Origin of the sequence: Rahnella perminowiae, from assembly GCF_019049755.1 — a bacterium.
Taxonomy (GTDB): domain Bacteria; phylum Pseudomonadota; class Gammaproteobacteria; order Enterobacterales; family Enterobacteriaceae; genus Rahnella; species Rahnella perminowiae.
The window spans coordinates 1-57,671 of the sequence record NZ_JAFMOS010000645.1 but is presented as its reverse complement, the minus strand read 5'-3'; the positions used below and the strand labels follow the sequence as shown (position 1 = coordinate 57,671).

Genomic DNA, 57,671 nt, shown 5'->3' with positions numbered 1-57,671 from the left:
TCTTCGGATATCGACCTGATTTTTGCTTATCCGGAAAATGGCCAGACCCGCGGCGGACGCCGTGAGCTGGATAACGCGCAGTTTTTCACCCGCCTTGGTCAGCGTCTGATCAAGGCACTGGATCAGCCGACTATCGATGGTTTTGTCTATCGCGTGGATATGCGTTTGCGCCCGTTCGGCGACAGCGGCCCGCTGGTGATGAGCTTTCCCGCACTGGAAGATTATTACCAGGAGCAGGGGCGCGACTGGGAGCGCTACGCGATGGTGAAAGCGCGTCTGATGGGCGGTGCGGAGGATATCAGCAGTCAGGAACTGCGAAAAATGCTGATGCCTTTTGTTTTCCGCCGCTATATCGATTTCAGTGTGATCCAGTCCCTGCGCAACATGAAAGGCATGATCGCCCGCGAAGTACGCCGCCGTGGTCTGAAAGACAACATTAAACTCGGTGCGGGCGGTATCCGTGAGATTGAATTTATTGTGCAGGTATTCCAGCTGATCCGTGGCGGACGTGAACCGGCATTGCAGCAACGTGCGTTGCTGCCCACGCTCCAGGCGCTGGAAAATCTGGGCCTGCTGCCGGTAGAACAGGTGTTGCAGTTGCGTAACAGTTATCTGTTTCTGCGCCGCCTGGAAAACTTATTGCAGGCGATAGCGGACGAGCAAACTCAGACCTTGCCGTCGGATGAACTGAATCAGGCGCGTCTGGCGTGGGGGATGGATTACGCCGGCTGGCCACAGCTTCTGGATGCCGTGAATGCTCACATGCAGGCTGTGCGCTCGGTGTTTAATGAGCTGATAGGCGATGATACGCCAGATGCCGAAGACGATGTGCAACTTGCCCATTTCAGCAGCTTATGGATTGATGCACTGGAGCCTGACGAGCTGGCTCCGCTGGTACCGCAACTTGACGAAAACGCGCAACGGCATGTTTTGCATCAGATTGCTGATTTTCGCCGTGACGTGGATAAACGTACGATCGGGCCACGCGGGCGTGATCAACTGGATTTGCTGATGCCGCGTTTACTGGCGCAGGTCTGTACCTATAAAAATGCCGATGTCACGTTACAGCGGCTGATGCAGTTACTGCTTAATATCGTCACGCGCACGACATATATCGAGTTGCTGGTGGAGTATCCCGGTGCGCTCAAACAGTTAATCCGTCTGTGTGCCGCCTCGCCGATGGTCGCGACACAACTTGCACGTCATCCTTTATTGCTCGATGAACTGCTCGACCCGCGCACGCTTTACCAGCCGATTGAGCCGGGCGCTTACCGCGACGAACTGCGTCAGTATCTGATGCGGGTGCCAACAGAAGACGAAGAACAGCAGCTTGAAGCCGTGCGCCAGTTCAAACAGGCCCAGCATTTGCGTATCGCAGCCGGGGATATTTCCGGGGCATTGCCGGTGATGAAAGTCAGTGACCATTTAACCTACCTTGCGGAGGCCATTCTCGATGTCGTGGTGCAGCATGCGTGGGAACAAATGGTCGTAAAATACGGGCAGCCCGCGCATCTTCAGCACCGTGAGGGGCGCGGTTTTGCCGTGGTCGGTTACGGGAAACTCGGTGGCTGGGAGCTGGGTTATAGCTCAGATCTGGATCTGGTCTTCCTGCTCGATTGCGCGCCGGAGGTGATGACGGACGGCGAACGCAGCATCGACGGACGTCAGTTTTATCTTCGGCTGGCGCAGCGCATTATGCACTTATTCAGCACCCGGACATCGTCAGGCATTCTTTACGAGGTTGATCCGCGTCTGCGACCTTCCGGCGCATCCGGCATGCTGGTCAGTACCATTGAAGCGTTTGCAGATTATCAGGCCAATGAAGCCTGGACGTGGGAGCATCAGGCGCTGGTTCGCGCGCGCGTGGTTTACGGGGATCCGCAACTGACACAGCAATTTAACGCCACGCGTCGCGACATTCTTTGCCGCCAGCGCGATGGCGATGGCCTGCGTAAGGAGGTCCGTGAAATGCGCGAGAAAATGTATGCCCATCTGGGGAGTAAAAAAGCCCACGAGTTTGATCTGAAAGCCGATCCGGGTGGCATCACGGATATTGAATTCATTGCACAATACCTGGTTCTGCGTTTCGCGCATGATGAGCCGAAGCTGACGCGCTGGTCTGATAACGTGCGGATTTTTGAACTGATGGCACGATATGACATCATGCCGGAAGAGGAAGCGCGCCATCTGACGCAGGCTTATGTGACGCTGCGCGATGAAATTCATCATCTGGCGTTGCAGGAACACAGCGGGAAAGTGGCCGCGGACAGCTTTGCTACTGAGCGCGCGCAGATCCGTGCCAGCTGGGCAAAGTGGCTCGGCTGAGGGTTTTTATTCGGCTAACAGGCGCTTGTGATATTATCCGGCGCATTGTATTTACCCGATTTGATTTATCTGTTTTGGAGTCTTGGGATGAAAGTGACTTTGCCTGATTTTCACCGCGCAGGTGTGCTGGTTGTCGGTGACGTAATGTTAGACCGTTACTGGTATGGCCCGACCAATCGTATTTCTCCGGAAGCTCCGGTGCCGGTGGTGAAGGTCAGTACCATTGAAGAGCGGCCTGGCGGTGCAGCTAACGTGGCGATGAACATTTCATCTCTGGGCGCCTCTTCCTGTCTGATCGGCCTGACCGGCGTAGACGACGCTGCACGTGCCCTCAGTGAGCGTCTGGCAGAAGTGAAAGTTAACTGCGATTTCGTCGCACTATCCACACATCCTACCATCACCAAACTGCGAATTTTGTCCCGTAACCAGCAACTGATCCGCCTCGACTTTGAGGAAGGTTTTGAAGGCGTTGATCTCGAGCCGATGCTGACCAAAATAGAACAGGCTTTACCGCAAAGTGGCGCACTGGTGCTGTCAGACTACGCCAAAGGTGCCCTGACTGAAGTGCAGAAAATGATCCAACTGGCGAGAAAAGCGGGTGTGCCAGTGCTGGTTGATCCTAAAGGATCGGATTTCGAACGTTACCGTGGAGCAACGTTACTGACGCCAAATTTATCCGAATTCGAAGCTGTTGTCGGTCATTGCAAAAACGAAGGTGAAATTGTTACCCGTGGTATGCAGCTGATCGCTGATTTCGAACTTTCCGCGCTGCTGGTCACCCGCTCTGAGCACGGGATGACCTTATTGCAGCCCGGCAAAGCGCCATTCCACATGCCAACGCAGGCGCAGGAAGTGTATGACGTGACCGGTGCCGGTGACACGGTGATCGGCACGCTCGCTGCTGCACTGGCCGCAGGCAATACGCTGGAAGAATCCTGCTTCCTGGCGAACGCCGCCGCCGGTGTGGTCGTGGGTAAACTCGGTACCTCAACCGTTTCTCCGGTTGAACTGGAAAATGCTATCGGCGGACGTTCAGACGTTGGTTTTGGCATAATGAACGAAGAACAACTAAAAGCTGCCGTGGCGATGGCGCGTCAGCGCGGTGAGAAAGTCGTGATGACCAATGGCATCTTCGACATTCTGCATGCCGGACACGTTTCTTATCTGGCGAACGCCCGCAAACTGGGTGACCGTCTGATCGTCGCGGTGAACAGTGATGCTTCGACCAAACGCCTGAAAGGCGAAACCCGTCCGGTGAATGCGCTGCAAAACCGTATGATCGTGCTGGGCGCGCTGGGCGCTGTCGACTGGGTGGTGTCTTTCGAAGAAGACACTCCGCAGCGTTTGATCGCCGGGATCTTGCCAGATCTGCTGGTCAAAGGTGGCGACTACAAGCCTGAGCAAATTGCCGGGAGTCAGGAGGTCTGGGCGAACGGCGGCGAAGTGCGCGTACTGAATTTTGAAGATGGTCTTTCTACCACCAAAATCATCAATCAAATTAAATCGCAGGACTGATTTCCTCTGTCTGGATCAGGTTATTTGCAACGAAGGGCTTATCTGATAAGCCCTTTTCTTTTTGATTTTTCTATCAACGATGAAACGGAAGTGACTCTGTTGTGAGCGGATTAAAACAGGAACTGAGCCTGGCGCAGGGCGTCGGGCTGCTTTCGACCTCATTACTCGGAACCGGGGTTTTTGCGGTGCCTGCACTGGCGGCAGAGCTGGCGCAAAATGACAGCCTGTGGGCATGGCCGGTGCTCATCCTGTTAGTGTTTCCGATAGCCATCGGATTTGCCGCGCTTGGCCGGCATTTCCCCAGCGCGGGCGGCGCGGCGCATTTTGTCGGCAAAGCTTTCGGACCACATATGGCACGGGTTACCGGTTGGTTATTCCTGTCAGTTATCCCGGTCGGGTTGCCCGCCGCGCTGCATATTGCTGCCGGTTTCTGGCAGGCAGCCTTTGGCTGGAGCAGCACAAATCTGTTGCTGGTGCAGCTTGGTACGCTTTTTTTCATCTGGTTCCTCGGCACACGCAGTGCCGGATCAAGTGCCAATATCCAGACGGTAATCGCATTGCTGGTGATCGCACTGGTGGCGGCGATCTGGTGGAAAGGGAATATTACTCTGTCTGAAATCCCGCTGCCTGCGGTGCATGACATTTCTCCATCAAATCTGTTTGATGCGCTGGCGGTGATGTTCTGGTGTTTCGTCGGGCTGGAGGCTTTTGCGCATCTGGCGACCGAATTTCGTCATCCGCAACGGGACTTCCCGCGCGCATTATTGATCGGCATGCTGCTGGCGGGCGCGGTTTACTGGGGATGTACGGTGGCGGTGCTGAAATTTCATGCCTGGGGAGAAGGGCGGGAAGCCGGGGCCTCGTTACCGGGTATTGTCGTACAATTATTCGGGCAAAAAGCACTGTGGATCGCCTGCATCATTGGCTACCTGGCATGTTTTGCCAGCGTGAATATTTATACCCAGAGTTTTTCCCGGCTGGTATGGTCGCAGGCGCAGGTTAAACCGCAAAGTGCACTGGCACAGCTTTCCGCTCAGCAGGTGCCGGTTGCCGCGCTGAATCTGGTGGTGGGTTGCTGCGTGTTGTTTACATTACTGATTTACTGGTTGCATCTACCGCTGGGCGCGCTGATCACTTACGCTAACGGGATTTTCATCCTGATTTATCTGTTATGCATGCTGTCGGGTACCCGGATTCTGAAAGGGCGCTCAAAATGGATGGCGATGCTGGGTGCTGTATTGTGCTGCGGATTGCTGGCTATGGTCGGCTGGAAAGCACTGTACGCGGTCGTGGTGTTTGCAGGATTGTGGCTGTTATTACCCCGTGCTAAAACAGTATTCCGCATACAATAAACCCGATTTTACATAATGAAAGAGCCTGCCAGGCAGGCCCTTTCTGTTTACACAACTCGTAATAATCAGGCCGGATCTTGCGGTTTTTCCGCTTCTGCCTGTTTGCCTTCCAGCACGGACAGGCGTTGTTCCAGCGCGGCCAGTTTTTCACGCGTACGCAGTAAAACCTGGGTCTGAACGTCAAACTCTTCGCGATTGACTAAATCCATGCGGCTGAACTGCGCCTGCAATACCTGACGGATTTTCTTCTCGGCATCCTCACCAAACTCACGGATCCCTTTAGGCATTGATTCGTGAACCTGGCGGGCAATTTGTTCAATTTTTTTCGGGTCAATCATGTTATTTCCTTTTCTAGAAGGAGGTGCTTTTCCATAGTGTAATCGCTGAGGCCGTTTCTATAAACCTTCAGGGGCACTAATTGGCCAAACCGCAGGATTGCCCTGTTGATTTATTGGCGCTATAGTTGTTTTGCTTATTCTCAGGGCGGGGTGAAAGTCCCCACCGGCGGTAAACCACGGAATATCGGAAGCGTTATAATCCCTTCCATGTGGAAGCCCGCGAGCGCTCAATCCTTCGGGATTAGAGGTCAGCAGATCCGGTGTAATTCCGGGGCCGACGGTTAAAGTCCGGATGGGAGAGAGTAACGATTCAAGCCGGGCAAACATGCCCGCTGCGTTATTTTTTATAACTGTAGCACGCCTGATGGCTGCTGCAGCTAGCCTCCTCAAGACGCCCTGATTCTGGTAATCCACATACAGAACATGAGGTTATTTTTACCATGAATCAGACCCTACTTTCCGAATTCGGTACATCAGCTGAACGTGTTGAGCGTGCTATTGACGCCATGCGTAATGGCGTAGGTGTATTGGTACTGGATGACGAAGATCGTGAAAACGAAGGCGATTTAATTTTTGCCGCTGAAAATATGACCGTTGAGCAAATGGCGCTGACCATTCGTCACGGCAGCGGCATCGTGTGCCTGACCATGAACGAAGACAGCCGTAAACGGCTGGATTTGCCAATGATGGTTGAGAACAACTCCAGCCCGTTCCAGACGCCATTTACCGTGACTATTGAAGCGGCTGAAGGGGTAACTACTGGCGTTTCTGCGGCCGACCGTATTACGACTATCCGTGCGGCAATCAAAGACGGCGCGAAACCTTCTGATCTGAATCGCCCGGGGCATATTTTCCCGCTGCGTGCGCAGGCCGGTGGGGTGCTGACCCGTGGCGGTCACACTGAAGCGTCGGTAGATCTGGCAACGCTGGCGGGTCTGAAGCCTTTCGGCGTGCTGTGTGAACTCACTAATGATGACGGCACTATGGCGCACGCGCCGGAAGTGGTGGTGTTTGCCCGTCAGCATAATATGCCGGTAGTGACCATCGCCGATCTGGTGGCCTATCGCCAGGCGCAGACCCGTCAGGCAAGCTAAGCGACGGGTTATGCGTAACAGAAAAGGCCGCCTGTGCGGCCTTTTTGCTTTTTATTGTGAATTATTGCCAAAATTGTGCTTTGAAGAACACCATCCTCCCGCTTTCTTTTGATTTGACTCATCAAATTTATTGAACATCTCCTTCACGGTTACCCGGCTGTCACCGGCCATCAAAAAGAGTAACGTAGTGTTATTACGCGGCAGGTCACTCACCGGCCCGCTCTCTTTTATTTTGGGTAAGGAATTCATGATGACGACTCAACGTATGCCCGCACTCTTCTTAGGCCACGGCAGTCCGATGAACGTGCTGGAAGACAATATTTATACCCGTGCCTGGCATACGCTGGGTGAAACATTACCGCGGCCAAAGGCGATCCTGGCCGTATCAGCTCACTGGTTCACCCGTGGTACTGCGGTTACGGCGATGGAAAACCCGCGCACGATTCATGATTTTGGCGGCTTCCCGCAGGCGCTGTTTGATAAGCGTTATCCGGCACCCGGTTCACCGGTGCTGGCAAAGCGGGTTCAGGAATTACTTAGCCCGGTAAATGTGATTTCAGATACCCGCGAGTGGGGTTTCGACCATGGTACCTGGGGTGTGCTGATCAAGATGTATCCTGACGCGGATATTCCGGTGATCCAGCTGAGTATTGATGGTACACAGCCGCCGGAATACCACTATGAACTGGGTAAGAAGCTGGCGGCGCTGCGTGACGAAGGCGTGATGATTGTTGCCAGCGGTAATGTGGTGCATAACCTGCGGATGGTGAAATGGGGCGGCGATACTGAAGCTTATCCGTGGGCGACGTCTTTTGAGACTTATGTGAAAGACAATCTGCGCTGGAAGGGTGAGGCGAAAGATCATCCTCTGGTGCAGTTTATGGAGCATGAAGGCGGCGCATTATCGAATCCGTCTCCGGATCACTATCTGCCATTGCTGTATGTTTTAGGCGCGTGGAATGGTATTGAGCCGATCACGCAGCCAACGGACGGGATCGTGATGGGATCGCTTTCGATGCTCTCGGTGCAGTTAGGTTAATAGCACCACTGTCAGCCCGAAATAAAAAGGATAATGAATTTCTTCATTATCCTTTTCTGGTTTTTCATCCGACAATCGTGTGCGGATAAAAACGTGACAGATCCTGGGTGATCAGCGCTTTATCTTCACGGATGCCGATCCCGCAGGGTTGATCATTGACCAGCCAGCTGCCGATCAGGGTGTAACTGCCTTCAAACACTGGCAGCGGATGGAACTGTTGCACGATCATGCCTTCAGCACCGTACGGGCCATCCACACGGGCGACTTCCTGGCCTTTCTCGATGACTTTAATGTTCGCGCCTTCGCGGGAAAACAGCGGCTTCACCACGTAGTGATCCAGTTCCGGATGCTGATCTTCGGCAAAATAAGCCGGTAACAGATTCGGGTGATCCGGGAACATTTCCCATAACAACGGCAGCAAAGCTTTATTCGACACAATGGCTTTCCAGGCCGGTTCCAGCCAGCGTACACCGGCATCTTCCAGCTTGGTCGCGAAGACTTCGCGGAACATGAATTCCCACGGATACAGTTTAAACAGGTTAGAAATCACCTGATCCTGCGTGTCGGTGAATTGCCCGCGTTCCCCCAGACCGATTTCCTCGATAAACAGGAATTCGCTGGCCAGTTCCGCTTCCAGCGCGCAGTCCTGCAAATATTGCACGGTGCCGCGATCTTCTTCGGTGTCCTGACAGCAGGCGATGTGCAGCAACGAGAAACCATGCTGGTTTTTAAGCCCGGCAAAACGTTCGATCAGCTTTTCCTGCAGACTGTTGTACTGATCAGCATCCTGCGACAAATTGCCTGCCGCAATTTGATCTTCAAGCCATAGCCACTGGAAGAAGGCCGCTTCATACAAAGAGGTCGGCGTATCGGCGTTATTTTCCAGCAGCTTCGGCGGATTGACGCCGTCGTAAGCCAGATCCAGACGTGAATACAGGGAAGGCTGTTGCGTGCGCCATGAACTGCGGACAAATTCCCAGACGTGTTTCGGGATCTGGAATTTCGCCATCAGTTTGTCGTCATTCACTACGCGCTCAACGACCTTCAGGCACATCTGATGAATGTCCGCCGTCGCCTCTTCGATCTCTTCAATCTGCGCCAGCGTGAACTGGTAATAAGCATCTTCACACCAGTACGGTTCGCCATACATGGTGTGGAAGTTGAAGCCAAACTCCGTGGCTTTTTCGCGCCAGTCCGGGCGCTCATTAATGGCTAAACGTTTCATCGGTATCTCTTAGCCACCCATGCTGCGGCCAGGGCTGCGTGGCGCCGCAGAGGAGCTGCGCTGCATTGAGGTTTGTTTTGCCACACTGTCGCCAAAACCGCCACGGGTGATGGTGTTGGTCACGGCAGGTTTCGGCGCCATCGCTGTTCTCGGAACGTTCATGGTACGACCGCCCGCTGTTGCGGGGCCGTAGTTTTTACCGGTCGCATCCACGAACTTACCGTTAGCCGGGCTGGCCGGGTTTTTTGAGCTGAACAATGGCTGTTGCGCGTAACCGCCACCGCTCATCATCCGGCCCATCATGTAACCTGCCATCAGCGGCATCCACATGCTGCCGCCGCTGCTCTGGTTTTCGGCCGTGGCGACGCCTGACTGTGCCGGAGCCTGAGTACACTGGCCTTCGCCAAATTCAGCGATACAGTCTTCTCGGCTGGCATATTTAGGTGCGGTTTTTGCCGCTTCCTTTTTCGCTGCATCATACGCTGCAACACATTGCGCACTGCCGGAAGGGTTGGCTTTCGAGCAGTCATCCGCATTCTGATACAGCGAAACGGTTTCGTCGGTTTTCTCGCAGCCGGCAAGCATAAAGACTGCGCTTATCGCCAGGGCGACAGGAGTAATTCTAGAGCTACGCCATGATTTACGGAAGGTAGCCAGGTTAACGTGTTGTGTCCGTTTCATCGTTCTTATCCCATGTTTAGGGCTTTTTTGCCCTTTCCCAGTAGGGTCTAAGAATAGGGGAAAGCGGGTGATTGTTAAAGCAGCGACAGGCAATTGTTACGAGACTTTACAGAGCGGCGTGACGCAGGCAAAAAAAAGCAGCCTTTTCAGGCTGCCTTGATGGAAATGCGGGGGGCTTTTCAGAATCAATTCTGGAAAGGATTGCCACTTTTCTTCGGTGTTGCGGTTGCTGTTGTTGCGCTGGCTTTCTGAGCACGAGGCGCAGCTGCCGGGGTGCTTTTGCCGTAACCGTCTGCCGCAGCATCCTGATCAGGTGTTTCTGGTGCCACCTGATCCGGTGCGGTTGGGATGGGTTTACCCAGGGCACCGTTGAGTGCCAGCAGATCGCTTTCGTTCAGTGTACCCAGTGCTGATTTGATGTTCAGCTGATTAATCAGGTACGTATAACGCGCACTGGAAAGTTGCTGTTTGGCGTTATACAGCGTGGTGGTGGCATCCAGAACATCCACAATAGTACGGGTACCGACCTGATAACCGGCTTCCATCGCATCTAAAGAACTCTGAGCAGAAACAACGGCTTGTTTATACGCGTTGATGCTACTGATCGAGGCAGAGATGTTATTGAAAGAAGAACGAACGGTCTGCACGACGCTGCGGTGCGCGCTTTCAAGCTGCTCGCTGGCCCCGACAAAACTGTACTGTGCCTGTTTCACCTGAGAGGTGACTGAACCGCCACTGTACAATGGCAGGGAGAAGCTCAGCCCAATCTTGTTCTGACCAGCATCGGCGTCCTGATAACTGGAAGAACCACCCGTTTTGTCGCCGTGATATTTGGTATTGCTGATACCGGTTGAGGCAGTCAGATCAACCGTAGGCATATGGCCGGTTTCCGCATAACGAATTTGCTCACGTGCCAGATCCTGTGACAGACGGGCAGACAGCAAGCTCAGGTTACGGCTTTCTGCTTCTTTCAACAGCGTGGCGACCGGTTGCGGGCGCGTGGTGTTGAAGTTATCAACATTCAGCGAAGACAGTTGCGGGTAATACATACCGGTAACCTGACGCAGGGACTCCAGCGCATTATCCAGGTTATTACGCGCAGTCACTTCGTTAGCCAGTACGGTGTCGTATTGTGAACGGGCGTTCTGCACGTCGGTAATCGCAACCAGCCCCACGTTAAAGCGCTGAGTGGTTTGATCTAACTGACGGTAAATAGCCTGTTTCTGTGCTTCGGTATACGAGAGCGAATCGATTGCACTCAATACGTTGAAATAAGCCGTTGCAGTATTGAGGATCAGAGATTGTTGATCCGTCTGGTAAGACACATCCTGAATACCGGCAGTTTTTTCCTGCAGTGTCAGGGCGCGCCATTTTGACATATCAAAGATGGTCTGCGTTAATTGCAGGCTGGCACTGCCAACGTCGCTGTTAACGCCATTCGCATCACGGTACCCATTGGTGTAATTGTAATCCGCACCCAATCCGAGTTGCGGTAATAAAGGACTGCGGCTTTCGTTAATTTTTTCGAATGCAGCATCCCGGTCAGCAGCAGATTTGCGCAGGTCCGGGTTACTTGTCCTGGCTTGCTGATAGACCTGCATCAGGTTTTCGGCCTGGCTTATCGTACTGAAGCCGCCCAGGCTGAGTCCGATGAGAAGGGGGAGCAGTTTCTTCATTTGCATTCCTTGTTGTGCAGCAATGTTGTTATGTATGGTGGCGCAGTCAAATTAACCCATAGACGCGGATTCTAGCAGAGTCAGGCTAGCGGGGCGGTTGGCTTAACGTGCCTTCCCGAGTGAATGAGCCTAAATCTATCACAAACAACCTTGATTATTATTAACGCATTTTCATCAAACTGACCTCAAAGGGCAATAAATTACCTCTGTGAGGGATAAGGAAACATTCCATGTCTTCATTTAAACGGTCACCGGTTACTTTCGGCAAAGATGATGTAGAAATTATTGCACGCGAGACACGATATAAAGGTTTTTTTTCTATTATTGCATATCGGTTTCGCCATCGGCTGTTTAATGGAGAAATGAGCGCAGAAGTCGTCCGTGAAGTTTTTGAGCGCGGCCACGCTGCGGTACTCTTACCTTATGATGCGAAAAGGGATGAAGTGGTGCTGATAGAACAAATCCGCATCCCTGCTTTGGATTCCAGTGATACTCCTTGGCTTCTGGAGATGGTCGCCGGTATCATTGAAGAGGGCGAGACAGTGGAAGATGTTGCCCGCCGCGAAGCACTCGAGGAAGCGAACATTGTGGTGAAACGCTGCAAACCGGCTGTGAATTACCTGGCAAGTCCGGGCGGAACCAGCGAGCGTCTTTCCATTATGGTCGGTGAAGTTGATGCCACGACGGCAGAAGGAATTCACGGTCTGGAAGCAGAAAATGAAGACATCCGGGTACATGTGGTCAGCCGTGAGCAGGCTTACCGGTGGGTGGAAGAAGGAGCGATAGACAATGCGGCGTCAGTGATTGCCCTGCAATGGCTGCAGCTGCACCATGAATCCCTGAAAAAAGAGTGGGCTAACTAATGATTAAGCGCTATACCCCTGACTTCCCTGAAATGATGAGATTGTGTGAAACAAATTTTGCACAATTGCGCCGTTTGATGCCACGCACCGATGAACCTGGTGAAACGGTGACATATCAGGTGAGTAGCGCAACGTATTGCCTGACGATCCTCGAATCAACACGTTATACATCCCTGATAGAAATCAAACAGACTGCGCCGGCCGTGAGTTACTGGAGCCTGCCTTCGCTCACCGTTCGCCTGTATCATGATGCGATGGTGGCCGAAGTGTGTGCGAGTCAGCAGATCTTTCGCTTCAAAGCACGTTATGATTATCCGAATAAAAAGTTGCATCAGCGTGATGAAAAGCATCAAATTAACCAGTTCCTTGCGGATTGGCTGCGTTATTGCCTTGCGCACGGAGCGATGGCAATTCCGGTTTGTTAGACAGACTTCAACAACAAAGGAAACGATTTGGAAAGCCTGTTTACACTGCCTTTGGTGAATGGGGCCAAAGTCAGGATTCTACAGATTACTGATACCCATCTTTTTGCCGGTGAAGATGAAACGTTGTTAGGCGTGAATACGTTTAACAGCTATCGCGCAGTGCTGGACGCCATCAAAGCGCAGCAGCGTGAAGTCGATATTATCGCGGCAACAGGGGACCTGGCACAGGATCAGTCGGTGGAAGCCTACCATCAGTTTGCCCGCGGTATCGGCGAGCTGACCGCGCCCTGCGTCTGGCTGCCGGGCAATCATGATTTCCAGCCTGCGATGGTCAATGCCTTGCAGGATGCGGGGATCAACCCTTCGAAACACGTTCTGCTTGGTGAACATTGGCAAATTATTCTGCTGGATACACAGGTATTCGGTGTGCCGCACGGCGAGCTGAGCGAATATCAGCTGGAATGGATGGAACGCTGTCTGAACGCGTACCCTGATCGTTTTACTTTGTTGATGTTACACCATCATCCGCTGCCTTCAGGCTGCACCTGGCTTGATCAGCACAGCCTGCGCAATGCGCATATGCTGGCGAATACCCTGGTGAATTACCCGAAAGTGAATACGCTGTTGTGCGGACATATTCATCAGGAGCTTGATCTTGACTGGTACGGACGCCGTCTTTATGCGACGCCGTCAACCTGCGTACAGTTTAAACCGCATTGCACCAATTTCACGATTGATACGGTTGCACCGGGCTGGCGTTACCTTGATTTATATCCGGACGGCCGTGTAGAGACTGAAGTCTTCCGTCTGGAAACCAGCGAGTTTCATCCTGACACGGAGTCGGACGGCTACGAATGAACACCTTACTTTACCTGCACGGATTCAACAGTTCTCCGCACTCAGCGAAAGCCACGTCATTAAAAAACTGGCTGGCGGTTAATCATCCCCATATCGATATGATTGTCCCGCAATTACCGCCTTATCCGGCTGACGCCGCGGAAGAACTTGAGAGTCTGGTCATTAGCAATGCGGGTAAAAAACTGGGTATTGTTGGCTCCTCGCTGGGGGGGTATTACGCCACGTGGTTGTCGCAATGTTTTGCCGTGCCGGCCGTGGTGGTGAACCCGGCGGTGAAGCCGTATGAGCTGCTGATCGACTTCCTCGGACAAAACGAGAACCCCTACACCGGCCAGCAATATGTGTTAGAGTCACGCCACGTTTATGATCTGAAAGTCATGCAGGTCGAACCGCTGGAGTCACCGGATTTACTCTGGTTGCTGCAGCAAACGGGCGATGAAATTCTCGATTACCGTCAGGCTGTGGCGTACTACACCACCTGTCGCCAGACGGTCGAACCCGGGGGGAATCACGCATTTGTCGGCTTTGAACGTTATTTTTCGCCGATTGTAGATTTCCTGGAACTGGCCGCAGACTAACATCGTCAGGGTGACTTTTACCCCGGATTTATAGCCTCTGCTTGCTGCCAGTGCTTCCACCCGCCCACATACTGTATCGTTAGCCCACAAACCTATGAGCCACGAATAATCAACGATGAGCCAATCAACTTATAACGCGGATTCCATAGAGGTCCTCAGCGGACTCGAACCGGTGCGCCGCCGTCCGGGCATGTACACCGATACGACCCGGCCAAATCATCTCGGTCAGGAAGTGATTGATAACAGCGTGGATGAAGCATTAGCAGGCCACGCCAAACGCATTGAAGTCATCCTTCACGAAGATCAGTCTCTCGAAGTCATTGATGACGGTCGCGGCATGCCGGTGGATATCCACGCCGAAGAAGGTGTTCCGGCGGTCGAACTGATCTTCTGCCGTCTGCACGCGGGCGGTAAATTCTCCAACAAAAATTACCAGTTTTCCGGCGGCCTGCATGGCGTAGGGATTTCAGTGGTTAACGCCTTATCCAAACGCGTTGAAGTGGCGGTAAAACGCGGCGGCGAAGTGTATGAAATGGCATTTGAAAATGGCGATAAAGTGCAGGACCTGCACGTTACCGGCACCTGCGGTAAGCGCAACACCGGTACCAGCGTTCATTTCTGGCCTGATGGCAGTTTCTTCGACAGTCCGCGTTTTTCGGTCAGCCGCCTCAGCCACTTGCTGAAAGCCAAAGCCGTACTGTGTCCTGGCGTAGAAATCCTGTTTAAAGACAAAGTTAATAACACCGAACAACGCTGGTGTTATGAAGACGGTCTGACCGATTACCTGATGGAAGCAGTCAATGGCCTGATTACGCTGCCAGAAAAAGCCTTTGTCGGGAATTTTGCCGGTGATACCGAAGCGGTTGACTGGGCACTGTTGTGGCTGCCGGAAGGCGGCGAATTGCTGACCGAAAGCTACGTCAACCTGATCCCGACCATGCAGGGCGGTACGCATGTTAACGGTCTGCGTCAGGGGCTGCTTGAGGCCATGCGCGAGTTCTGCGAATTTCGCAATATTCTGCCGCGCGGCGTGAAGCTATCTGCGGAAGATATCTGGGAACGCTGCGCCTATGTGCTGTCAGTAAAAATGCAGGATCCGCAGTTCGCCGGTCAGACCAAAGAACGTCTGTCCTCGCGTCAGTGTGCGGCCTTTGTTTCCGGCGTGGTGAAAGATGCCTTCAGTCTGTGGCTGAACCAGAACGTTCAGGCCGCAGAACAACTGGCGGAACTGTGCATTTCCAGTGCCCAGCGTCGTCTGCGTGCAGCGAAAAAAGTGGTGCGTAAGAAACTGACCAGCGGCCCTGCGCTGCCGGGCAAACTGGCTGACTGTACATCACAGGATCTGAACATGACCGAACTCTTCCTGGTGGAAGGGGATTCAGCGGGCGGTTCTGCCAAACAGGCGCGCGATCGGGAATATCAGGCGATCATGCCGCTCAAAGGTAAGATCCTCAATACCTGGGAGGTCTCATCCGATGAAGTCCTGGCCTCGCAGGAAGTGCACGATATTTCTGTGGCAATCGGTATTGATCCGGACAGCGAAGATCTGAGCCAGCTGCGTTACGGCAAAATCTGTATCCTGGCGGATGCGGACTCCGACGGTCTACACATTGCCACCTTGCTGTGCGCGCTGTTTGTCCGTCACTTCCGATCCCTGGTGCGTGGCGGCCATGTTTATGTGGCAATGCCGCCGTTATACCGTATCGATCTGGGTAAAGAAGTGTTCTATGCGCTGGACGAGCAGGAAAAAGAAGGCGTGCTGGAGCAACTGAAACGTAAGAAAGGTAAGCCGAATGTACAGCGGTTTAAAGGTCTGGGTGAAATGAACCCGCTGCAACTGCGTGAAACCACGCTCGATCCGAATACCCGTCGTCTGGTGCAACTGACCATCGATGAGGAGGATATCGATCAGACGCTGCGCATGATGGATATGCTGCTGGCGAAGAAACGGTCTGAAGATCGCCGTAACTGGTTACAGGAAAAAGGCGATACCGCCGAACTGGACGTTTAAGCTTCATCGTAAGAAGTCTCTGTAAGCCCGGAGAGGAATGATTCATCTTCCTGCCGGGCGTTTTACCATGTGGTTTTGATTGTTGAGGGCTGAATAGTCCCGTAAGTGAAGCTCAGGAGGAGCAATGCCATTACCTAAAACCGGCGATCTTATTTACGGTCTGCATACAGATTTTGGAAGAAAGCGTTATATGTACTCTGTTAAGGGATTTCAAAACGGGGTAATCACCGCAGATGTTTTTAAAGTCCTCAGGCATGACCAGCCTTGCCGACTTGCGGAACAGGCCTCGCTTGAGCATTTCATTTCATCACACATAAAGTATTGCTCAGCATTAAACGGTGAGCGAAATAATGAAAATTTACGCAGGAAATGCAAGGCCATCGTAGAATGGGCCGTGTCGAAAGGGCGAAATATTCATTTCGTGCTGGATGAATTGGATATTACTGCTGTCGCGAATAAATCATACCGTGGTATTAATCCGGATGAAAATAAACCTGAAAAAAACCGTTCAATTACGGGATCTGAATTACGGCATATTTACCGGAACTGGCAAAAATTTAAAAATAACGTTTATTTCTGGTTTGAGCAGACGCCTGTTTCTCCCCCTTGGGAGCAGGACATTGTCATGGACACCCTGATAAAGAAAAACAGACGGCTACAATTGAGCACTGTCGTTCATCGTAAAGAAGTGTGGGCCGCTTATAATGCAACGGTGGGGCTTAGCCGAAATCGCTAGGTTACGTCGCGCTATAACGTGTCTTATAACGATGCGATGAAAATTGCCGGGCTACATTCCGGCGATTTTCATCAGGCAGTAAACTCAGGCTTTCTCAATAATATGGATCACCACATCCAGAACGTCTGCTTTAATATTTTCGCGGTGCTTATCCATATGATCAGCCTGCTGATGCGCTTCGAGATGCGCCAGACTTTCCCAGTCTTCCAGCATGAAAATGGAGTCAGGTACTGTTTTACGCCAGGGGATCTGGCCGTTGAAATCAACATAAGGTTCATAACGGTGACAGCCCTTCTCTGCCAGAACGCTCGGCAGCAGGGCGGTGATTTTTTCCATGACCGAATCGCGACGGCCTGGTTTGACTTTGATTTCAGCAATAACAGTGATCATAAAAACCTCTTTCCCGGGTGACCCTCAACCTTAAGCCTGGCCGAAAACATTTTCAAGATGGGCACGGTAGCGCGCAAAATCACCTTCTACATCAGGCTGTTTGATCACATCGTTACACATAAAAGTCGGCAATGTATCAAGGCCGATGAACTGGTTGGCTTTGTGCTGTGCCATGTACACGCCGTCAACGCCGACGCCATGGAAAAATTGTTCTTTATCTTCGAACGCCTCTAAAGGTGCGTTCCAGGTTACGGACAACATATAACATTTACCGTGCAGCAGACCGCCTGAACCGTATTTTTTCGAGGCATCGGAGCGTGTACGGCCATCGCTGGCGTACAGTTTGCCATGGCCTTCGGTGAACACTTCATCGATGTATTTTTTCAGCGTCCATGGCATGCCCATCCACCAGCCCGGTTGCTGATAAATGATGGCGTCAGCCCACAGATAGCTTTCGATTTCAGTCTGCACGTCATAACCGTCTTCCAGCACGGTCACACGCACTTCATGACCTTTATCGCGCAGAAAAGAGGTCGCGACATCGGTCAGGCTATTGTTCAACGCGCCTTTGGAATGGGCAAAGGTCTTACCGGCATTGATAATCAGGATATTGCTCATGTTTTTCCTTATCGGGAATTCTTCAATTCTGGTGGTCAGGCTGTTATCACGTAGTGTACTCAACTCTGCATGACAGAAAAATGTGAGATTACGCACAATACTATTGACTCAAATGCAATAATCGAAGGGACAACGCGGTAATTTAACCATTTTGTGAGGAAATAATTGTTTAAAAATAAGGCAGAAACACAGCAACTGTGACAGTCATACGGCAGATGATGTACTATCGCGGACATCATTGCCTCGCGGCAGCGGACATCACGCGCCTGCGGATGCAAGCTTCCTTAATTTCCAAAACGATAACGCCACGGGTCTGAGGATTAAACATCAATGAGCGAAATGACTCATGACGGAACAGAGCGTTTAGCCCTGCATACGTTTACTGAGAACGCCTATCTCAACTATTCCATGTACGTCATCATGGACCGCGCGCTGCCGTTTATCGGTGACGGGCTCAAGCCGGTGCAGCGCCGTATCATTTACGCGATGTCAGAGCTGGGCCTGAGTAATAACGCCAAATTCAAAAAATCCGCGCGTACCGTTGGTGACGTGCTGGGTAAATATCATCCGCATGGTGACAGTGCCTGCTACGAAGCCATGGTACTGATGGCGCAGCCGTTTTCTTACCGCTATCCGCTGGTTGACGGCCAGGGGAACTGGGGGGCGCCGGATGATCCGAAGTCCTTCGCCGCGATGCGTTATACCGAATCGCGTCTGTCCAAATATGCCGAAGTGTTGCTGCGTGAATTAGGTCAGGGCACAGTCGATTATGTGCCGAACTTTGACGGCACGATGCAGGAGCCGAAAATGCTGCCTGCGCGTCTGCCGAATATTCTGCTTAACGGAACCACCGGCATTGCAGTCGGGATGGCGACCGATATTCCGCCGCACAATATTCGCGAAGTGGCCGCTGCTGCGGTGGCATTGCTTGAGAAACCGAACAGCTCGCTCGAAGACCTGCTGGAATTCGTGCAGGGGCCTGATTTCCCGACAGAAGCAGAGATCATCACGCCGCGTCATGAAATCCGCAAAATGTACGAATCGGGTAAAGGCTCGGTGCGTATGCGTGCGGTCTGGCACAAAGAAGATGGCAGTGCCGTGATCACTGCGTTACCGCATCAGGTTTCCGGCGCGAAAGTGCTGGAGCAAATCGCCAGCCAGATGCGTGCTAAAAAGCTGCCAATGGTTGAAGATCTGCGTGATGAATCCGATCACGAAAACCCGACCCGTCTGGTGGTCGTGCCGCGCTCCAACCGTATCGATCTGGATCAGGTGATGAATCACCTGTTTGCGACCACCGATCTGGAACGCAGCTACCGCATTAACATGAACATGATCGGTCTTGATCACCGTCCGCAGGTCAAAGGACTGGTTGAGATCCTGAAAGAATGGCTGGATTATCGCCGCGATACCGTTCGTCGTCGTCTGAATTTCCGTCTCGATAAAGTGCTGAAACGTCTGCATATCCTGGAAGGTTTGCTGATCGCGTTTCTCAATATCGATGAGGTGATCCACATCATCCGTACTGAAGATGAGCCGAAACCGGTACTGATGCAGCGTTTTGAACTGTCAGACACGCAGGCTGAAGCTATTCTGGAGTTGAAATTACGCCATTTGGCGAAACTCGAAGAAACCAAAATCCGCGGTGAACAGGATGAACTGGCGAAAGAGCGGGATCAATTGCAGGCATTACTGGCGTCTGAGCGGAAACTGAGCACGCTGATCCGCAAAGAGATACAGGCGGATGCCGAAGCTTTTGGTGATGAGCGCCGCTCACCGATCACTGAGCGTGAAGAAGCGCGGGCGATGAGCGAGCACGATTTTATTCCGTCTGAGCCGGTGACCATTGTGTTGTCAGAATCAGGTTGGGTACGCAGCGCTAAAGGCCATGACATTGATGCTTCCGGCCTGAGTTACAAAGCCGGTGACAGTTTCCGCGCTGCGGCCAAAGGCAAAAGTAATCAGCCCGTGGTGTTTATGGACTCCACCGGTCGCAGTTATGCGCTTGATCCGACCACGCTGCCGTCCGCACGCGGACAGGGTGAACCGCTGACCGGCAAACTGACACCACCGCCGGGCGCAACCATCGAGCATGTACTGATGGCGGCGGACGACCAGAAACTGCTGATGGCATCGGATGCCGGTTATGGTTTCGTTTGTACCTTCAACGATTTAGTGGCTCGTAACCGTGCAGGCAAAGCGATGATCACTTTGCCTGATAACGCCAAAGCCTTCCCGCCAATGGAACTTCATGGCGATGAGGATATGCTGTTGTCGATTACGGCCGCAGGACGGATGTTGCTGTTCCCGGTAGCGGATCTGCCGCAGTTGTCGAAAGGCAAGGGTAACAAAATTGTCTCAATACCGGCTGCACAGGCGGCCAGTGGCGAAGATAAACTGGCATGGTTACTGGTTCTGCCACCGCAAACTTCGGTCACGCTGCATGTCGGTAAACGTAAGCTGGTTCTCCGTCCGGAAGACCTGCAGAAATTCCGTGCTGAACGTGGTCGTAAAGGCACGCTTCTGCCGCGCGGGCTGCAACGTATCGATCGTGTTGAAATCGATTCCCCTGTACGCGCCAGTGGCGGTGGAAGCGAAGAATAAGTCTGCCACTGACCGGCAAAAATCAGGGCACATTGGTGCCCTGAAATCTTTTGATAGGATTCAGTGGCCTGAGACTGTCGTGCAGTGCAAAAATTTTACATTTGTATTAATAAAACCGTTGTGCGGTGTTGAATGAGGCTTGAGAATAGTTCACCGCACAGGGAGCGAAACTGCACAGGTTTCTTACCGGCTTCGGCTGTAGTTTTAAGAGGATGTTATGTTATTTATTTTGCGTCTGATTATCGTGGTAGTTTACTCGATTCTGGTCTCTGTCTTTGGTTGCATCTACTGCCTTTTCAGCCCGCGTAATCCGAAACATGTGGCGACATTTGGTAAGTTGTTTGGCCGTCTCGCCCCGGTATTAGGCCTGCGTGTTGAAAAACGTATTCCGGCAGATGCCGTGAATAATGGCAACTGTATTTATATTGCCAACCATCAAAACAATTACGATATGGTGACGGCATCATCGGTCGTCATGCCTGGCACCGTCACCGTGGGCAAAAAAAGCCTGGCCTGGATCCCGTTCTTTGGTCAGTTGTACTGGCTTACCGGTAATCTGCTGATTGACCGTGATAACCGCGCTAAAGCGCACGGCACCATTGCGCAGGTCGTGAGTCAGATTAAGAAAAAGAACCTGTCGATCTGGATGTTTCCGGAAGGTACCCGCAGCCGTGGACGCGGTCTGATGCCGTTCAAAACCGGCGCATTCCACGCGGCGATAGCGGCCGGTGTGCCCATAGTGCCGATTTGTGTATCGAACACCAGCAATAAGGTGAAGCTAAACCGCTGGTCTAACGGGCTGGTGATTGTCGAAATTCTGCCACCGATCGACACCAGCGGTTACACCAAAGATCGTTTGCGTGAATTGTCCGAACATTGCCGTCAGATCATGGCGGATAAAATCGCCGAGCTGGATGCTGAAGTTGCGCAGCGTGAAGCCGCCGCAAAAAAATAATACTACCTATAAATCCGCAAAATATTCCGGGCAGTCAACGGATCTGTCATGTGAATTACGATGCGGATTATTCCCGCTGCCATTGATGGCGGCGGCGTTCAATACAGTTTATGTTTTTGTTTTCATGGAGAAGATATGTCACTCAGTCGTCGCTCGTTCCTGCAGGCCTCCGGCGTAGCTCTTGCCGCAGGTGCTCTGCCTTTAAAAGCAGAAGCGAGTGGTTCGCAACCGGCATTACCTGTTCCCCCGCTGCTTGAATCGCGCCGTGGGCAACCGCTGTTTCTGACGTTGCAGGCAGCGCACTGGTCATTCCTTGGCGGCGCAAAGGCACCGGTCTGGGGCATTAATGGAATGTACCTCGGTCCGACAGTTAAAGTGCACAGCGGCGATGACGTTAAACTCATTTACAGCAACCGTCTGGCCGAACCGGTTTCCATGACCGTGAGCGGTTTGCTTGAGCCTGGAACCTTAACCGGTGGCGCAGCGCGTCTGATGCAACCGGGTGTCGACTGGTCACCGGTGTTGCCAATCCGTCAGGCTGCCGCGACCTGCTGGTATCATGCCAATACGCCTGACCGTATGGCGCCGCATGTTTACAACGGTCTGGCGGGCATGTGGATTGTCGAGGATGAAGTCAGTAAGAACCTGCCATTACCGAATCATTACGGTGTAGATGATTTCCCGCTGATTATTCAGGACAAGCGTCTGGATGGTTTCGGCGTACCGCAATATGATACGCCGGCATCAGGCGGATTCTTCGGTGACACCATGCTGGTAAACGGTGTGCAAAGTCCTTACGTCGAGGTTTCGCGGGGCTGGGTGCGTTTGCGCTTGCTGAATGCATCCAATGCCCGTCGTTACGAACTGAGCATGACTGACAACCGTGCGTTTCACGTCGTGGCTTCTGATCTGGGTTTCCTGCCTGCGCCAATGACCGTTAAACGTTTGTCGCTCGGGCCGGGAGAACGCCGCGAAGTGCTGGTGGATATGTCGCAGGGCGAGGATGTCTCGATTACTGCCGGTGAAGCCGCGGGGATGATGGACCGATTACGTGGCCTGTTTGAGCCCTCGAGCATTCTGGTGTCAACTATTGTTCTGACGCTGAAACCCACAGGCCTGTTGCCTCTGGTGACAGATAATCTGCCGATGCGTTTGCTGGCCGATCAGATCCTTTCCGGTAACGTTGTCCGTACCCGGGATTTGCGTCTCGGTGACAGTGAACCGGGGATCAACGGCGCGATGTGGGATATCAACCGTATCGATCTGACCGCGCAGCAGGGGACATGGGAACGCTGGACTGTTCATGCGGATATGCCGCAGACCTTCCATGCAGAAGGTGTGTCTTTCCTGGTGAAAAGCGTCAACGGTGCTGCTCCGCTGGTTGAAGATGCCGGTTTCAAAGACACGGTCTGGGTGGATGGCGATGTCGAACTGCTGGTGTATTTCAACCAGCCTTCGTACGATCATTTTCCGTTTGTTTACCGCAGCGGCGCGCTGGAACTGGCTGACCGCGGCTCAGCGGGAAATATGCTGGTTCAGCCATCGGTGTAACCCTGTTTTGCCTAATAAAAAACCCGCCGTGGCGGGTTTTTAGTTTTAAAGCATGAAAGGAACGATTTACAGCCCTTTTTCCGGATCCGGCCCCAGACGGTGTGCTTTATCCAGTTTGGTCACTTCCGCCAGTTCCTCCTTCTCCAGTTTAAAATCAAACACGTCGAAGTTTTCACGGATACGTTTTGGCGTCACTGATTTCGGAATAACAATCAGCCCGTTATCCAGATGCCAGCGGATGACTATCTGCGCGGGGGTTTTGTCGTATTTTTCCGCCAGTTTCTGGATCAGGGGCTGATCGAATACGCCTTTGCCACCCTGCGCCAGCGGGCTCCAGGACTCAGTAGCGATGGTGTGGGTAGCATTCCAGGCGTGCAACTGGCGCTGTTGCATCAGCGGGTGTAACTCAATCTGATTGACCACAGGGAAAATACCGGTTTCGTCTTTCAGCTTCTGTAAGTGTTGCAGCGGGAAATTACACACGCCGACACTTTTTGCTAACCCTTGTTCTTTCAGTTTCAGCAGGGCTTTCCAGGCATCGACGTAATGACCCTGTGCCGGTTGTGGCCAGTGGATCAGATACAAATCGACATAATCGGTTTTCAGCTTTTTAAGGCTGGTTTCCAGCGCCTGTGGCGCGTTTAGCTGATCGTCATTCCACAGTTTGGTGGTGATAAACAGCTCTTCACGCGGAACAAGGTTAGCGGCAATCGCTTCGCCGACGCCTTCCTCATTTTTGTAAATGGCGGCGGTGTCAATGTGGCGATAGCCGGTTTCAATCGCCGTTTTCACCGCGCTGGTGGCTTCCTGATTACTGGCTTTCCATACGCCAAGTCCTAACTGAGGCATCAGGTTGCCATCGTGAAGTTTGATGATGGGTTGCGTTGCCATGAGTTTCTCCTTTCAGGGCAGAGTGCCGGCCGGAATGCGCGGGCACCGTGTAGGGATTGCCGTTAAGTCTAGTTAACGAAACGGCATCTTGCTGAGCAGGCTAGCTATTTTATGTGAAAAAAATGCCTAAGCATGCATATCCAGTACCACGCGGTAGCGCGCTTTCCCTTCATGCAGATGTTCGATGGCATCATTAATTTTACTCAGCGGGAAGTGCTCAACCTGCGGCGTGATTTCATGACGGGCGCAGAACGCCAGCATGTCGGCAAGACGGGAAGGAGAACCGGTCGGTGAACCGGAGATTTCTGCCTGTTTGCTGATAAGCGCCATGACATGCAGCGGTACAGCTTCCGGCACCACGCCCACAAAATGCAGACGGCCTTTCGGTGCCAGCGCGCCGATAATGGCGTCCCAGTCCAGCGAAGCATTGGCAGTCACCATAATAAAGTCCAGCTGACCGGCGATTTTCTTCAGTTCTCCGCTGTCACGGGTGGCGATAACGCGGTGCGCACCGAGTGACAATGCTTCATCACGTTTGGCCAGTGATGACGTAAACGCGGTGACTTCGCAGCCCCACGCATTCAGGAAGCGTAGCGCCATGTGGCCTAAACCGCCGATACCAATCACGCCGACGCGGTGAGTAGGCAGTACGCCAAATTGCAGCAGCGGGTTGAAGACGGTAATACCTCCACAGAACAACGGACCGGCGCTGGTGATATCCACGCCTTCCGGCAGCGGGATCGCCCACGCCCAGTGGCTGCGGATGCGGTCAGCAAAGCCGCCGTGATGGCCGATGATGGTGGCTTCCACGTCATGACAAAGGTGCTGATCGCCGGACATGCAAGGGTGGCAATGCATACAACTGCCACGGTTCCAGCCCACGCCGACAATCTGGCCGACTTTCAGCCCTTTGTTTTGCGCATGGTTACCTATTTTGACGATTTTGCCGACCACTTCATGGCCCGGTACGAATGGATACTGCGTGATTCCCCAGTCGTTGTTGAGCATCGACAAATCCGAATGGCAAACACCGCAGTAATCAATGGCGACTTCAATTTCTTCATCGCCAATCGGGCCGGCATCGAACGGGAAAGCTTCAAGTGGCTGATTCGGGCCTGCAGCGGCCCAGGCGTTAAAGGTATTCTCAGCAGCGGTAGGTGCAGACATAATATCCTCCGAAGTCTCGGGTTAGATGAATAGTGAATTGAAATAAGAAGTTATCAGAAAAAAGAGCCGGTGACCGAAGGTCGCTCACAATCAGCGAATGAAAAGTGCGTTCATACAGACTAGCAGTTCATCGCATTTATGCAGGGGTATCCCGCTGTGGAAGGCGACATTAACTGTAAGAGAAAATTGGCGGCAGCAAGATGCCCATTTCTGCCGGAGTCTTGCCTGATTCTGCTTGTCTCTGTAGGAAATTAGAGTGTTATGGCAGAATCACTGCCAGTTTATTGAATATGGGGAAGCAGAAGGATGGAAAACGTGAACAGTCTGTGCGCCCGCATGGCAGCCAGAGTTGCTCAACTCAGCGGTGATAAAAACCTGACGCCGTCGGCAGTACCGCAGGTAACGCTGATGTACACCACGCGTTACCATCCGCGCCAGCCGGTTCTCTATAATCCCGGTATCGTGATCCTTTTTCAGGGGCGGAAAGTCGGATATCTGGGCAAGAAAACCTTTTCTTACGACCCGCACAATTATCTGATGCTGACCGTACCGCTGCCTTTCGAATGTGAAACCTTCAGCAGTCCCGGGGAGCCGCTGGCCGGTATTCAGATCAGTATTGATAACCTGATGTTGCAGGATTTACTGATGGATATGGGCGACGAAAGCGTGGTGCGTCAGAAAGAGCCTTCCACCGGTATCAATTCCGGCGTACTGGATGGCGATATTTTATGTGCCACAGAGCGCCTGTTGGATGTAATGGATAAGCCGTTGCATGCCCGCATTCTCGGGCCAAAGATTATTCGCGAGATCCTGTTCTTTATTCTGACCAGTGAGAATGGCGGGGCGTTACAGGCGCTGGTTAACCGCCACACACATTTCAGCCAGATAGCCAAATCCCTACGCCGGATAGAAGCGCAGTACGCCGATAATCTGAGTGTGGAAGCGCTGGCCAGCGAAGTGAACATGAGTGTTTCTGCGTTTCACCATAACTTCAAAGCCGTGACCAGCACCTCGCCGTTGCAGTACCTGAAAACCTATCGTTTGCACCGGGCGCGGACGCTGATGATTTTTGATGGCGTGAAAGCCAGCGTAGCGGCATTACAGGTCGGGTATGAAAGCGCCTCACAATTCAGTCGTGAATTTAAGCGTTACTTTGGCGTCACGCCGAGTGATGAGATGGCGCGTCTGCGTGAAGGGAGTTCCGGAGTGCTGGCGTTAGCGGATGTGGCGTTTAAAGCCTGAGCAGTACGCTCAGGCACGACATTTGCGTTTCTTCCATACCACCACCAGCCCGCCAACCAGCCCCATCACCAGCAACAGAAGCGGTAAAATCATCAATCCCGCCATGACCTGATCTTCATGGCGTTTGACCAGCGGAATGTGGCTCAGCGCGAACCCGAGAGTGATCACCACACCGACCCACAGAATGGCGCTCAGCCAGTTAAAGAACTGGAAGCGGGCATTGTTCAGTCCGGAGATGCCCGCCATGGTAGGCAGCAGGGTGCGGACAAACGCCAGAAAACGGCCAACCAGCAGTGCCATCAGCCCGTGTTGAGTAAACATATGATGTGCGCGCTGATGATAGTGCGCAGGAAGTTGCAGCAGCCAGCCTTTCACCAGGCGGGTATGACCGAGCCAGCGGCCCTGAATATAGCTCAGCCAGCAGCCCAGACTGGCAGCGGTGACCAGAATAATCAGGGTCGGCACGAAGCTCATGACACCTTTGGCAATCAGCGCGCCGGTCAGCAGCAGCAGGCTGTCACCGGGCAGGAAAGAGGCGGGAAGCAGCCCGTTTTCAAGAAAAAGCGTGGCGAACAGAACAGCGTAAATCACCCAGAGAAGTTTCGGGTCGGCGAGCATACTGAAATCATGCTGCCAGAGCGCATGAAAAATGTCGCAAATAACGGCCATATTCTGTCCTGTTTCTGTTCATTAAAAACTGTCGCTTACCAGTGTATCGCGATTTACGCCAGAAGACGTTGATCTGAGGCTCCTGGGAAAAAGACAGAATGCCCCGGCAGAGGTGACCGGGACTCCTGAGAGCTTACAGATTATTCTCATTTTGCGAACGAAAATACGTCAGACACCTTACCGATCTGCGCGGTGTGTCGCAATCTCTGCGGATCAGGATGTCGCAATCCGTTCAAAGGCTGTTGAAAGATCGGCGATCAGGTCGTCACAATTTTCCAGCCCGATATGCAACCGTACCAGCGTACCGGTGAAATCGACGGTTTCTGCCGGGCGTATCGCCTGGATTTCTTCCGGCTGATTGGCTAAAACCAACGATTCAAACCCACCCCAGGAATAGGCCATACTGAAATGCTCGAAGTGATCGAGATAATCGGAAAGTTGCTGTTTGCTCAGGCGCTGTTTCAGTACAAAAGAGAACAGGCCACAGCTGCCGGTGAAATCACGTTTCCAGAATTCATGGCCTTTGCTGCCGGGTAATGCGGGATGATTAACTACCGCCACTTCGGGCCGTTCTGCCAGCCATTGCGCAATGCGGATACTGCTTTCTGCATGTTGTTTAAGCCGCACACTCAGGGTGCGCAAACCGCGACTCGCGACGTAAGCGGTATCAGCATCCGCCATCTGCCCCATCAGATACGACTGCTCCCGCAGTTGATCCCAGCAGCGTGCGTTCGATACAGCGGTGCCGATCATGGCATCAGAATGACCGACGATATATTTGGTGCCTGCCTGAATTGAAATATCGATATCGAATTCCAGCGCTTTAAACAAAATACCTGCCGCCCAGGTATTGTCGATCATGATGACAACCTCCGGGTTCACTGCCCGCACGGCTTTCACCATTGCCGGAATATCGGGGACTTCCAGGGTGATTGAGCCTGGTGATTCCAGAAATACTACTTTAGTGTCGGGCTGCATCAGCGAACCTAACCCCGCGCCGATATTGGCTGGAAAATAGGTCGTGGATACGCCAAGTTTTTTCAGTACTTTTTCACAGAAATCCTGGGTGGGTTCGTAAGCCGAACCCGCAACCAGAATGTGGTCGCCGCTGCTGACAAATGAAAGCACCGCGTTACTGACTGCCGCTGCGCCACACGGATACAGTGCACAACCCTCGCCCCCTTCCAGTTCCACCATCGCTTCCTGGAAGGAGAAATGCGTCAGGGTGCCCCGGCGTCCGTAAAACAACTCGCCATTGGCGCGGTTAGCAGTGGCATGTTTTTTATCCGCCACGGTTTCAAACACCAGTGATGAGGCGCGTTGAATCACGGTATTCACTGAACCCTGCGTAAATTTCTTGTTCCGTCCGGCGCTGACCAGTGTGGTTTCAATTTTTTTTGACGACATAATCCGTATTTCACCCTGTTTTGTTGCGCGGTGTGCTCTGGCATCCGCGGATATGTAATTAACTTAACATGATGAATTTATGGGGTCAGGCTTTTGGCTGATGGATGAGAAAATTTCAGCCAACTGTGCAGAAAAAAGCCCGTCATGACGACGGGCAAGGGAGAAACCGGTTTGGCGTCAGCCGGTATAGACGCCAAACAGTTTGGGCAGGAACAGTGAAATAGTGGGGATGTATGTCACCAGCATCAGCACCATAAACAGCATGCAATAGAACGGCATCATGGCTTTGACGACATGCTCAATGCTTTGCTTGCTCACCGCGCTGGCGACAAACAATACCGAGCCGACCGGCGGGGTGATCAGGCCAATGCCCAGGTTCACCAGCATGATCATGCCAAAATGCACCGGGTCGATGCCGAGCGATAACACCACAGGTAACAGTACCGGCGTCAGGATCAGAATGATCGGTGCCATGTCCATCAGCGTGCCGATCACCAGCAGCATGATATTGATCCACATGAGGATCACGTACTTGTTGTCGGAGATCGAAGTGAAGAATTCGGTGATGCGCATCGGCAATTGCATGTAGGTCATGACCGCGCCAAAGCTGGCAGCAAACCCTATCAGGATCATCACGATACTGACGGTTTTCACCGTGCGATACAGCAGCTTGGGCAGCTCATTCCATTTGTAATCGCGATAGATAAACATGGTGACGAAGAACGACCACAAACACGCAATCGCTGCGGATTCCGTCGCGGTAAATATTCCGCTGAGAATACCGCCCATGATGATGACTACGGTCATCAGCCCCCACAGCGTGTCGATAAAAATCTTCAGCGCCTGGCGGAACGGCACACGTTCGCCTTTCGGATAGCCGCGCTTGTGCGCGAACATTACGCACATCACCATCAGCGTCAGGCTGAGCAGTAAACCGGGCAGAATACCGGCAATGAACAGCGCGGCAATCGACACCGTACCGCCGGTCGCCAGCGAGTAAATCACCGAGTTATGGCTGGGTGGCGTCAGGATCGCCTGTACCGAGCCGCTGGCAGTGACGGCCGCCGCAAAGTCACGCGGATAGCCCTTTTTTTCCATTTCCGGGATCATCACCGATCCGATCGAGGCAGTATCGGCCACTGAGGAACCAGAGATCGCACCGAAAAATGTCGAGGCCACGATATTCACCAGCGACAGCCCGCCGCGGATAAACCCGACAAAGATGTAGGCAAAACTGACCAGCCTGCGGGCGATCCCTCCCTCGGCCATGATCGCGCCCGCCAGAATGAAAAACGGGATCGCCAGCAGGGAAAATTTGTTCACGCCGTTGGTGAGCTGGATCATCAGGGCTTCAAACGGCAGGTCAATCCACCAGGCACCGACCAGTGCGCTCAGACCGACGGCGTAGGCGACCGGCACGCCAATCGCCAGCATTACCGCCAGCGTTAACAACAAGATTATCGCGTCCATAACAGGCTCCGGTCAGGCGTCAGAGTTGCCCAGTATCACTACAGGCCGCTGATGTTGCGGGCCGGCAATGATCTGCTCAATGATGAATAACAGCGTCAGCGCAGAACCGAGAGGCAGAGGCAGATAGGTTTGCCCGGCAGTCAGCAACGGAAATTCCGCCACCGGCTGCTGCCAGAGTTCGCTGCATAATTGCAGGCTGTACCAGAAAATAAATACGCTGATCGCCAGCATCATCAGATCAGAAAGCAATGCGGCAAATTTTTTCAGCACGGGCGGCAGCCGGTCAGTGACCATGGCGACGACAATGTGCGAACCGGCACGGTAACTGACGGCGGCACCAATAAACGTGAAGGTCACCATGCACATAATCGCGATCGGTTCCGGCCACGACAGGGCGTTGTTCATGACGTAGCGGGCAAAGATCCCAATGGGGATCACCGCCACCATCAGCAGCAAAGCGATACCCGCCAGCCACATCGCGCAGCGGTAAAGAATGTCCATCAGGGTGTGATAACTCGAAACCATAAATCCCCCGGTGAATGATCAGAAAGAGGCAGTCCGCAGACTGCCAGTGTCAGGGTTTACTTCACGTCAGCGATTTGCTGCATCAGCTCCTGATGATCTTTACCGAATTCATCGCGCACGGATTGTGTGGCTTTGACGTAGGTTGCAGGGTCAATTTCATAGAATTTCACGCCGCCTGCTTTCATGGTGGCGAGGGCTTTCTCGTTATAGGTTTTCCACAGTTCGCGTTGTTCATCCTGCGCCTCTTTTGCCAGTTTGAGGATTAACTGCTGGTCTTCCGGTTTCAGCTTGTCCCATTTCACTTTTGAATACAGGAACAGTTCAGGGATGATGAAATGGCGGCTGTAGGTGTAGTTTTTCACAACCGGCAGGTAATTATGGGCGACAAAAGTGGGCGGGTTGTTTTCAGTGCCGTCGATGACGCCGGTCTGCATACCGCTGAACACTTCACTGACACCCATCGCCACCGGATTTGCGCCCATCGCTTTCAGCGTTGCCAGTGCAATAGGGCTGCCCTGTACGCGGATTTTCATGCCATGCAAATCTTCCGGTTTCACCACCGGCTGTTTGGTGATCAGGTTACGTGTTCCGCCATCCATCCATCCAAGAAAGACCAGCCGTGAATTCGGGTTGTTAGTGATCTTATCGCCGATCTCTTTACCGATCTGACCGTCGAGTACTTTATGCATATGATTTTCGTCGCGGAAAATGTAGGGCAGGGTGAAAACATTAATTTCCGGCAAAATCGAGGCAACCGGTGTCATCGACACACGGATAATATCCAGCGCACCAAGCTGTGCCTGTTCAATTTCCTGCTTTTCATCACCCAGTACGCCACCCGGGAACGTTTTAATCTCGAGGCGTCCGTCCGTTTGCTTTTGCAGTTTTTCGCCCATGTGCTGGACGGCGACTACGTTGGGATAGCCTTGCGGATGTACATCAGCGGCTTTGAGCGTTTGTGCTGCCACGCCATGGGTAAATAAGAGGGTCGCGGAACTCAGGCAAAGGCTGAGAAGTGCTTTTTGCATTTTCATCAGTTTGTCTCCAGGGTACTCAGTAAGGGAAAGATAAATGAGAGCAAGCGTCGAACACGGTGTACCCGGGGGTGCAACCTGTCCATGTTAAAAATGACTAAATAAGCTTATAAATTAAAATGATACATAGGGTGCCGGTGTGTGGTCTTCCCCAGTAGAAGCACATTACCTTATTTTTTATTGCGCGGTATTTGAGCGTTATCACAAACTTATAACAAATATAAAAAGCCGTTACTTAATATTTAAAACATTGTTTTGACTTGGGTAATAAGTGTCAGATGATTGATTAATGGTGTAATTCTTCCGGGAAATGTGACGGAGATTAAATTGTTCATCCTTTGTGCAAAAAGGAAAAACCTTGTGATCAGTCAATGACACGCAGGTCGCCAGGCGGGATAATGTAAATAATAATGAGAACGACTATCAATTAGGTGTTTTTTTTTGATATCATCCGACGTTATTCATTCTTTCTACATACTGATTCTGGCTGGAGGCGACGCGTGAAAACGGCTCGCAATAAGATGAAAGAGGCGACCTCATTACTGATGTCGTTAATGTTGGTTGCTGGCCTGAGTGGCAACGCGATGGCGGCACCGGCGACGCCGGCTGGACAAGCCGTCAGTTCTGCTGCAACTCAACCTGCAACGGCGGATACCCCAGCACCGGCAACCCGTGACGCAACGGCGGCTCCGGTGATGCAACCCGCACCAACGGATACCGCACCTGTCATTCCAACCGATTTGTCTGTTATGGGCATGTACCATCATGCTGATGTGGTGGTGAAAACCGTCATGATCGGTCTGTTGCTGGCTTCTGTGGTCACCTGGGCGTTGTTATTCAGCAAGGGGGCAGACGTTTTCACCGGCAAACGCCGTATGCGCCGTGAATTTGACGCGTTGTCTTCTGTTCGTACGCTGGATGAAGCTGCCGAGCAGGCTGAAAGTTTTGCCGCCAGCAGCATCAGCGCGCAGATGATCCGTGATGCCCAAAACGAGCTTGAACTCTCTGCAGGATCAACTGACAACAACGGTATTAAGGAGCGGACGGGTTTCCGCCTTGAGCGCCGCGTCAGCGCTGCCGGCCGCCACATGGGCCGTGGCAATGGTATTCTGGCGACCATCGGGGCAATCTCTCCGTTCGTCGGCCTGTTCGGTACTGTATGGGGCATCATGAACAGTTTCATCGGTATCGCACAGACGCAGACCACCAATCTGGCGGTCGTGGCACCGGGTATTGCCGAAGCCTTACTGGCGACGGCTGTGGGCCTGATTGCGGCCATCCCTGCGGTGGTGATCTACAATATTTTCGCCCGTACTATCACCTCTTATCGTCATCAGGTCGGCGATGTGGCGGCGCAGATAATCCTGTTACAGGGCCGTGATTTGGATCTGGCTGCCAGCAAAAGCAATACGCCACGCGGTCAGACAGGTCAGTTACGTGTAGGGTAAGAACAGATTATGGCTATTCGGTTAAACGATGATATCGACGAAAGTGGTGAAATGCATGACATCAACGTCACGCCTTTTATCGACGTCATGCTGGTATTGCTGATCATTTTCATGGTGGCAGCGCCGCTGGCTACCGTAGATGTGCGGGTAGATTTACCGGCTTCGACGGCAAAACAACAGCCGCGTCCGGAGAAACCGATTTTCCTGTCGGTAAAAGCTGATAAGCAACTGTTTCTCGGTGATATACCGGTCAACAGCAGTAATCTGACCGCCATGCTGGATGAGCGTACTCAGGGCAATAAACAGAGTACGATTTTCTTCCGTGCGGATAAGAGTGTGGATTACGAAACGCTGATGAGCGTGATGGATAACCTGCGTAAAGCCGGTTATCTGAAAGTCGGGCTGGTCGGTGCAGAACAAGCCGGTGCCGCAGCGGCGCAGTAGGTTTTTCTTCAGTGCAGAAACATCAAAAGGCCAGCATTTGCTGGCCTTTGGTTTATCGGAGGATCGGTGACTCAGGTCACGGGGGCGGGGTTAAACACCGCCAGTGCATTGTGGATGCCCCAGGTATCTGACCAGGTTTTCTTGCGCCCGCTGGCGATGTCCAGAATGAAATGGAACAGTTCCCAGCCCACATCCTCAATAGTGGCATCACCCGTTGCGATTGTCCCGGCGTTGATGTCCATCAGGTCATGCCAGCGGTTTGCCAGTGTGGTGCGTGTGGCCATTTTAATCACAGGCACGGCGAGCAGACCGTATGGCGTACCGCGTCCGGTAGTGAATACCTGAACGGTAATCCCCGAAGCCAACTGCTGGGTTCCGCAGACAAAATCACTGGCAGGTGTGGCGGCGTAAATCAGGCCTTTTTTGGTCGGACGCTGTCCGGGTGACAACACTTCAGAAATCGCACTGGTACCGGATTTAGCAATGGAGCCCAGCGCTTTTTCAACCACATTAGCCAGCCCCCCTTTTTTGTTGCCAGGAGACGGATTAGCGCTGCGGTCAGTCTGGCCCATCGACAAATAATTATCGTACCAGGCCATTTCTTCCAGCAGACGCTTACCCACGTCGACGTCCGCAGCGCGAGGCGTCAGCAAATGGATGGCGTCGCGTACTTCTGTCACTTCCGAGAACATCACCGTTGCGCCGCAGCGCACCAGAAGGTCTGATGCATAACCTACTGCCGGGTTGGCAGTTACGCCTGAGAAAGCATCACTGCCGCCACACTGCGTGCCCACCACCAGATCTGAAGCCGGGCAGGTTTCGCGCTGACGGCGGTTCAGGCGTTCCAGATGAAATTGTGCGACGGTCAGGATATCGTCCACCATCGACTGGAAACCGACATGTTGCTCATCCTGCAAACGCACAATGTGTGTGTCATCGAGTGAGATTGCCTGCACATCCGGCGTGCCTTCCAGTAACCGCTCTGGTTGTAATTTTTCACAACCCAGACCGACTACCATCACTTCGCCACCAAAATTTGGGTTCAGCGCCAGGTTATGGATGGTGCGGATCGGCACAATCGCCGCAGGCGCATTAATCGCCACACCGCAGCCGTAAAGATGGTTCAACGCCACGACACCGTCGACATTGGGGAATTTAGGCAGTAAATCACGCTCAATGATTTTCACCACGTAGTCTACGACGCCCGCCACGCAGTGCACACTGGTCGTGATCCCCAGCAGGTTTTTGGTGCCGACGCTGCCGTCGGCATTACGGTAACCTTCAAAGGTATAACCTTCCAGCGGTGGCAGTTCCGGCGGTACACGGGTGGCCAGCGGCAGGCTGTCGAGTTCAGGCGCGACCGGTAATTCAACCAGTGATTCGTCGATCCATCCGCCCTGCGCAATATCCCGTACTGCATAACCAATGACTTCTCCGTAACGGATAATATCGCCGCCTTTGGCAATCGGCTCTAGTGCCACTTTATGGCCTTGCGGAATATGCTCAATTAATTCCAGACCATTAGCAAATCGGGTGCCGGCCTTTAAGCCGTTGTCATTCACAATAATTGCTACGTTATCGCTTTCATGAACTTTAATAAAAAGCGCTTCGGTAGCGTGTTCTTTATCTTTATTACGTGACATAACTGTCTCCGCGTTTATTAAACATCCCGGAATAATATATCCCGGTTAATTCTCTGAAGTTGACGCTCAATAAGACTCTTGTAAACATACTCGGGTAATACAGGATATGGAATCCATTATAAGGCAGTCTTCAGGGAACCTCATTGTGCAACTGACCAGCTTTTTGCCTGTTGGATGTCATTCTGTGTGGCAGGTGACAGAATCAATGTGATGCTAATCACCCTTTTGTTGGCGCGGTTATCGCCTTTGCACAATCTGTGAGTCTCCTCCCACACCGATGTGTGTATGCAAAAGAATAGTCACAATCAGCGGGGGTATTCTTGGGCGAATGCACAATGTTATTTTGGAACCTCTTTTTTATACTGTATTGGCCCTCTGAAGGTGATGTTGAAAGTAATACAGGTAAATGTCAGGCGATCATAAATAAAACGTTTGTTGCCTGTTTCGAATGAAGAAACTGTACGGCGAATAACCACAGGTGAATGCAAAACGTTATTTCGATAACGGTAATTTCCCTGAAATTTTTCGCATTATGATAATGAGGGTCACCATGAACATTGAATCTCAGTCCAGGACAGTCGTGCAAAGTAAGGTACGTACGCACATACGTTACTATATTTTGCTGATTATCTTTTTAATCACGGCGGTCAATTACGCTGACCGCGCAACGCTTTCTATCGCGGGTACTGAGGTCGCGCGTGAGCTGGGTCTGGATGCTGCCGACATGGGACAAATCTTTGCAGCATTCGGCTGGGCTTACCTGATTATGCAATTACCCGGCGGCTGGCTGCTGGACAGATTTGGCTCCAAAAGAGTGTATACCTACAGTTTGTTCTTCTGGTCGCTGTTCACCCTGTTGCAGGGGTTTGTGGGCTGGTTTCCGCTGGCTTACGGTGCACTGACACTGTTCATGCTGCGCTTCATGCTCGGCTTTTCAGAAGCGCCGTCTTTTCCGGCAAATGCCCGTATCGTGGCAGCCTGGTTTCCGACCACTGAACGCGGCACGGCTTCCGCAATTTTTAACTCCGCCCAGTATTTCTCCCTGGCACTGTTCTCACCGTTGCTGGGCTGGCTGACCTACGCCTGGGGCTGGGAACATGTTTTCATCGTCATGGGTGTGATTGGTTTTGTGCTGACACTGGTGTGGATCACATTCATTCACAACCCGCCGGAACATCCGCATATTTCTAAAAGCGAGCTGGAGTATCTGAAAGACGGCGGTGCGGTGGTGGACATCGACCACAAGAAAACCGGCAGCGCGAAAAGTGGTCCGAAATGGAGTTACGTCCGTCAGATGCTGAGCAGCCGCATGATGCTCGGGATCTTCTTCGGTCAGTACTTCATTAACAGCATTACGTGGTTCTTCCTGACCTGGTTCCCGATTTATCTGGTTCAGGAAAAGGGTATGTCTATTCTTAAAGTCGGGATGATTGCCGCCATCCCTGCGCTGTGTGGTTTTGCGGGCGGTGTGCTGGGTGGCGTGTTCTCGGATTTTCTGATCAGACGTGGTTACTCGCTGACCGTGGCCCGTAAAATTCCTATCGTACTGGGCATGTTATTAGCCACCAGCATCATCTTGTGCAATTACACCGACAATAATGCGCTGGTCGTTACCCTGATGGCGCTGGCCTTCTTCGGTAAAGGCTTCGGGGCGCTCGGCTGGCCGGTGATTGCCGATACCGCACCGAAAGAAGTCATCGGCTTGTGCGGCGGCATTTTCAACGTATTCGGTAATGTCGCCTCTATCGTGACGCCGCTGGTGATCGGCTACATCGTGAAAGGTCTGCACTCTTTCAATATGGCATTAATTTTTGTGGGCTGTTCAGCACTGATGGCAATGCTTTGCTATCTGCTGGTGGTCGGCGATATCAAACGGCTGGAACTTAAGAAACAGTAAATTGTGATGCGGGGCATTCCGGATATCCGGCTCTGCCCCTTTGATGAGGTCAGATATCAGATATGAGTAATCAAATGATTCCAAATCAGTTTCGTCAGGATTTGTTGCAAGGGAAAACCCTGATTGGATGTTGGTCAGCATTATCCAGCCCGATTTCAACCGAGGTGCTGGGTGTGGCGGGTTTTGACTGGCTGTTGCTTGATGGTGAGCATGCACCCAACGATGTCGGTACTTTTGTGCCGCAGCTGATGGCGCTGAAAGGCAGCCGCAGCGCACCGGTGGTCCGTCCGCAATTTAATGATCCGGTGGTGATTAAACGCCTGCTGGACATCGGTTTTTATAATTTTCTGATCCCGTTTGTAGAAACACAGGAACAGGCAGAACTGGCCGTAGCATCAACCCGTTATCCGCCCGCCGGGATCCGTGGCGTTTCCGTTTCACACCGCAGCAATATGTTCGGCACCGTGCCGGATTACTTCACCCGCATCAATGACAACATTGCGGTGATGGTGCAAATCGAAAGCCAGCAAGGCGTCGACAATCTGGATGCCATTGCTGCTGTTGATGGCATCGACGGCATTTTCGTCGGCCCGAGTGATCTGGCCGCCGGCATGGGACATCTTGGCAACGCCGGGCATCCGGACGTGCAGGCCGCTATCCGTCACATTTTTGCGCGTGCAAAAGCGCATGGCAAACCCAGCGGTATTCTGGCTCCGGTTGAAGCCGATGCCCGCCGTTATCTGGAATGGGGCGCGACCTTTGTGGCGGTCGGCAGTGATTTAGGCGTTTTCCGCGCAGGTACACAGGCGCTGTGCGATCGCTTCACCCAGTGATCTGCTCTCAATACATCATTATAAAGAGGATACCCGAATGAAAATTGGCTTTATTGGTTTAGGCATCATGGGCAAGCCTATGAGCAAAAATCTGCTGAAAGCAGGTTATGAGCTGGTCGTCATGGACCGCAATCTGGATAACGTAAGTGAAATCGTAAAACTCGGCGCAACTGCCGCCGACACGCCAAAAGCGGTTGCCGCCGTTTCCGATGTGATTATCACCATGTTGCCAAACTCACCGCAGGTGAGGGAAGTGGCGCTGGGTGAAAACGGTCTGATTGAGGGTGTGCGTCCGGGTAGCATTCTCATCGACATGAGTTCAATCGCCCCGCTGGCAAGCCGTGAAATCAGTGAAGCACTGGCCGCTAAACACATCGCGATGCTGGATGCTCCGGTCTCAGGCGGAGAACCTAAAGCCATCGACGGTACGCTGTCCGTAATGGTCGGCGGCGACAAAGCGGTGTTCGATAAATGCTATGAAATCATGAAGTCTATGGCCGGTTCCGTTGTGCATACCGGGGATATCGGTGCGGGCAACGTGACCAAACTGGCGAACCAGGTGATCGTGGCGCTGAACATTGCTGCGATGTCAGAAGCGCTGGTGCTGGCAACCAAAGCGGGCGTCGATCCGGATCTGGTTTTCCAGGCTATCCGTGGTGGTCTGGCGGGCAGTACCGTGCTGGAAGCGAAAGCGCCGATGGTGATGGATCGCAACTTCAAACCGGGCTTCCGTATTGATTTACACATCAAAGATTTAGCAAACGCACTTGATACCTCCCACAGCGTCGGCGCACAACTGCCTCTGACCTCGCTGGTCATGGAAATGATGCAGGCTCTGAAAGCGGATGGTCACGGGCAATCTGACCATAGCGCCATTGCGCGCTATTATGAAACCTTAGCGAAGGTTGAAGTTACCCGTTAGTCTGCGGCGGACGCGCGGCGCTAATGAACACGGTGGCGCGCGACCCTTCAGGCAGGATGCAAAACTGACAGGGCGCTTTCCCACATCGGCGCACGCAGTTTATGAAGGTAATGACTTTATGAAAATAGTGATCGCACCGGATTCATACAAAGAAAGTTTGTCAGCTTTGGATGTGGCAAAAGCCATTGAGAGCGGGTTCCGTGAAATTTTCCCCGACGCGGAGTACGTCAAGTTACCGGTTGCCGATGGCGGCGAAGGCACGGTGGAAGCGATGGTTGCAGCCACCGGCGGACGGGTGGTGAAGGTGAATGTGACCGGACCACTGGGCACGCCGCTGGAAGCATTCTTCGGGCTTTCAGGTGATGAGAAAATCGCTTTCATCGAGATGGCGGCGGCCAGCGGGCTGGAAAGTGTTCCCCCTGCGCAACGCAATCCGCTGAAAACCACGTCGTACGGCACAGGTGAACTGATCCATTCTGCCCTTGGCCACGGCGTAAAACACTGCATTATCGGGATTGGCGGCAGCGCCACCAATGATGGCGGAGCAGGCATGATGCAGGCACTGGGCGCGAAGCTGCTGACCAAAGAGGGCAAGCCGATTGGCCAGGGCGGCGGCGAGCTGGAAAAACTGCATCGCATTGATATCAGCGGGCTGGATCCGAGAATTAAAACATGCCGCTTCGAAGTGGCCTGTGACGTCACGAATCCGCTGACCGGTAAGGATGGCGCTTCTGCCATCTTCGGGCCGCAAAAAGGCGCGACACCGGAGATGATCCAACAGCTTGACGGCTATCTGCACCATTACGCCCGGGTGATCAAACAAGATCTGGGTATTGACGTTGAGTATGTTCCCGGAGCCGGTGCGGCCGGAGGCATGGGTGCTGCACTTTACGGGTTCTGTCATGCTGAGCTGCGCCAGGGTATTGAGATTGTCACCGACGCGCTGGGGCTGGATGAACTGGTGAAAGACGCCACGCTGGTGATCACCGGCGAAGGGCGGATTGACAGCCAGAGCATCAACGGCAAAGTGCCGATCGGTGTGGCGCGGGTGGCTAAACGTTACAATAAACCGGTGATTGGCATCGCCGGCAGTCTGACAAAAGATGTTGATATTGTTTATGACCATGGGCTGGATGCTGTTTTCAGCGTGCTCTACAGCATTTGTACGCTTGATGATGCCCTGAAAAACGCCGCAGACAACCTGCGTAAATCTGCACGAAATATTGCCGCGACGGTTAAGCTATCGCAAAAGCTTTAACCGACAGCTGTCAGGATAAAAAAACCGGTGTTCAGGCTCCGCCTGCGCCGGTTTTTGTATTTTATTTGCAGCAGTTTTACGTTAGGTTTTAAAGACATTCGCCAATGAGAAAACACGTATGTCAGAGACTGATTTTTCACAGCAGCCGGTTAATACACACACGAAAGGTCTGGGGCCGTTGCGCGCCGGTGCACGCATGGGCGATATCCGTGAACAGGGCTGGAATATCCTGCGTGAAGATGTCAGCCTGCCGGTGGCCGTACTGCTCGAAGAACGAATCGAACACAACCTTGCCTGGATGCGTGAGTTTATCCAGCGCTATCAGTTGAAACTGGCACCTCATGGTAAAACGACCATGAGCCCTGAACTGTATCAGATGCAGCTGGAATTCGGCGCTTGGGGTATCACGCTGGCGACACCTCCCCAGGTCAGCGCGGCGTTTGCTCACGGCGTGCGTAAAATCATTATGGCGAATCAGCTGGTGGGGAAAGGCAACATGGCGATAATCGCCGGTCTGATGCGTGCAGACACTGCCTTTGATTTTACCTGTATTGTGGATTCGGCCGAAAATGCCGACGCGCTCGGGCATTACTTCTCCAGCAGGCAATTGAAACTGCGGGTGATGTTTGAATACGGTATCGCGGGCGGGCGTACCGGTATCCGGACAGAACAGCAGGAAGCCGACGTGCTGGCGGCGGTAAAACGCTGGCCGCAATCGCTGGCGCTGGTGGGCGTCGAGCTTTATGAAGGCGTGAGCAATGATGAAGCGGTGATCCGCGGCTTCCTGCGTCACGTGATGGCGCGCACCGAAGCGCTGGCAAAGGCCGGAGAATTTGCCGAGCCACGGGTTATTTTAACCGGCGCAGGTTCTGCCTGGTTTGATGTGGTGGCGGAGGAACTGACACGAAAAGAAACGCATCTGGATGCTGAAAAACGCTATACGCTGGATATTATTCTTCGCTCAGGCTGTTATGTGACGCACGATGTTGGCGCGTATCAGGCCGCGCTGGAACGCATGCAAACCAGCAATCCTGTCGCGCGTGAAATGAACAGCAGCTTACAGCCGGCGTTGCAGGTCTGGGCGGCCGTGCAGTCTTTGCCGGAACCGGGCAGGGCGATTATCGCGCTCGGCAAACGTGATGCCGGTTATGACGCCGGATACCCGAAAGCCGCCGGACATTTTCGTCCGCGCAGTGCCACGCAGGCAGGATACACCACGGTAGTGCCGGCACCTGACGACTGGAAAGTGTTCGCGATGATGGATCAGCATGCGTTTATGTCGATCCCGGAAGGGGCAGATTTGAAAGTCGGCGATATGCTGGTGTTTGATATCTGCCATCCGTGCCTGACTTTTGACAAATGGCGTCATCTGCTGCTGGTGAATGAACAGTGGGATGTCACGGGCGCGGTAACGACCTGGTTCTGAGGAACATCATCTGACAGTCTGTAAAAACGCCCCGGCCGGGCGTTAATCTTGTTACTGTCGTATTGCTAGCGGGGTAAATAGGCCACTGCCGCACGCTTGACGTTGTCAATTTCATCAAGCAGTTCAAACCATTCCGGTTCGAGTATTTCCACGCTGACACCCTGACGCAGCTGTTGTTCAATGTAGAAACACAGTTGCTTAAGGCGCGGCACACCGCTGTAGCTGCAACTGCCATGAAGCTTATGGATCAGCGCCAGAATATCGTTGTCCGGTTCGCCGCGGGTGACAGCTTCCACCCGTTCTGCCACCTGGGGCAGGAATTCCACCAACATTTGCAACAAATCCTGAGCCAGCGCAACTTTATTGGCTGACTGACTCAGCGCCAGTTGCCAGTCGAGCGTGCTGATCGGCGCGAGTGACTCGCTGGCCTGTAACGGTGAATCCAGTTGTGTCTGATGCTGATGGTGGCGTGACAGGACATTTTTCAGCATGCTTTCATCAATGGGTTTAGACAGATAATCGTCCATGCCCAGTTTCAGTAACTGTTCACGTTCGCCGCTCAGCGAGTGCGCAGTGACTGCCACGACCGGTGTGTTGGTATGTCTTGCCATCTGGTGGATGATTTCGCTGGCACGGATGCCGTCGATATCCGGCATCTGAATATCCATCAGAATAATGTCGAGATCGGTATGACGGGCAACCTCGATGGCTTCTTCACCACTGTGGCAAAGCACGGTGGTTTCCACCAGTTCTTCCAGCAAGGCGCCAATCAGTTTAAGGTTTGCCGGATTGTCATCCACCGCCATGGCGGTCAGCGGCAGGCGCGAGGTCTTGTCTTCATCATTGCCGATCACCCTGACGGAAGGCTGCTGTTGGTGCAGCAACAACGGCAGCAGGCGGATGCTCGACATCGGTTTAATCAGACAGGCCTGAACGCCACGTCTTTTCAATTCTTCGGCATTCACCTGGAACTGACTCGGCAACGCCAGCAGAAGATGCTGTGTCATGCCCAGCACTTTCTGTAATTTACCGTCGTAGTCTGCGGGAACCTGATCCTGTTTGACCGGAATGCTGCACAACATGATGTCATACCACGGATCAGGGAGCGCAGTCAGCGTGGTGCGATGCGTAACGTCCAGGGGGGTGGCCTGCAGGATTTCCATCGTGGCTTTCGCCGCCGCCGGGTTGGCTTCAACATAGGCCAGACGTTTGCCTTCAAGATGACTCATGGAGACCGGCGTGATATGACGGTTTTCATTCAGCTCAAGTGTCACGTGGAACCAGAAGGTCGAACCGCGGTTTATCTGGCTATAGAAACTGATGTCTCCGCCCATTTCTTTCACCAGACGCTGGGTGATCACCAGCCCTAATCCGGTGCCGCCATGCCGGCGCGAAATGCTGGCATCTGCCTGACGGAAAGCCTGGAACAGTTGTGACTGCTGACGTTCGGAAATCCCGATGCCGGTGTCGTGGATTTGCACTTCCAGTTCCACCTGCAAATTGTTCTGCGAACGCAGTTCGACATTAATGTCGATGTTGCCGGTTTCGGTAAATTTAATGGCATTTCCCAGCAAGTTAGTCACAACTTGCTGCATGCGCATCGGATCGCCCAGCACGTTTTCCGGCACGTTGTTGTGGACGTTCAGCGTCAGTTCCAGACCTTTATCATGCGCGGTATGCGCCAGCAAAATAACCACTTCATCGAGCATTTCACGCAGCGAGAACGGAATATGTTCCAGCACCAGTTTGCCGGCTTCCAGCTTGGAGAAATCCAGCACGTCATTAATGATGGTTAGCAGATGATTCGCGGAACGCTCAATGGTTTGCAGATAGTCTGCCTGTGTTGGCGAAAGCGGTGTTTTCAGTGTCTGGCGGGTAAAACCGATCACGCCATTAAGCGGTGTACGCAACTCGTGGGACATGTTCGCCAGGAATTCAGATTTGATACGCGCCGCTTCCTGTGCGCGTTTCTTCGCCAGATCCAACTCGACGTTCTGTATTTCCATCTGCTCCAGCGTTTCGCGCAGGTCTGACGTAGCCTGATCGATATTCTGTTGTACTTCTTCATGATAGGCCGTCAGTGACATCGCCATCGAGTTAATGCCGTTTTTCAGCATACTCAGTTCGCCCGGCATGTTGCCTTCCACGCGGCTGTCGAGTTGCCCGCGGCGGATACGGTCAACGGTATTCACCATATTACGGATCGGCCCTGTCACGTCGCGCATCAGGCGGTAAGCGAACAGCGTGGCGATACCCAGACACAGCAACAACAGCATGGTGGAAACGAACGCTTCCTGATATTGCGCCAGTTTTACCGAACGTAAATCCAGTTCAATAGCAATGTAACCCAGACGATTGTCCGGCGAGGCGCTGAACGTCTCATCATCGGCTTCTGTATGATTTTCGGCCTGAATAGGCGTGCGCAGGATCAGTACATCGCCTGAGCGGGTTTTCGTCAGCTCACGGGGAATGTCTTCGACGCGTTTTACCTGCAACGGACTGCCGTCATGCTGGCTGGTCGAACTGGCAAACAGCTTGTTCTCACCATCAAACACGCTGATGCTGCGCACAATATCAGAGTGATTGCGGTGCAGACGGCTGATCAGCCGTTTGACCGGTTCGCGTTCCCGGAACGTCATGCCATATTCGCTTGCGACTGCCAGAGGCTCGATAATGCTGGCTCCGGCTTCTGTCAGCTGGTTTTGCAACTCGTTGTAGCGGTGCACCACGAAGAAGGTGCTGAGCAGCAAACCGATCATTAAGGTCGGTGCCAGGATCAGGATCATCATCCGTGCGCGAAGGCTATATTTGGTCATGAGGTTCCAATGTGGGAGAATTAGCTAAAGTAAGCTTAATAAACCAGCGTGTAATCGACAATAATGGCTCAATTCTACTCTCCGAACCGTCGTGTGACGACCCGGCAAACGATAACTGTGACCGCTACCGACCTTGATGCTTTCGGACAAGGTGTGGCGCGCCACAATGGCAAAGCCGTATTTGTCAGTGGCTTACTGCCCGGTGAACAGGCAGACGTCACTTTAACAGAAGATAAAAGTAAGTACGCCAAAGGTAAGCTGAAGCGTTTGCTGACCACCAGCGATGATCGGGTAAAACCGGTGTGTCCGCACTATGCTACCTGTGGCGGATGTCAGCAACAGCATGCCAGCGAAGCGCTGCAACAGCGCAGTAAATCGGCGGCGTTATTACGTCTGATTTCACGGGAAACCGGTATTGAGGCACAACCGCAACCGGTGATTGCGGGCCCGCAATACGGTTATCGCCGCCGTGCGCGTCTCGGATTGCAAATCGCGGGCGTTAAGCCCGGGCGTAAAGCGGGTCCGGCAAATGGCACGCTGATAATGGGGTTTCGTCAGGAAGGCTCAAACGATCTGGTGGCGGTGACCCGTTGTCCGGTGCTGCGGCCTGAACTGGAGCAACTGCTGGTACCGGTGCAGGCATGTTTGTCGTCATTATCGGCGGCGAAGCGTCTCGGACATCTGGAAATGGTGCTGGCGGATAACGGCCCGCTGCTGGTGCTGCGTCATCTTGATCCGCTCAGTGAGGCCGATCGCGCGCGCCTGACGACGTTTGCGGTGCAACATCAGTTAACGATTTTTCTGGCCCCTGACAGTGAGAGGCTGGAGCTTTTGTGCGGGGAGACACCTTATTATCAGATTGAGAGTCTGGATCTGAAATTTGGCCCGCGCGATTTTATTCAGGTAAATGACGTCGTTAACCAGCAAATGGTGGCGCAGGCCCTGGCGTGGCTGGAACTGACGCCGGAAGATCGCGTGCTGGATTTGTTCTGCGGGATGGGGAATTTCACCCTTCCGCTGGCAAAAAGAGCTAAGCAGGTTGTCGGCGTCGAAGGTGTTGCTACACTGGTGGCGAATGGGCAAGATAATGCCCGGAATAATGGATTACTTAATGCGTCCTTCTTTCATGAGAATCTGGAAGATGATGTCAGTAAACAACCCTGGGCGGCACAAGGTTTCAATAAAATCTTGCTGGATCCTGCCCGTGGTGGCGCTGCTGGCGTCATGACGCATATCGTTAAGCTTGCCCCGGCGCGTGTGGTGTATGTGTCATGCAATCCCACAACATTGGCGCGGGACAGTAAAATTTTGTTGGAGGCGGGTTATCGCTTGGCTCAGGTGCGTATGCTGGATATGTTCCCGCACACCGGGCATCTTGAATCGATGGCTCTGTTTATCAACCCGTCTGACACAGGTGTTGTGTCAGAAACGTAGGGAGAGGGTATGGTTGCGGTAAGAAGTGCACATCTGAATACGGCTGGCGAGTTCGCGCTCGACGACTGGATCAGCAGTTTAGGACTGTCCAGCCAGCAATCATGTGAGCGTTTAGCCGAAACCTGGCGCTACTGCGAGCAACAAACGCAGGGCCATCCTGACGCCTCGTTGCTGCTGTGGCGCGGTCTGGAGATGGTTGAAATCCTCTCGACCCTCAGTATGGATAACGACAGTATGCGCGCGGCGCTTCTGTTCCCGCTGGTTGATGACGGCATCATCGACGAAGATACTCTGACTCAACAGTTCGGCAAGGGCATTACTGATCTGGTACACGGCGTACGTGACATGGACGCCATCCGCCAGCTGAAAGCCACGCAAAACGACTCTATGGCCTCCGAGCAGGTGGATAATGTCCGCCGCATGCTGCTGGCGATGGTGGAAGATTTCCGCTGCGTGGTGCTGAAACTGGCTGAGCGTATCGCCCATCTGCGCGAAGTGAAAGATGCACCGGAAGAAGAGCGCGTACTGGCGGCCAAAGAATGTACCAATATTTATGCGCCCCTGGCCAACCGTCTGGGTATCGGTCAGCTAAAGTGGGAGCTGGAAGACTTTTGCTTCCGTTATCTGCACCCTGACGAATACAAGCGTATTGCCAAACTGCTGCACGAGCGTCGTATTGATCGTGAGCAGTATATCGACGATTTTGTGTCGACCGTTAAAAACGCGATGGCCGAAGAGGGCATTAAAGTCGATGTTTACGGACGCCCCAAGCATATCTATAGCATCTGGCGCAAGATGCAGAAAAAATCCCTGTCCTTTGACGAACTCTTCGACGTGCGCGCCGTGCGTATCGTGGTGGAGCGCTTACAGGATTGCTATGCCGCGTTAGGCATTGTACACACCCATTTCCGCCATCTGCCGGATGAGTTCGACGATTACGTCGCCAACCCGAAACCGAACGGTTATCAGTCGATTCATACCGTGGTGTTAGGGCCGCGCGGGAAAACGCTGGAAGTGCAGATCCGCACCCGTCAGATGCATGAAGATGCCGAGCTGGGCGTCGCGGCGCACTGGAAATACAAAGAAGGCACCGCCGTCGTCGGTGGCCGCAGCGGGGGCTACGAAGGTCGTATTGCCTGGCTGCGTAAACTGATTGCGTGGCAGGAAGAGATGGCCGATTCGGGCGAAATGCTCGATGAAGTGCGCAGCCAGGTCTTCGACGACCGTGTGTACGTGTTTACGCCAAAAGGCGACGTCATCGATCTGCCGATGGGTTCCACGCCGCTCGACTTCGCCTACCACATCCACAGCGATGTCGGTCACCGGTGTATCGGGGCGAAAATTGGCGGCCGCATCGTGCCGTTTACCTATCAGTTGCAAATGGGCGATCAGATTGAAATCATCACCCAGAAGCATGCGAATCCAAGCCGTGACTGGCTGAATCCGAGCCTCGGTTATGTTACGACCAGCCGCGGACGTTCGAAAATTCAAAACTGGTTCCGTAAACAGGATCGCGATAAGAATATTATTGCCGGTAAGCAAATCCTCGATGACGAACTGGACCGGCTGGATATCAGCATCAAAGATGCCGAGAAACTGCTGCTGCCACGCTATAACGTTAACTCGCTCGATGAAGTGTTGGCGGCGATCGGGAACGGCGATATCCGCCTGAATCAGATGGTGAACTTCCTGCAATCGCAGCTGAAAAAGCCGAGTGCGGAAGAACTGGACAAAGAAGCGCTGCGCCAGCTGACGCAGAAAACCACGCCGCCACCGACCCGCAGCAAAGACAATGGCCGCGTGGTGGTTGAAGGTGTGGGCAATCTGATGCACCACATTGCACGCTGCTGCCAGCCGATACCGGGCGACGAAATCGTGGGTTACATTACTCAGGGACGCGGAATTTCAATCCACCGTGCCGATTGTGATCAACTGGAAGATTTACGCTCAAATGCCCCGGAACGCGTGGTTGATGCAGTGTGGGGCGAAAGCTATTCCAGCGGGTATTCACTGGTCGTGCGTGTCGTCGCCAATGACCGCAGCGGTTTGCTGCGCGATATCACCACCATTCTGGCCAATGAAAAAGTGAATGTTCTCGGCGTGGCCAGCCGCAGCGATACCCGTCAGCAACTGGCAACTATCGATATGGATATCGAGATCTACAACCCGCAGGTTCTGGGGCGTGTGATTGCCAAACTGAACCAGTTGCCGGATGTGATTGAAGCCAAACGACTTCATGGCAGTTGATTACCTGCTTCTAAGGCCCGTTCGACGGGCCTTTTCTTTTTTGCTTCTGACAACCTTTTAAAAACGGACAGATCTTATGACCGAATCTTCTTTGCAACGCCTGCTCACCATTATGAAAACTCTGCGCGACCCGCAAGCGGGTTGTCCATGGGATAAAGAGCAAACTTTCGAGACGATCGCCCCGTACACGCTGGAAGAAACCTACGAAGTGCTGGATGCCATTGCCCGCAAAGATTACGACGATATGCGCGACGAACTGGGCGATTTACTGTTTCAGGTGGTGTTTTACGCACAGATGGGCAGTGAACAGGGGTTGTTTGAATTTGACGATATCTGCAATGCCATTTCAGATAAATTAGAGCGCCGTCATCCGCAAATTTTTGGGCAGGAAGCAGCCTGGTCGAAAGATGCCAGCAGCAAAGACGTACTGGTCAAATGGGAAGCGCGCAAGGCGCAGGAGCGGGCGGAGAAATCCCTGCATTCAGCGCTCGATGATATTCCTTCCGCCCTCCCTGCGCTGATGAAAGCCCACAAAATCCAGAAGCGCTGTTCGAATGTCGGCTTCGACTGGACGACGCTCGGACCGGTTCTCGACAAAGTGTACGAAGAAATCGATGAAGTGATGTTCGAAGCGCGTCAGGTGGTGATTGATGAAGAAAAGCTCGGCGAGGAAATCGGGGATTTGCTGTTTGCGACCGTTAATCTCTCACGCCATTTAGGTCATAAAGCGGAAGATGCATTGCAGGCGGCCAACCGCAAGTTTGAGCGCCGTTTCAGGCAGGTCGAGGAAATTATCCGTGAAAAAGGCTTAAACATGGAGGAGGCGACGCTTGAACAGATGGAAGCCGCCTGGCAACAGGTGAAAAAGCGGGAAGGCTGAGTTCCACAAGGGACTTTGATCGGAAACAATATCTGCACAAGCTGAAACGGTTAAGCTCAGTACTCTGGACGGCTTAACCGGCTGATCTGCGGCAGTAAAGTCCAACAAATTGAAATCTAAGATGTTTTAGCATGTCATGCGAGCAACACAGCACTTTTAATAAGGTAACTGGTTGTTTTTGAAAGAATGAAAGAACAGGGCCGGCAGGGTTAACCCTGGTGAACGGACGGTAAGGAAAACGATGATGGACAGCAAAACGTTTATTTGTGGCGCACACAAGGTTCCGGTATACTGTTTTCCCGTCTTGGTTACTCCATCATCTTTAAACCTAACCTCTCAGGTTCAGCATGACAACTAATTATATTTTTGTGACCGGCGGGGTCGTATCCTCTCTGGGTAAAGGCATTGCCGCAGCCTCTCTGGCGGCTATTCTCGAAGCCCGTGGCCTCAACGTGACCATCATGAAACTGGACCCGTATATCAACGTGGATCCGGGTACGATGAGCCCAACTCAACACGGCGAAGTCTTTGTTACCGAAGATGGCGCTGAAACCGATCTCGATCTGGGTCACTACGAGCGTTTCATCCGTACCAAGATGACTCGCCGCAACAACTTCACCACGGGCCGTATTTATTCTGACGTGCTGCGCAAAGAGCGCCGCGGCGATTATCTCGGCGCAACCATTCAGGTTATCCCGCACATCACCAACAACATCAAAGAACGTATCATTGAAGGTGGCGAAGGCCACGATGTTGTGTTGGTTGAAATTGGCGGTACTGTCGGTGATATCGAATCCCTGCCGTTCCTGGAAGCGATTCGTCAGATGGCGGTTGAAGTCGGCCGTGAGCACACATTGTATATGCACCTGACGCTGGTGCCTTACATGGCCGCTGCCGGTGAAGTGAAAACCAAACCGACTCAGCACTCAGTAAAAGAATTGCTGTCTATTGGTATTCAGCCAGACGTGTTGATCTGCCGCTCTGATCGCGCTGTGCCTGCCAACGAACGTGCAAAAATCGCGTTGTTCTGTAACGTGCCGGAAAAAGCGGTTATTTCTCTTAAAGATGTTGATTCTATTTATAAAATACCGGCGCTCTTGAAATCTCAGGGGCTGGACGATTATATTTGTAAACGTTTCAGCATCAATGCGCCGGAAGCCAACTTGTCCGAATGGGAACAGGTGGTTTACGAAGAGGCCAATCCGGGCGGTGAAGTCACTATCGGTATGGTGGGTAAGTACATTGAGCTGCCAGATGCGTATAAATCTGTGATTGAAGCGCTCAAACACGGCGGCCTGAAAAATCGACTGACCGTGAATATCAAACTTATTGATTCACAAGATGTCGAAACCCGTGGCGTCGAAGTGCTGAAAGGTCTGGATGCTATCCTTATCCCGGGTGGCTTTGGTTACCGTGGTGTTGAAGGAAAAGTAGCCACAGCGCGTTATGCACGTGAAAATAACATTCCTTATCTGGGCATTTGTCTGGGTATGCAGGTTGCACTGATTGAATTCGCCCGTAATGTCGCGGGTATGGAGAATGCCAACTCTACCGAATTTGTGCCAGACTGTAAGTTCCCGGTGGTTGCTCTCATCACCGAATGGCGCGATGAAGAAGGTAACGTTGAAGTGCGTTCCGAAGACAGTGATTTAGGCGGTACCATGCGTGTAGGTGGGCAGCAATGTCATCTGAACGACGGTAGCCTGGTTCGTGAGATGTACGGCGAGCCGACAATAGTTGAACGCCATCGTCACCGTTACGAAGTGAACAATATGCTGCTGAAACAAATCGAAGCCGCAGGTTTACGCGTAGCCGGTCGCTCTGGCGATAAGCAACTGGTGGAAATCATTGAGCTGCCGAATCATCCATGGTTTGTCGCTTGCCAGTTCCATCCAGAATTTACGTCAACGCCGCGTGATGGTCATCCGTTGTTTGCAGGCTTTGTGAAGGCTGCCGGTGAGTATCAGAAGCGTCAGGTAAAATAAAATACCGGGGAAACGACGTGTCTCAGGCACGTCGTTTAACTGAAGCTTTAGTTAACTTGTACTGAGGAAATCCTAATGTCCAAAATCGTTAAAGTCATCGGTCGTGAAATCATCGACTCCCGTGGTAACCCGACCGTAGAAGCTGAAGTTCATCTGGAAGGCGGTTTTGTTGGTCTGGCTGCTGCGCCATCTGGTGCTTCTACCGGTTCCCGCGAAGCGCTGGAACTGCGTGACGGTGACAAATCCCGTTTCCTGGGCAAAGGCGTACTGAAAGCCGTTGCTGCTGTAAACGGTCCTATCGCTCAGGCTGTAACCGGTAAAGACGCTAAAGACCAGGCTAACATCGACAAGATCATGATTGATCTGGACGGTACCGAGAACAAATCTAAGTTCGGTGCTAACGCGATTCTGGCTGTTTCCCTGGCTGCTGCTAAAGCTGCTGCTGCTTCTAAAGGTCTGCCACTGTACGCACACATTGCAGAACTGAACGGCACTCCGGGCAAATATTCTATGCCACTGCCTATGATGAACATCATCAATGGCGGCGAACACGCTGACAACAACGTTGATATTCAAGAGTTCATGATCCAGCCTGTTGGCGCCAAAACGCTGAAAGAAGCTATCCGCATGGGTTCAGAAGTGTTCCACACTCTGGCTAAAGTGCTGAAATCTAAAGGCATGGGTACTGCTGTAGGTGACGAAGGTGGCTATGCGCCAAACCTGGGTTCTAACGCCGAAGCTCTGGCTGTTATCGCTGAAGCGGTAAAACAAGCAGGTTACGAGCTGGGTAAAGACGTGACTCTGGCAATGGACTGTGCGGCATCTGAATTCTACAAAGACGGTAAATATGTTCTGGCCGGCGAAGGCAACAAAGCTTTCACTTCTGAAGAATTCACTCACTTCCTGGAAGAGCTGACCAAACAGTATCCAATCGTGTCTATCGAAGACGGTCTGGACGAATCTGACTGGGATGGTTTCGCTTACCAGACTAAAGTTCTGGGCGACAAAATCCAGCTGGTGGGCGACGATCTGTTCGTAACCAACACCAAGATCCTGAAAGAAGGTATCGATAAAGGCATCGCTAACTCCATCCTGATCAAATTCAACCAGATCGGTTCTCTGACCGAAACTCTGGCTGCGATCAAAATGGCGAAAGACGCTGGCTACACTGCCGTTATCTCTCACCGTTCAGGCGAAACTGAAGATGCTACCATCGCCGATCTCGCGGTGGGTACTGCTGCAGGCCAGATCAAAACCGGTTCTATGAGCCGTTCTGACCGTGTTGCTAAATACAACCAGCTGATCCGTATCGAAGAAGCGCTGGCGGCTGCGGGTACTCCTGCTCCGTTCAACGGTCTGAAAGAAGTGAAAGGTCAGTAATTACTGCGCCTGTAACGCTTTCTTAAAACCCGCTCCGGCGGGTTTTTTTATGCCTGTAATTCAGGGGAAAGTGCGGAAATCGCTGGCTTAGAGCAATAAGGAAAGCGTGGCACTCGCACTGTGTTCGCTGGCCTGCAGGTAATCCGGGGAGAGGGTTAGCAACTGATTTATCAGTATTTCCACCAGCAACATTCCGCCGACTTTTGATGTTAATAATCCCGCTGTCAGCGGGCCTTCAGGTTTGGCGGCCACCAGTAATATATCGGCCAGCGAGGAAAGCGGGCTGTGCAGCGTATTGCTGATGCCGATCACCGTGGTGCCCTGACGCTTCGCCAGCGCGGCGGCGTGCAAGACATCTTTCGTTGAACCTGAGCTGGAAATGACCACCACAACATCCTGACCGTCCAGACTCACCGCATTCATCGCAGCGCGGTGCATATCGGCGAAACATTGCGACGCTTTGCCCAGGCGCAGCAGCTTGTAACCCAGATAGTCGGCCACGATAGCGCTGGCGGCGACACCATACACCTGCACGGAGCGTGCATGATGAATGTGCGATGCGGCGCCCGCCACCACCTGACGATCGAGCAGCTTTCCGGTATCACGCAGGGCGGTGATGCTGTCTTCGATAAGTGTCTGAATATCATCATTGCCTTCAGCCGGGTGCAATACCGGAGTTTGGCGCGTCTCAAGTGCGAGACCCATCTTAAATTCAGTAAACCCTTTGCAACCCAGCTGGCGGCAAAGCCGCGTGACACTGGCTTCACTGGTATCACTCTCCCGCGCCAGTTCAGTGATGGTCAGGTAAAGCACGCGCTGCGGCTGTTCCAGCACAAAACTGCCCAGCTTGTGCAGTGTGGGGCTGTAATTCTCCAGCCCCTGACGCATGCGCAGTAACAGCGTGCCTGTTTCCTTGGTCTGACTCACTGTGTTCTCCTCAGAATAATTGACCTGACTAGTTTGGCTGATGTGACGCCGTTAACGCCAGAAGAATTCCGTATTGATCACCGGGTACATTAGGTGGTAATTATTATTTTATTTGTATAGTGTGGTGAAAATAATTATCACAACAACACAACGCGGAGTCATCTCATGTCAATATTCAATGGTTCAGGGGGCGGGGCCTGGTTCGAAAGAGCCCAAAAGTTTGGCAAGTCTTTCATGTTGCCTATCGCTATTTTGCCCGCTGCCGGATTGCTGTTGGGGATTGGCGGGGCACTTTCTAATCCCAATACGTTAACGGCGTATCCGTTTTTGAATATCCCGGCCTTGCAGGCGATTTTCACCGTCATGGCCAGTGCCGGATCGATAGTCTTTGCCAATCTGGCTGTGCTGTTTGCCGTCGGTGTCGCCGTCGGACTGGCCCGCAGTGATAAAGGAACTGCCGGTTTGTCCGCACTGCTGGGGTATCTGGTGATGAACGCGACCATCAACGCCATTTTGATCCTCAGGGGGCAACTCGCGACCAGCAATCTGAGTGCGGCAGGGCAGGGGATGGCGCTCGGTATCCAGACGCTGGAAACCGGCGTGTTTGGCGGTGTGGTGATTGGTCTCGTGACGTGGTGGTTGCATCAGCGCTATAACAAAATCGAATTACCGCAGTTTCTCGGCTTTTTTGGCGGTTCCCGCTTTGTGCCGATCATCAGCTCCGTCGCGGCTATTGTCGTCGGAGCGGTAATGTTCTTCATCTGGCCACACTTCCAGAAAGTGATTTTTGGCATGGGCGGGCTGGTGGATGCGACGGGCTACCTCGGCACCTTCATTTACGGTTTTGTGCTGCGTATGCTTGGCCCGTTCGGCCTGCATCATATTTTCTATCTGCCTTTCTGGACCACCGCACTTGGTGGCACTGAAGTGGTCAACGGACATCTGGTGGAAGGCACGCAGCGGATCTTCTTTGCCCAGCTGGCAGACCCCAATACGCAGCAGTTTTATATCGGTACTTCACGGTTTATGTCCGGGCGCTTCATTACCATGATGTTTGGCCTGGTGGGTGCCTGTCTGGCGATGTATCACACGGCGCGGCCTGAGAATAAAAAGCGCGTCGCCGGGCTGCTGCTTTCGGCGGCACTGACCTCATTCCTGACCGGGATCACCGAACCTATCGAGTTTTCGTTCCTGTTTGTCGCACCAATGCTGTATGTCCTGCACGCGGTGTTCGATGGTCTGGCATTTATGATTGCCCACATTTTGCAGATCACCATCGGACAGACTTTTTCCGGTGGCTTTATCGATTTCATTCTGTTCGGGGTCTTACAGGGGGAAAGCAAAACTCACTGGATGTATGTCCCGCTGGTTGGCGTGCCGTGGTTTGCCCTTTACTACTTCTCTTTCCGCTATCTCATCAGGCGCTTCAACTTGAAAACGCCGGGGCGTGATGAGGCTGAAATTCAGCAGGACAACGTCGTGACCGATCGCGCCGGGATCATTATTGAAGCACTTGGCGGCGCGTCCAACATCGCTGAGCTGGATTGTTGTGCAACGCGTTTACGCATTAGCGTCCGTCAGGCCGCTAAAGTGGATGAAAAGATGCTGAAGGCCAGCGGTGCGCGTGCCGTGCTGATGCGCGGGAACGGTATTCAGGTCATCTACGGGCCGCATGTCACGATTATTAAAAATGAAATTGAGGAGATGTTGGGAGTATGAATCAGTCAATGTTAACGACCGTCAGGGGACAGTTGATCGTGTCCTGTCAGGCGCTGGATGACGAACCGCTGCACAGCGATTTTATTATGAGCCGCATGGCGCTTGCCGCTCTGCAGGGCGGCGCAGCGGGGATCCGGGCTAACAGTGCCGCGGATGTGAAAGCCATTCGCGCTACTGTGCCGCTGCCGGTTATCGGCATCATTAAGCGTGATTATCCGGCAAGCGATGTCTACATTACCGCCACCCTGGCGGAAGTGCGCGAGCTGATGGCCGTTGCACCGGATATGATCGCGATGGATGCCACTGCCCGTCAGCGCCCGGGGGACATGCAACTTGCGGCGCTGGTGCATCGTATTCGTGAGGAGTTCCCGGCGCTATTGCTTATGGCGGATATCTCAACCTTAGAAGAAGCGCTGAACGCGCAGACTTTAGGTTTTGATTGTATCGGCACAACATTGCATGGCTATACTCAGGAGACACAGGGTCATAAACTCTGGCATGACGACTTCGCCTTCCTGCGACAAGTGCTGGCGCGGTGCAGGACGCCGGTCATTGCCGAGGGAAACGTGGAAACACCTGAAATGGCGGCACGGTGTTTAGCACTTGGCGCGCATGCTGTTGTGGTCGGGGGGGCAATCACCCGCCCGCAGCAGATCACGCAACGCTTTACTGACGCTATTCACTCTCCGGGCCGATAAACATTTCTACAGACACTCCCGCTGCGCCCTCTGTTTGGCGCAGCGCCTGTGATCTGCGATAATGTGTGCTGACTTTTTTGAGATGACTGAGAAACTGATGCAGTACCCGATTAATGAGATGTTCGAAACCCTGCAAGGGGAAGGCTATTTTACCGGTGTGCCGGCGATTTTTGTGCGCCTGCAAGGCTGTCCTGTAGGGTGCAGCTGGTGCGACACCAAACACACCTGGGATAAAATTGCCGATCGGGAAGTCGATATGCAGCGCATTCTGATCAAAACCGAAGAAAGTGATGCCTGGGGCAATGCTACCTCAGAACAATTGCTTGAGGTTATCACACAGCAAGGTTACACCGCCCGCCATGTGGTGATCACCGGCGGCGAGCCATGCATTTATGATCTCACCGGACTGACGTCATTGCTGGAAAAAAACGGTTTCAGTTGCCAGATTGAAACCAGTGGCACGCATGAAGTGCGTTGTTCAGTGAATACCTGGGTGACCGTTTCGCCGAAAGTGAATATGCGCGGGGGGTACGACATTCTGCCGCAGGCACTGAAACGTGCAGATGAAGTGAAACATCCGGTGGCGCGTCAGCGTGATATCGACGCACTGGATGCCTTGCTTGAAACACTGACTGACAGCAAAGCGCGTATTATTGCCTTGCAGCCGATCAGTCAAAAAGAAGACGCCACCAAACTTTGCATCGCAACCTGTATTGCTAGGAACTGGCGACTGTCGATGCAAACGCACAAATATTTAAATATCGCCTGATACCCAGCATCCTTCGCGCTACCTTCTGCGCTGGCTGCTTTCATTCACCCCAGTCATTGACGATTGTCAGCGCCGGGGGAATCATTCAATTGCCGCGCGGACATCGCACGAAGGATTGTGGGTATCCTGCGTTAGCCTTTATAAACGCAGCCTGCTGTGCAGGTTTCTTTGACGCGCACGGCGCTGAGCAGTGGCAGCTTAGGTTTCATCTCGTTCCAGATCCACGCGGCCAGCACTTCGCTGGTCGGGTTTTCTAAACCCGGAATGTCGTTCAGATTATAGTGATCGAGACGATCCAGCGTCGGATTAAACGCAGCTTTCAGATCGGCGAAATCCATCACCCAGCCAGTATGCGGATCCACTTCACCGGTGATTTCTAAACGGACGGTGAAAGAGTGGCCGTGTAGCCTTCCGCACTTATGCCCGGCAGGCACATGGGGTAAATGGTGGGCGGCTTCAAACTGAAAATCTTTAAACAATGTGGTGGTCATAAGGCAGTCTCGTTGCTCGAAAAAACGCGGCATAGTACCGGAATACCCGCTTACGTGCCATGACTTAACTGCGCTTTTCTTCACCAAATCCTGACTTCTCCTCTCTTTACTCTACCCGCATTGCTGGCTTACAGTGAGCCAGTAGAAACTAACCTGTTGAGATAGTGAATGATTACTGTGCTTCGTTGCGCTGTTCTGGCGCTGTTGTTCTCTGCCGGTGTACGGGCAGAAACCACGGCGCCTGCTCAGGAGCCCGCGTCTGCTGCGGCTAAACCGGTGGTGAAAACCTCTCAGGTTGTCAAAACTCCGGTCAGTAAAGCGCCTCTGATTTTCCCGCCGGGATCCGGGGTGATGCATATCGCACTGGCACCGGGCAAAAAGCCGCTGGACGTTTTCACCTATCAACCGGTCGGTGCTGATGAGACGACGCCGGTAGTCATGGTCATGACCGGCGTTGACCGTAATGCAGCCACGTATCGCAATGACTGGATGACCGTCGCCGATCAATATCATTTGCGCGTCATCGTGCCACATTTCAGCGAGCAGGATTTCCCCGGTGCGGCGGGATATAACCTGGGCAACCTGACGGACAGTAAAACGCATCGTCGCCTGCCGAAATCGCAGTGGGCGTTCAGTATTGTCGATAATCTGTTTACGACGCTGCAAAAACAGGGCATCACCCGCCAGAAACAGTACTATTTGTTTGGTAACAGTGCGGGCTGCCAGTTTGTCCACCGTATGCTGACGCTGTTGCCTGAGCCGAATGTCAAAGCTGCAGTCTGTGCCGCCGCGGGCTGGTGGACATTGCCGGATACCGATCAGCGCTGGCCTTACGGTTTACGTGAAGCGCCGGTAGTGGTCAGTCAGCAGCAACTTAATGATTATTTTGCCAAACCGGTGCTGATTGCTGTCGGGGCTGAAGACGATGATCCTGAGAATCATCTGCTGCGTAAATCCAAGCAGGCGATGGCGCAAGGCACTAACCGGCTGGAACGCGCCGAGAGTTATTTCACCACGTCCCAGCAACGCGCTGAACAGAACAACACGCCGTTTAACTGGCACTTTATGGATTTGTCAGACATCGGTCACAGCGGCAGTAAAATGTCGGTATTTGCCGCAGGTCAGTTTGCGTGGTTTGAGCAGCACAATGCTTTCCATCTTTAAAAGTCTTCAATCCTGAAAAAAATTCATCACCCCGCTCCGGCGGGGTTTTTC

48 protein-coding genes and 1 riboswitch (1 of these 49 running past the window's edge) are annotated in these 57,671 nt (G+C 52.9%); of the genes, 31 read left to right on the top strand and 17 right to left on the bottom strand.

Annotated elements, in window-relative coordinates:
• The 3 genes from glnE to yjeH form a co-directional block, all read left to right on the top strand.
• On the top strand, nucleotides 1-2,325 hold the 3' portion of the coding sequence (glnE, locus tag J1785_RS26265; protein ID WP_217221045.1) for a bifunctional [glutamate--ammonia ligase]-adenylyl-L-tyrosine phosphorylase/[glutamate--ammonia-ligase] adenylyltransferase. It extends 513 nt beyond the left edge of the window; 2,325 of the gene's 2,838 nt are visible here — the last part of the coding sequence; its start codon lies off the left edge, out of view; it ends in the stop codon at nucleotides 2,323-2,325.
• Between the two features lie 87 nt (nucleotides 2,326-2,412).
• Complete coding sequence (gene hldE, locus J1785_RS26260) at nucleotides 2,413-3,840, top strand: bifunctional D-glycero-beta-D-manno-heptose-7-phosphate kinase/D-glycero-beta-D-manno-heptose 1-phosphate adenylyltransferase HldE (protein ID WP_129954495.1); 1,428 nt, start codon at nucleotides 2,413-2,415, stop codon at nucleotides 3,838-3,840.
• Between the two features lie 101 nt (nucleotides 3,841-3,941).
• Nucleotides 3,942-5,192 carry an L-methionine/branched-chain amino acid transporter gene (yjeH, locus tag J1785_RS26255; protein WP_217221044.1) on the top strand — a complete coding sequence of 417 codons (1,251 nt, stop codon included), beginning with the start codon at nucleotides 3,942-3,944 and terminating at the stop codon, nucleotides 5,190-5,192.
• 65 nt (nucleotides 5,193-5,257) lie between these two features.
• On the opposite strand, the gene ubiK is transcribed toward yjeH, so the two are convergent.
• Entirely contained in the window at nucleotides 5,258-5,530 is a 273-nt protein-coding gene (gene ubiK / locus J1785_RS26250) for a ubiquinone biosynthesis accessory factor UbiK (RefSeq protein ID WP_129954499.1), read from the bottom strand.
• Between the two features lie 132 nt (nucleotides 5,531-5,662).
• Nucleotides 5,663-5,838: riboswitch (FMN riboswitch) on the top strand.
• Between the two features lie 132 nt (nucleotides 5,839-5,970).
• On the opposite strand from ubiK, the gene ribB reads away from it, so the two are divergent.
• A complete protein-coding gene (gene ribB / locus J1785_RS26245) occupies nucleotides 5,971-6,624 on the top strand; it encodes a 3,4-dihydroxy-2-butanone-4-phosphate synthase (RefSeq protein WP_129991608.1) in 654 nt (217 codons plus the stop codon).
• Between the two features lie 250 nt (nucleotides 6,625-6,874).
• Nucleotides 6,875-7,663 (top strand): 4,5-DOPA-extradiol-dioxygenase, encoded by a 789-nt coding sequence (ygiD, locus tag J1785_RS26240; protein WP_217221049.1) that lies wholly within the window; start codon nucleotides 6,875-6,877, stop codon nucleotides 7,661-7,663.
• 64 nt (nucleotides 7,664-7,727) lie between these two features.
• Here ygiD and J1785_RS26235 read toward each other — a convergent pair whose 3' ends face one another.
• From J1785_RS26235 to tolC, 3 genes are all read right to left on the bottom strand, one after another.
• The gene (locus J1785_RS26235; RefSeq protein WP_129991607.1) at nucleotides 7,728-8,888 is read right to left on the bottom strand and encodes a glutathionylspermidine synthase family protein; all 1,161 of its coding nucleotides are present in this window, start codon (nucleotides 8,886-8,888) and stop codon (nucleotides 7,728-7,730) included.
• Between the two features lie 9 nt (nucleotides 8,889-8,897).
• The gene (locus tag J1785_RS26230) at nucleotides 8,898-9,569 is read right to left on the bottom strand and encodes a DUF1190 family protein (RefSeq protein WP_129954505.1); all 672 of its coding nucleotides are present in this window, start codon (nucleotides 9,567-9,569) and stop codon (nucleotides 8,898-8,900) included.
• A gap of 185 nt (nucleotides 9,570-9,754) precedes the next feature.
• Complete coding sequence (gene tolC / locus J1785_RS26225) at nucleotides 9,755-11,251, bottom strand: outer membrane channel protein TolC (protein WP_269154566.1); 1,497 nt, start codon at nucleotides 11,249-11,251, stop codon at nucleotides 9,755-9,757.
• Between the two features lie 224 nt (nucleotides 11,252-11,475).
• On the opposite strand from tolC, the gene nudF reads away from it, so the two are divergent.
• The 6 genes from nudF to J1785_RS26195 all read left to right on the top strand — a co-directional run bounded on the left by nudF (nucleotide 11,476) and on the right by J1785_RS26195 (nucleotide 16,716).
• Nucleotides 11,476-12,108 (top strand): ADP-ribose diphosphatase, encoded by a 633-nt coding sequence (nudF, locus tag J1785_RS26220; RefSeq protein WP_129954510.1) that lies wholly within the window; start codon nucleotides 11,476-11,478, stop codon nucleotides 12,106-12,108.
• Nucleotides 12,108-12,533 carry a DUF1249 family protein gene (locus J1785_RS26215; RefSeq protein ID WP_015695861.1) on the top strand — a complete coding sequence of 142 codons (426 nt, stop codon included), beginning with the start codon at nucleotides 12,108-12,110 and terminating at the stop codon, nucleotides 12,531-12,533. The genes nudF and J1785_RS26215 overlap by 1 nt, the downstream gene beginning before the upstream one ends.
• Nucleotides 12,534-12,560: 27 nt before the next feature.
• The gene (gene cpdA, locus J1785_RS26210) at nucleotides 12,561-13,391 is read left to right on the top strand and encodes a 3',5'-cyclic-AMP phosphodiesterase (RefSeq protein WP_129954512.1); all 831 of its coding nucleotides are present in this window, start codon (nucleotides 12,561-12,563) and stop codon (nucleotides 13,389-13,391) included.
• The gene (gene yqiA, locus J1785_RS26205) at nucleotides 13,388-13,969 is read left to right on the top strand and encodes an esterase YqiA (RefSeq protein WP_129991606.1); all 582 of its coding nucleotides are present in this window, start codon (nucleotides 13,388-13,390) and stop codon (nucleotides 13,967-13,969) included. Before cpdA ends, yqiA begins: the two co-directional genes overlap by 4 nt.
• A 115-nt stretch (nucleotides 13,970-14,084) precedes the next feature.
• Nucleotides 14,085-15,980, top strand: a complete 1,896-nt coding sequence (gene parE, locus J1785_RS26200; protein ID WP_129954516.1) for a DNA topoisomerase IV subunit B — start codon at nucleotides 14,085-14,087, stop codon at nucleotides 15,978-15,980.
• Nucleotides 15,981-16,104: 124 nt separating this feature from the next.
• Complete coding sequence (locus J1785_RS26195; protein WP_129954518.1) at nucleotides 16,105-16,716, top strand: hypothetical protein; 612 nt, start codon at nucleotides 16,105-16,107, stop codon at nucleotides 16,714-16,716.
• 84 nt (nucleotides 16,717-16,800) lie between these two features.
• Here the strand turns inward: J1785_RS26195 and J1785_RS26190 are convergent, their stop codons facing one another.
• Nucleotides 16,801-17,106, bottom strand: coding sequence for a putative quinol monooxygenase (locus tag J1785_RS26190; RefSeq protein WP_129954520.1), 306 nt, complete (start codon nucleotides 17,104-17,106; stop codon nucleotides 16,801-16,803).
• A gap of 30 nt (nucleotides 17,107-17,136) precedes the next feature.
• Nucleotides 17,137-17,724 (bottom strand): NAD(P)H-dependent oxidoreductase, encoded by a 588-nt coding sequence (locus J1785_RS26185; protein ID WP_129954522.1) that lies wholly within the window; start codon nucleotides 17,722-17,724, stop codon nucleotides 17,137-17,139.
• Nucleotides 17,725-18,054: 330 nt separating this feature from the next.
• On the opposite strand from J1785_RS26185, the gene parC reads away from it, so the two are divergent.
• The 3 genes from parC to ftsP all read left to right on the top strand — a co-directional run bounded on the left by parC (nucleotide 18,055) and on the right by ftsP (nucleotide 22,834).
• Nucleotides 18,055-20,328: a DNA topoisomerase IV subunit A gene (gene parC, locus J1785_RS26180; protein WP_217221043.1), complete on the top strand. Its 2,274-nt coding sequence runs from the start codon at nucleotides 18,055-18,057 to the stop codon at nucleotides 20,326-20,328.
• Between the two features lie 217 nt (nucleotides 20,329-20,545).
• Nucleotides 20,546-21,283 (top strand): 1-acylglycerol-3-phosphate O-acyltransferase, encoded by a 738-nt coding sequence (locus J1785_RS26175; protein ID WP_129954525.1) that lies wholly within the window; start codon nucleotides 20,546-20,548, stop codon nucleotides 21,281-21,283.
• 135 nt (nucleotides 21,284-21,418) lie between these two features.
• Entirely contained in the window at nucleotides 21,419-22,834 is a 1,416-nt protein-coding gene (gene ftsP, locus J1785_RS26170) for a cell division protein FtsP (RefSeq protein WP_129954527.1), read from the top strand.
• A 66-nt stretch (nucleotides 22,835-22,900) separates the two neighbouring features.
• On the opposite strand, the gene dkgA is transcribed toward ftsP, so the two are convergent.
• Both dkgA and ahr read right to left on the bottom strand, forming a co-directional pair.
• Nucleotides 22,901-23,725 carry a 2,5-didehydrogluconate reductase DkgA gene (gene dkgA, locus J1785_RS26165; protein WP_217221042.1) on the bottom strand — a complete coding sequence of 275 codons (825 nt, stop codon included), beginning with the start codon at nucleotides 23,723-23,725 and terminating at the stop codon, nucleotides 22,901-22,903.
• Between the two features lie 126 nt (nucleotides 23,726-23,851).
• The gene (gene ahr / locus J1785_RS26160; protein WP_217221041.1) at nucleotides 23,852-24,892 is read right to left on the bottom strand and encodes an NADPH-dependent aldehyde reductase Ahr; all 1,041 of its coding nucleotides are present in this window, start codon (nucleotides 24,890-24,892) and stop codon (nucleotides 23,852-23,854) included.
• A 306-nt stretch (nucleotides 24,893-25,198) separates the two neighbouring features.
• Here ahr and J1785_RS26155 point away from each other — a divergent pair, with 306 nt between their 5' ends.
• Entirely contained in the window at nucleotides 25,199-26,134 is a 936-nt protein-coding gene (locus tag J1785_RS26155) for an AraC family transcriptional regulator (RefSeq protein WP_129954632.1), read from the top strand.
• Between the two features lie 9 nt (nucleotides 26,135-26,143).
• Here the strand turns inward: J1785_RS26155 and J1785_RS26150 are convergent, their stop codons facing one another.
• The 5 genes from J1785_RS26150 to J1785_RS26130 form a co-directional block, all read right to left on the bottom strand.
• The gene (locus J1785_RS26150) at nucleotides 26,144-26,803 is read right to left on the bottom strand and encodes a DedA family protein (protein WP_129954533.1); all 660 of its coding nucleotides are present in this window, start codon (nucleotides 26,801-26,803) and stop codon (nucleotides 26,144-26,146) included.
• 213 nt (nucleotides 26,804-27,016) lie between these two features.
• Nucleotides 27,017-28,210 (bottom strand): cystathionine beta-lyase, encoded by a 1,194-nt coding sequence (gene metC / locus J1785_RS26145; RefSeq protein WP_217221040.1) that lies wholly within the window; start codon nucleotides 28,208-28,210, stop codon nucleotides 27,017-27,019.
• A 177-nt stretch (nucleotides 28,211-28,387) separates the two neighbouring features.
• A complete protein-coding gene (locus tag J1785_RS26140; RefSeq protein WP_129954537.1) occupies nucleotides 28,388-29,680 on the bottom strand; it encodes a TRAP transporter large permease in 1,293 nt (430 codons plus the stop codon).
• Nucleotides 29,681-29,692: 12 nt separating this feature from the next.
• Nucleotides 29,693-30,205 carry a TRAP transporter small permease gene (locus J1785_RS26135; RefSeq protein WP_129954539.1) on the bottom strand — a complete coding sequence of 171 codons (513 nt, stop codon included), beginning with the start codon at nucleotides 30,203-30,205 and terminating at the stop codon, nucleotides 29,693-29,695.
• Nucleotides 30,206-30,261: 56 nt separating this feature from the next.
• Nucleotides 30,262-31,239: a TRAP transporter substrate-binding protein gene (locus J1785_RS26130; RefSeq protein ID WP_217138239.1), complete on the bottom strand. Its 978-nt coding sequence runs from the start codon at nucleotides 31,237-31,239 to the stop codon at nucleotides 30,262-30,264.
• Nucleotides 31,240-31,760: 521 nt separating this feature from the next.
• Between J1785_RS26130 and exbB the strand changes: the two genes are divergently transcribed.
• On the top strand, nucleotides 31,761-32,687 hold the full coding sequence (exbB, locus tag J1785_RS26125; protein WP_235174233.1) for a tol-pal system-associated acyl-CoA thioesterase: 927 nt from the start codon (nucleotides 31,761-31,763) through the stop codon (nucleotides 32,685-32,687).
• Nucleotides 32,688-32,696: 9 nt separating this feature from the next.
• A complete protein-coding gene (gene exbD, locus J1785_RS26120; RefSeq protein ID WP_217221039.1) occupies nucleotides 32,697-33,131 on the top strand; it encodes a TonB system transport protein ExbD in 435 nt (144 codons plus the stop codon).
• Nucleotides 33,132-33,202: 71 nt separating this feature from the next.
• Here exbD and garD read toward each other — a convergent pair whose 3' ends face one another.
• Entirely contained in the window at nucleotides 33,203-34,774 is a 1,572-nt protein-coding gene (gene garD, locus J1785_RS26115; protein ID WP_129991601.1) for a galactarate dehydratase, read from the bottom strand.
• Nucleotides 34,775-35,324: 550 nt separating this feature from the next.
• Here garD and J1785_RS26110 point away from each other — a divergent pair.
• The 5 genes from J1785_RS26110 to J1785_RS26090 all read left to right on the top strand — a co-directional run bounded on the left by J1785_RS26110 (nucleotide 35,325) and on the right by J1785_RS26090 (nucleotide 41,110).
• Complete coding sequence (locus J1785_RS26110) at nucleotides 35,325-36,671, top strand: MFS transporter (protein WP_129991600.1); 1,347 nt, start codon at nucleotides 35,325-35,327, stop codon at nucleotides 36,669-36,671.
• Between the two features lie 62 nt (nucleotides 36,672-36,733).
• A complete protein-coding gene (gene garL / locus J1785_RS26105) occupies nucleotides 36,734-37,504 on the top strand; it encodes a 2-dehydro-3-deoxyglucarate aldolase (protein ID WP_129954551.1) in 771 nt (256 codons plus the stop codon).
• A 10-nt stretch (nucleotides 37,505-37,514) separates the two neighbouring features.
• Nucleotides 37,515-38,426 carry a 2-hydroxy-3-oxopropionate reductase gene (garR, locus tag J1785_RS26100; RefSeq protein ID WP_255466764.1) on the top strand — a complete coding sequence of 304 codons (912 nt, stop codon included), beginning with the start codon at nucleotides 37,515-37,517 and terminating at the stop codon, nucleotides 38,424-38,426.
• 118 nt (nucleotides 38,427-38,544) lie between these two features.
• The gene (locus J1785_RS26095) at nucleotides 38,545-39,684 is read left to right on the top strand and encodes a glycerate kinase (RefSeq protein WP_129954555.1); all 1,140 of its coding nucleotides are present in this window, start codon (nucleotides 38,545-38,547) and stop codon (nucleotides 39,682-39,684) included.
• Between the two features lie 118 nt (nucleotides 39,685-39,802).
• Nucleotides 39,803-41,110, top strand: coding sequence for an amino acid deaminase (locus J1785_RS26090; protein WP_217221038.1), 1,308 nt, complete (start codon nucleotides 39,803-39,805; stop codon nucleotides 41,108-41,110).
• A 65-nt stretch (nucleotides 41,111-41,175) separates the two neighbouring features.
• Here the strand turns inward: J1785_RS26090 and barA are convergent, their stop codons facing one another.
• The gene (gene barA, locus J1785_RS26085; RefSeq protein WP_217221037.1) at nucleotides 41,176-43,926 is read right to left on the bottom strand and encodes a two-component sensor histidine kinase BarA; all 2,751 of its coding nucleotides are present in this window, start codon (nucleotides 43,924-43,926) and stop codon (nucleotides 41,176-41,178) included.
• Nucleotides 43,927-43,989: 63 nt separating this feature from the next.
• Here barA and rlmD point away from each other — a divergent pair, with 63 nt between their 5' ends.
• From rlmD to eno, 5 genes are all read left to right on the top strand, one after another.
• Nucleotides 43,990-45,360, top strand: coding sequence for a 23S rRNA (uracil(1939)-C(5))-methyltransferase RlmD (rlmD, locus tag J1785_RS26080; protein WP_217221036.1), 1,371 nt, complete (start codon nucleotides 43,990-43,992; stop codon nucleotides 45,358-45,360).
• A 9-nt stretch (nucleotides 45,361-45,369) separates the two neighbouring features.
• Nucleotides 45,370-47,607: a GTP diphosphokinase gene (relA, locus tag J1785_RS26075; RefSeq protein WP_129954563.1), complete on the top strand. Its 2,238-nt coding sequence runs from the start codon at nucleotides 45,370-45,372 to the stop codon at nucleotides 47,605-47,607.
• A gap of 76 nt (nucleotides 47,608-47,683) precedes the next feature.
• Nucleotides 47,684-48,487: a nucleoside triphosphate pyrophosphohydrolase gene (gene mazG / locus J1785_RS26070; protein WP_217221035.1), complete on the top strand. Its 804-nt coding sequence runs from the start codon at nucleotides 47,684-47,686 to the stop codon at nucleotides 48,485-48,487.
• 347 nt (nucleotides 48,488-48,834) lie between these two features.
• Nucleotides 48,835-50,472 carry a glutamine hydrolyzing CTP synthase gene (gene pyrG, locus J1785_RS26065; protein WP_013573994.1) on the top strand — a complete coding sequence of 546 codons (1,638 nt, stop codon included), beginning with the start codon at nucleotides 48,835-48,837 and terminating at the stop codon, nucleotides 50,470-50,472.
• A gap of 75 nt (nucleotides 50,473-50,547) precedes the next feature.
• Nucleotides 50,548-51,852: a phosphopyruvate hydratase gene (eno, locus tag J1785_RS26060; RefSeq protein WP_129954567.1), complete on the top strand. Its 1,305-nt coding sequence runs from the start codon at nucleotides 50,548-50,550 to the stop codon at nucleotides 51,850-51,852.
• An 87-nt stretch (nucleotides 51,853-51,939) separates the two neighbouring features.
• On the opposite strand, the gene J1785_RS26055 is transcribed toward eno, so the two are convergent.
• Nucleotides 51,940-52,740 (bottom strand): MurR/RpiR family transcriptional regulator, encoded by an 801-nt coding sequence (locus tag J1785_RS26055; protein ID WP_217221048.1) that lies wholly within the window; start codon nucleotides 52,738-52,740, stop codon nucleotides 51,940-51,942.
• A 204-nt stretch (nucleotides 52,741-52,944) separates the two neighbouring features.
• Here J1785_RS26055 and J1785_RS26050 point away from each other — a divergent pair, with 204 nt between their 5' ends.
• The 3 genes from J1785_RS26050 to queE all read left to right on the top strand — a co-directional run bounded on the left by J1785_RS26050 (nucleotide 52,945) and on the right by queE (nucleotide 55,965).
• The gene (locus J1785_RS26050) at nucleotides 52,945-54,498 is read left to right on the top strand and encodes a PTS transporter subunit EIIC (RefSeq protein ID WP_217221034.1); all 1,554 of its coding nucleotides are present in this window, start codon (nucleotides 52,945-52,947) and stop codon (nucleotides 54,496-54,498) included.
• 8 nt (nucleotides 54,499-54,506) lie between these two features.
• Nucleotides 54,507-55,196, top strand: coding sequence for an N-acetylmannosamine-6-phosphate 2-epimerase (locus tag J1785_RS26045; RefSeq protein WP_217221047.1), 690 nt, complete (start codon nucleotides 54,507-54,509; stop codon nucleotides 55,194-55,196).
• 97 nt (nucleotides 55,197-55,293) lie between these two features.
• A complete protein-coding gene (gene queE / locus J1785_RS26040) occupies nucleotides 55,294-55,965 on the top strand; it encodes a 7-carboxy-7-deazaguanine synthase QueE (RefSeq protein WP_129954633.1) in 672 nt (223 codons plus the stop codon).
• Nucleotides 55,966-56,096: 131 nt separating this feature from the next.
• Here queE and queD read toward each other — a convergent pair whose 3' ends face one another.
• The gene (gene queD, locus J1785_RS26035; RefSeq protein ID WP_113877448.1) at nucleotides 56,097-56,456 is read right to left on the bottom strand and encodes a 6-carboxytetrahydropterin synthase QueD; all 360 of its coding nucleotides are present in this window, start codon (nucleotides 56,454-56,456) and stop codon (nucleotides 56,097-56,099) included.
• Nucleotides 56,457-56,624: 168 nt separating this feature from the next.
• On the opposite strand from queD, the gene J1785_RS26030 reads away from it, so the two are divergent.
• The gene (locus tag J1785_RS26030; protein WP_129954575.1) at nucleotides 56,625-57,620 is read left to right on the top strand and encodes a hypothetical protein; all 996 of its coding nucleotides are present in this window, start codon (nucleotides 56,625-56,627) and stop codon (nucleotides 57,618-57,620) included.
• The last annotated feature ends 51 nt before the right edge of the window (nucleotides 57,621-57,671 follow it).

What these genes read in the sequence shown, in the direction of transcription:
- hldE (WP_129954495.1), top strand. Translation starts at nt 2,413, where the DNA reads ATGAAAGTGACTTTGCCTGATTTTCACCGCGCAGGTGTGCTGGTTGTC.
- ubiK (WP_129954499.1), bottom strand. Translation starts at nt 5,530, where the DNA reads ATGATTGACCCGAAAAAAATTGAACAAATTGCCCGCCAGGTTCACGAA.
- ribB (WP_129991608.1), top strand. Translation starts at nt 5,971, where the DNA reads ATGAATCAGACCCTACTTTCCGAATTCGGTACATCAGCTGAACGTGTT.
- ygiD (WP_217221049.1), top strand. Translation starts at nt 6,875, where the DNA reads ATGACGACTCAACGTATGCCCGCACTCTTCTTAGGCCACGGCAGTCCG.
- J1785_RS26235 (WP_129991607.1), bottom strand. Translation starts at nt 8,888, where the DNA reads ATGAAACGTTTAGCCATTAATGAGCGCCCGGACTGGCGCGAAAAAGCC.
- J1785_RS26230 (WP_129954505.1), bottom strand. Translation starts at nt 9,569, where the DNA reads ATGAAACGGACACAACACGTTAACCTGGCTACCTTCCGTAAATCATGG.
- tolC (WP_269154566.1), bottom strand. Translation starts at nt 11,251, where the DNA reads ATGCAAATGAAGAAACTGCTCCCCCTTCTCATCGGACTCAGCCTGGGC.
- nudF (WP_129954510.1), top strand. Translation starts at nt 11,476, where the DNA reads ATGTCTTCATTTAAACGGTCACCGGTTACTTTCGGCAAAGATGATGTA.
- J1785_RS26215 (WP_015695861.1), top strand. Translation starts at nt 12,108, where the DNA reads ATGATTAAGCGCTATACCCCTGACTTCCCTGAAATGATGAGATTGTGT.
- yqiA (WP_129991606.1), top strand. Translation starts at nt 13,388, where the DNA reads ATGAACACCTTACTTTACCTGCACGGATTCAACAGTTCTCCGCACTCA.
- parE (WP_129954516.1), top strand. Translation starts at nt 14,085, where the DNA reads ATGAGCCAATCAACTTATAACGCGGATTCCATAGAGGTCCTCAGCGGA.
- J1785_RS26195 (WP_129954518.1), top strand. Translation starts at nt 16,105, where the DNA reads ATGCCATTACCTAAAACCGGCGATCTTATTTACGGTCTGCATACAGAT.
- J1785_RS26190 (WP_129954520.1), bottom strand. Translation starts at nt 17,106, where the DNA reads ATGATCACTGTTATTGCTGAAATCAAAGTCAAACCAGGCCGTCGCGAT.
- J1785_RS26185 (WP_129954522.1), bottom strand. Translation starts at nt 17,724, where the DNA reads ATGAGCAATATCCTGATTATCAATGCCGGTAAGACCTTTGCCCATTCC.
- parC (WP_217221043.1), top strand. Translation starts at nt 18,055, where the DNA reads ATGAGCGAAATGACTCATGACGGAACAGAGCGTTTAGCCCTGCATACG.
- J1785_RS26175 (WP_129954525.1), top strand. Translation starts at nt 20,546, where the DNA reads ATGTTATTTATTTTGCGTCTGATTATCGTGGTAGTTTACTCGATTCTG.
- ftsP (WP_129954527.1), top strand. Translation starts at nt 21,419, where the DNA reads ATGTCACTCAGTCGTCGCTCGTTCCTGCAGGCCTCCGGCGTAGCTCTT.
- dkgA (WP_217221042.1), bottom strand. Translation starts at nt 23,725, where the DNA reads ATGGCAACGCAACCCATCATCAAACTTCACGATGGCAACCTGATGCCT.
- ahr (WP_217221041.1), bottom strand. Translation starts at nt 24,892, where the DNA reads ATGTCTGCACCTACCGCTGCTGAGAATACCTTTAACGCCTGGGCCGCT.
- J1785_RS26155 (WP_129954632.1), top strand. Translation starts at nt 25,199, where the DNA reads ATGGAAAACGTGAACAGTCTGTGCGCCCGCATGGCAGCCAGAGTTGCT.
- J1785_RS26150 (WP_129954533.1), bottom strand. Translation starts at nt 26,803, where the DNA reads ATGGCCGTTATTTGCGACATTTTTCATGCGCTCTGGCAGCATGATTTC.
- metC (WP_217221040.1), bottom strand. Translation starts at nt 28,210, where the DNA reads ATGTCGTCAAAAAAAATTGAAACCACACTGGTCAGCGCCGGACGGAAC.
- J1785_RS26140 (WP_129954537.1), bottom strand. Translation starts at nt 29,680, where the DNA reads ATGGACGCGATAATCTTGTTGTTAACGCTGGCGGTAATGCTGGCGATT.
- J1785_RS26135 (WP_129954539.1), bottom strand. Translation starts at nt 30,205, where the DNA reads ATGGTTTCGAGTTATCACACCCTGATGGACATTCTTTACCGCTGCGCG.
- J1785_RS26130 (WP_217138239.1), bottom strand. Translation starts at nt 31,239, where the DNA reads ATGAAAATGCAAAAAGCACTTCTCAGCCTTTGCCTGAGTTCCGCGACC.
- exbB (WP_235174233.1), top strand. Translation starts at nt 31,761, where the DNA reads ATGAAAGAGGCGACCTCATTACTGATGTCGTTAATGTTGGTTGCTGGC.
- exbD (WP_217221039.1), top strand. Translation starts at nt 32,697, where the DNA reads ATGGCTATTCGGTTAAACGATGATATCGACGAAAGTGGTGAAATGCAT.
- garD (WP_129991601.1), bottom strand. Translation starts at nt 34,774, where the DNA reads ATGTCACGTAATAAAGATAAAGAACACGCTACCGAAGCGCTTTTTATT.
- J1785_RS26110 (WP_129991600.1), top strand. Translation starts at nt 35,325, where the DNA reads ATGAACATTGAATCTCAGTCCAGGACAGTCGTGCAAAGTAAGGTACGT.
- garL (WP_129954551.1), top strand. Translation starts at nt 36,734, where the DNA reads ATGAGTAATCAAATGATTCCAAATCAGTTTCGTCAGGATTTGTTGCAA.
- J1785_RS26095 (WP_129954555.1), top strand. Translation starts at nt 38,545, where the DNA reads ATGAAAATAGTGATCGCACCGGATTCATACAAAGAAAGTTTGTCAGCT.
- J1785_RS26090 (WP_217221038.1), top strand. Translation starts at nt 39,803, where the DNA reads ATGTCAGAGACTGATTTTTCACAGCAGCCGGTTAATACACACACGAAA.
- barA (WP_217221037.1), bottom strand. Translation starts at nt 43,926, where the DNA reads ATGACCAAATATAGCCTTCGCGCACGGATGATGATCCTGATCCTGGCA.
- rlmD (WP_217221036.1), top strand. Translation starts at nt 43,990, where the DNA reads ATGGCTCAATTCTACTCTCCGAACCGTCGTGTGACGACCCGGCAAACG.
- relA (WP_129954563.1), top strand. Translation starts at nt 45,370, where the DNA reads ATGGTTGCGGTAAGAAGTGCACATCTGAATACGGCTGGCGAGTTCGCG.
- mazG (WP_217221035.1), top strand. Translation starts at nt 47,684, where the DNA reads ATGACCGAATCTTCTTTGCAACGCCTGCTCACCATTATGAAAACTCTG.
- pyrG (WP_013573994.1), top strand. Translation starts at nt 48,835, where the DNA reads ATGACAACTAATTATATTTTTGTGACCGGCGGGGTCGTATCCTCTCTG.
- eno (WP_129954567.1), top strand. Translation starts at nt 50,548, where the DNA reads ATGTCCAAAATCGTTAAAGTCATCGGTCGTGAAATCATCGACTCCCGT.
- J1785_RS26055 (WP_217221048.1), bottom strand. Translation starts at nt 52,740, where the DNA reads ATGCGTCAGGGGCTGGAGAATTACAGCCCCACACTGCACAAGCTGGGC.
- J1785_RS26050 (WP_217221034.1), top strand. Translation starts at nt 52,945, where the DNA reads ATGTCAATATTCAATGGTTCAGGGGGCGGGGCCTGGTTCGAAAGAGCC.
- J1785_RS26045 (WP_217221047.1), top strand. Translation starts at nt 54,507, where the DNA reads ATGTTAACGACCGTCAGGGGACAGTTGATCGTGTCCTGTCAGGCGCTG.
- queE (WP_129954633.1), top strand. Translation starts at nt 55,294, where the DNA reads ATGCAGTACCCGATTAATGAGATGTTCGAAACCCTGCAAGGGGAAGGC.
- queD (WP_113877448.1), bottom strand. Translation starts at nt 56,456, where the DNA reads ATGACCACCACATTGTTTAAAGATTTTCAGTTTGAAGCCGCCCACCAT.
- J1785_RS26030 (WP_129954575.1), top strand. Translation starts at nt 56,625, where the DNA reads ATGATTACTGTGCTTCGTTGCGCTGTTCTGGCGCTGTTGTTCTCTGCC.